The sequence below is a fragment of the Pseudomonas koreensis genome, assembly GCF_036668835.1.
GTDB lineage: Bacteria > Pseudomonadota > Gammaproteobacteria > Pseudomonadales > Pseudomonadaceae > Aquipseudomonas > Aquipseudomonas koreensis_I.
Window position 1 is genome coordinate 171,079 of the sequence record NZ_JAZEVW010000010.1, and the last position, 56,129, is coordinate 227,207.

The following is a 56,129-nucleotide window of genomic DNA, read 5'->3' on the forward strand; positions in this document are numbered from 1 at the left end:
GATCCGGCTGACGCCATGCATGGCCAGCGCCGCTTCGTTGGCCCACAGAATGCTTTGATCGAGCTCCAGCAGAATCACCCCGTCGGACAGCCCGGCGATGATCTGCTGCAACTGGCGACGGTTGGTTTCGGTGGTCAGGACTTCCTGGCTCATTGGATCTCCACACAGTGAGGCGGCTCGGTGAAGACTACGACCGCAGCGGCTCGGGTTCGTGCGACAGCTTGAAAATCGCCGAAAACACCTGTGGGAGCGAGCTTGCTCGCGAAGGCGGTGGGTCAGTATGCATCGCCTCGCCTGACCCGGCGCTTTCGCGAGCAAGCTCGCTCCCACAGGTATTCGTTCAGTCAGTGATCGGTTTTTTTCAATTCACGCAACGTGTCGAGAAACAACTGTAGCACCGGCGACGCATCATCCGCGCGGTAAGTCGCATACAGCGGCACTTCCGGCAACGCCGGGGTCAGGCGGCGAAACACCAGCCCTGCCGGCGCCAGTTGCTCGATGGACGCTGGCAACAGTGCCACGCCGAAGCCGGCGCGCACCAGGCTGAGCAGGGTTTGCACCTCGATGACTTGCTGGCGAATCTGCGGGGTGAAGCCGGCCTGGAGGCAGCACTGATAGAGAAAATTGGCGAACCGCGACTGCTTCAGTTCCAGCGCCACGAACGGTTCCTGCGCCAGATCTGCTGGCGCCAGCGTCGCGCGCCGGGCCAGCGGATGGTCCGCCGGCATGACCACGTTGATCGGCTCGTAGATCAGCAATTCATTGCGTAACTGCGGATCGTCATAGCCGACACGAAACACGCAGGCGTCGATGCGTTTCTCCTTCAAAGCCTTGACCTGCGCCGCCGGGGTCATTTCATGCAGGCGCCAGCTCACCTGTGGGTAGCGTTCGCGAAACAGATGCAAGGCCTTGGGCAAGACGCCGACCATCACCGAGCTGATCATGCCGATTTCCAGCTCGCCCAATTGCCCGCGCCCGGTCTGTCGGGTCAGGTCCAGCGCGCGCTCAAGCTGCTCGAACACCAGCGGCGCCTGCTCCTTGAGCGTCTGCCCTGCCGCCGTCAGTTCGACGCGATGATGGCTGCGCTCGAACAACGGCGTGCCGAGTTCTTCCTCCAGCAAACGAATCTGCTGGCTCAACGGCGGCTGGCAAATGTGCAGCCGTTCGGCGGCACGCCCGAAATGCAGCTCATCGGCCAAGGCCATGAAATATCGCAGCAGGCGCAGGTCCATGGCGGCTTATCCGAGGTTCAGCGGCGTCGAGCGCTGGCGCACGCCGGTCAAGGCAAACAGCGCATTGGCGATGGCCGGCACCACCGATGGACTGCCGAGTTCACCGACCCCACCGGGTTTGCCCGGCTCGCCATCCAGCACGACGATGTCGGTGGCCGGCATGTCCGCCATGCGCGGCACACGATAATCGTGAAAGTTACTCTGCACCACCCGGCCCAGCTTGATGTCGAGGCGGTCGAATAACGCGTGGCCGAGCCCCCACATGAGCCCGCCGTAGATCTGCTCCTCGACTCCGCCCGGCGATACCGCCAGACCGCAATCGACCACGCAGGTGAGCCGCTCGACCTTTGCCTTGCCATCGACCGTCGCGACTCGCGCGACCACGGCGATAAAACTGCTATAGCCCTGATTCGTCGCAATGCCCAGCGCGGTTCCCGCCGGCAATGGCTTGCCCCAGCCGGCGCGTTCGGCAGCCTGCTTGAGCACCGCCACATGCCGTGGCCGCTCGTGCATATTGGCCAGCCGAAACGCCAACGGATCTTGTCCGACGGCATGCGCCAGCTCATCCATGAAACTCTCCACCGCGAAGACATTGGGGATGAAACTCACCGAGCGATACCAGCCGCTGGGCACCTGGCTTTCGTGCCTGACCCAGTTCAGATCGAGGTGCGGCGGACGGTAGGCGAAATCCCATGCGGTGATCGCCTCGGTAGTGCTGTAGTCCATGTGGTCCGGGCGCTGGAAATAACCCGGCTCCCATTGTTCTGGCGAGGCTGGCGACACTGCATGCAGTTGCAACGCGCTGAGTTTACCGTGCGCATCGAGCGCGCCTTTGATCCGGTGCAATGTTGCCGGGTGGTTGAACAGCGCATGCATTTCATCTTCGCGGCTGTTGAGCAGCTTCACCGGCACGCCGGTTTTCTGCGCCAGAAACGCGACCTCGAACAACCAGTATTTCGCCTCCCGCGCGCCGAAGCTGCCGCCCGACACCCTTTCATGAATAGTCACGTTGGCCTTGTCGATGGCGCACACGCTCTGCGCGGCCTCCAGCGCCATCGAGGGCACCTGCACGCCGCCCCAGTAAGTGATCGCGTTGTTCTTCACCTGTGCAGTGATGCAGATCGGCTCCAGCGGGTTTTGCACTTTGTAGGGCATGGTGTAATCGGCTTCGAGCAACTGCGCCGCACCGGGCCATTGCCCGCTGACATCGCCGTGGGCCATGGCTTTGACCGTTTGTGTGTTCGGCTCGCCAATCGCCCTGGCCTGGGCGCTGAACAACCGGTCGCTGTCGAACCCGGCCAGCGGCGAATCGCTCCACTGGATCGCCAGCACCTTGCGCCCTTCCTGCGCCGCCCAGAAGGTATCGGCCAGCACGGCGACGCCTTCCACGTTGCCGCCGAGGACATCGGGACGCCCCGGAATCGCCAGCACCTGACGCACGCCGGGGACTTGCAAAGCCGCCGCCGGATCAACACCAAGCACTTTCGCCCCGATCACCGGCGCGCGCTGAATCACCGCCACCAGCATGTCCGGCAAGTGCACGTCGATGCTGTACTGGAATCGTCCGCAAACCTTGGCCGCTGCATCACGCTTGTGGCGCAGTTTGCCAATGTATTTGAATTGCGCCGGGTCTTTCAGGGTGACGTGGGCCGGCGCTGGCAGATTCGCCGCCACGCTGGCCAGTTCGCCGTAACCGAGGCTGCGTTTGCTCGCCGCATGCAGCACCCGACCGTCCTCGGTCGCGCAACTGTCGGGGCGGACTTTCCACTGCTGCGCCGCCGCCGTGACCAGCAGCGCGCGCGCAGTGGCGCCGGCCATGCGCAAGCGCTCGTATTCCAGCGACACGCTGGTGCTGCCGCCGGTAGAGAAGACTTTCCAGACCGGATGGATATAGGTCTCGAAAAAAGGATCTTCCGGGGTGATGACCTGCACCGTCATCGGGTTGACATCCAGCTCTTCAGCCACGCATGCGGCCAGTGCGGTTTGCGTACCGGTGCCGGAATCGTGTTTGTGCACCACCAGTTTCACCGTGCCGTCGGGCAAGACCCGCACCCAGGCATTGGGTTCGAATTCGCGGGCGGGCGTGGGGGCTTTCGGGTCGGTGGCCGCTATGCCGACCGGCAGGTACAAGGCAATTGCCAGGCCCGAAGCGACGGTTGCCGCTTGCTTGAGAAACACCCGGCGTGGCAGTTCGATACGGCTGTCGTCGATGCGGCTCATCAGGCCTCCCTCGGCGCGTTCGCCGCGCGTTTGATTGCCTTGTTGATGCGTCCGTACGTTCCGCAGCGGCAGATGTTGCCCGACATGGCATTGCGAATCGAATCGTCGGTCACCGCGGCGCCGGTGTTGAGCAGCGCCGCCGCCGACATGATCTGCCCGGATTGACAGTAGCCGCATTGCGGCACATCTTCGGCGACCCAGGCCAGTTGCAGCGGATGATTCTGCGTCGGCGACAAGCCTTCGATGGTGGTGATGCTGTGGCCCGCGACGGCGGCCAGCGGCAATTGGCAGGAACGCACCGCAACGCCGTCCAGGTGCACCGTGCAGGCACCGCACAGGCCCATGCCGCAGCCGTATTTGGTGCCGGTGAGTTTCAGTTGGTCACGCAGTACCCATAACAAGGGCATGGAGGGGGACGCCTCATCCAGCTCGCGTCGTTCGCCGTTAACCGTGAATGCAATCATTGTCAGGCTCCAGGAGAGCGGCCCGTCTTTGTGCGGGCCTGGTGACCGATTATTGGAAGCCGCGACGGTCCCCGGCCAGCGACGTTTTCTGCCAACCGGTGTAAGCAGGACTAACAACATGTACAAGCGATACCCGTCGGTGCAGTCCATGAGCGCGTTTATTCATGCGGCGCGCAGCGGCAGTTTCTCCAGCGCCGCGCGCAAGCTCGACCTGACCCACAGCGCCATCAGCCAACAGATCCGCGCCCTCGAGGATTTCATCGGCCAGCCGCTGTTCGTGCGCGAGGGCGGCGGCAGCAATCTGACTGATGCGGGGCAGTTGCTTGCCAGCGTGTTGTCGGACGGTCTGGCACAGATCGACCGGGCCTTGTCCTCGGTGAAAAACCGCAGCGTGGCGCAACGTTTGACTCTGGATGTGGACAGCGAACTGGCGCAGAGCTGGCTCAATCCACGCCTGCCGCAGTTGCTCGACGGGCTGCCGGATTACGAGGTAACGCTGCTGTCGATGCCGCGCAGTGATCGCAGCACGTTCGAGCGGGTCGATCTGGCCTTGCGCTACGGCTATGGCGACTGGGATGACTGCGAGATGACGCAGATTTGTGGTGATCGCGTGCTGGCGGTGGCTTCGCCGGCGTTGCTGGAGCAGCACGGGTTGCAGGTGCCGTTGAGTCCGGCGCAGGTTCTGCAATTGCCGCTGCTGGGCTATACGCGGCGCTCGTGGATACCCTGGCTGGATGCCGTCGGCATGACCCCGACCGAGCCGCCGGCGCGGGTGATTTTCGATAATGCCGCCAACCTGATTGCTGCGGCCGAGGCTGGCGTTGGCGCAGGACTGGTGCGCGGTCTATTGGCCGCCGATGCGTTGCGCAGCGGGCGGCTGGTGGCGTTGAACGAGGCGCAGATTGCCGCGCATTACAACCTTTACGCCGTGTGGCCCCATGGCCAGGCCGAGCGCGTGGCGCCGGTGGTTGAAGTGATCAGGCAGTTGGCCCTGTGTACGCTGGATATCCAGCCCTCACCCTAGCCCTCTCCCAGAGGGAGAGGGAACTGAATCGGGGATGCCGCAGAGATATGCCACCCGTCACTATTTCATTGAATCCATAATCGGCTCGATCTTTCAGGTCGATGTACAACGCAAGACACCTCGGTCGGCTCCCTCTCCCCCCCGGGAGAGGGCTGGGGTGAGGGTAGCTTTTGATCTGCCCATATCGAACAAGTATCACCACCGCGCCCAATTAATATTGTACGAACCCCTCCCCCCTTTCCAATACTCGCCCCCAGCAGCCACCCACCCGGGCCGGATGCGAACAGGCGAGGGAATGCGCGTGACTTGCGCATAGCAACGGCCGATTGCCCGGGACGTGGATGCCGAGAGCCGCAAGGCTCCCTTCCCCGCTATCAGGAGATCGACTTCAATGATCATCGATATCAGCTGCTATCCCACCGATCTGGTGGACCTCGCCTGGAGGCATGACGGTGACCCGTTCACCGGCGAGCGTCTGCTGCAGATGATGGATGGCCCGTACATGGTCAACGGCAAACCTCGCCGCATCGACAAAGCCTTCATTCAGCCGCCGCAGGGCAACACCATTTACACCTGGACCGATGGCGACCTTTCGGGCCGCGAATCCATCGACGCCTACATGGCTTACACCTTGAAAATGGTCCAGACCTACCCGGACCGTTTCATCGGCTGCTTCGTCTATAACCCGCGCTGCGGGGTGCAGAACGGCGTCGAGGCGATCGAGCGCTACGTCAAGGAACACGGTTTCAAGATGGTCCAGATGCAGGCCAACATGCACGCCTACCGGCCTGACCGGGCGCTCGACTGGGTACGCCCGTGCTTCGAGAAGTGTGCCGAACTGGGCATTCCGGTCAAGCTGCACACCGGCGATGGGCCTTACAGCATCCCGTCGGAATGGGTGCCGATGATCAAGGAATTCCCCAACGTCGATTTCATCATGGCCCACTTTGGCGTGCAGACCGGTGGCGTCTACGTGTTCGAGCCGATGCAATGGGCGATGGAGTTGCCCAACGTCTACTGCGAATCCGGCTGGTGCCTGCAATCGCGCATCGTCGAGTTCGCCAAGGTCTTGCCGACCCACAAGATCCTCTTCGGCACCGACACCCCGCCGAATGAACCGGGCATGTGGCTGCGTCTGCTCGAAGTGCTGTGCCACGAGCCGCCGCAGGGTCTGAATCTCGATGAGGACACCCTCGAAGATTACCTGGGCAACAACACCGCGCGGATGATCGGCCTCGAACCGACCCCGCCACCGCGTTCCGTTTCCGAAGCAGAGGCGCAACTCAAGCGCCCCGTCACCACCCAATTGGCCAGGAGCTGAAGCGATGATCATCGACACCCATCTGCACCCCACCAACCTGGTCGACGAGGCCTGGCGCCACACCGGCGAACCGTTCACCGGCGAGCGCATGCTCAAGCTGATGGACGGCCCGTACATGATCAACGGCAAACCCCGCCGCATCGACATGGGTTTCATCCAGCCGCCACCGGGCAACACCGGTTACCGCGATGGCAACCGCCGGGGCCGCGAGGGCGTGCGCGACTACATGTCGTATATCGCCGAACTCTGCGTGAAATATCCGGACCGCTTTATCGGCAACTTCAACTTCAACCCGCGCTGGGGACCGGAAAACGGCGCGGCGGAGCTGGAATTCCACATCAAGGAATACGGTTTCAAGATGCTCAAGCTGCACGCCAACATGCACGGCTATCGCCCGGACCGCGCACTCGACTGGCTGCGCCCGGCAATGAAGGTCTGCGCCAAGTACAACATCGTTGTGCTGATCCACACCGGTGACGGTCCGTACACCATTCCGACGATGTTCTACCCGATTATCCGCGAGTTCCCGATGGTCAATTTCATCATCGGCCACTTCGGTATCCAGACCGGCGGCAACTACTCGTTCGAAGCGTTCTGGATGGCCATGGACACGCCGAACGTCTATTGCGAATCAGGCTGGTGTTTCCAGTCGCGGATCGTCGAGTTCGCCAAGGAACTGCCGCGCAACAAGATCGTGTTCGGCACCGACTCGCCGCCGAACGAACCGGGCATGTGGCTGCGCGAACTGGAAGTGCTGTGCTCGCCGGCACCGCAAGGCTTGGGCATTGACGAGGATCATCTTGAAGACTATCTGGGCAACAACATCGCCCGGTTGTGCGGGATCGAACCGACGCCACCGCCCAAGGATCTGGTCGAGGCCGATATTCGCCTGACCACCACGTACCTATAGGCACACACAAAACCTGTGGGAGCGAGCTTGCTCGCGAATGCGGTGTGTCATTCAACAACGATGGTGACTGAACCAATGCCTTCGCGAGCAAGCTCGCTCCCACAGGGTTCGTTGCCAGGATTTAAAAGCACAGCGACTTTACAGGCACGAAGATGACCCGGCGTTTCGCTCGTCCGGCAGGCCAACGGCTGGCCGTGCGAACGCCCTCTCACCCCTGCGTGCCTGCTTTTTACGAGGTGACACCATGACCCGTTCGACGCTCGGCGACTCTCAGGACTTTCACGTGTTCCTTGACGCCTATCGCCGTGAGTACCCGGACGATGTGCTGACCGTCAGCCAACCGATTTCCGCCGATCAGGACGTCACCGCCCTGGTCGATGCCCTCGCTGCCGAGGGCCGCGATCCGCTGCTGATCTGCGAAAACGTCGGCAAACTCGGCGTGCCCGTGGCGACCAACCTGTTCGCTTCCCGCACACGCATTGCGCGCTTGTTCGGCGTCACCCCGGCGCAACTGCACGAGACCTTTCAAAGCCGCGCCAACCAGCCCATCGCTCCACGCTACGTGGAGAGCGGGCCGATCTTCGACGAAGTCTTCGAAGGTGAAGCCGTGGACCTGGCCCTGCTGCCGATGCTCAAGCATTTCGACAGTGATCGCGGCCCGTACATCACTAACGCAATCATCATCGCCGAGGACCCGATCACCGGCAGCGCCAACATGAGTTATCACCGCTCGATGCGCCACGCCCGTCAGGCGCTCGCCACCAGCCTGCATTCACGCGGCCACTTGTGGCGGATGCTGCAGACCGCCCGCGAACGCGGTGAAGAATTGCACGTGGCGATGGTGGTCGGCGCTCATCCATTGTTCATGCTTGCCGCCGCTGCGCGCCTGCCCTATGGCAGCGATGAACGCGCGGTGGCGGGCGGCCTGTTTGGTGCGCCGCTGGAACTGGTGAAAACCCCGCGCTACGGCATCGGCGTGCCGGCGTATGCCGAGTTCGTGCTCGAAGGCGCGATCGACCCGGCGGCCTACGCCGAAGAAGGCCCGTTCGGCGAGTTCAGCGGTTATTCCTCGGATCGCTCGACCAACAACGTGCTGCGCGTCGACACCCTGCTGCGGCGTAAGGACGCCTGGCTGGTCGACGTCATGGGCGGCCGCTACGCCGAACACCTGACCCTGGCGCGCCTGCCGCGTGAAGCGGAGATGAGCGAAAAACTCAGAGCGCGTTTCCCTGCCGTCACCGCCGTGCACTACCCCAATTCCGGCACGCATTTTCACTGCTACGTGGCGCTGGAGCAGAGCCGCGACGGCGAAGCGCGGCAGATCATGCTGGCGCTGCTCGGCTGGGATCCGTACCTGAAAACCGTGATCGCCGTGGACAGCGATATCGACATCAGCGATGACAGTCAGGTGTTGTGGGCGCTGGCCACGCACTTCCAGCCGCACCTGGACCTGTTCACCATCGACGGTTTGCCGGGCAGCCCGCTCGACCCATCCTCGTCGGTGAACGGCACGACATCACGCATGGGCCTGGATGCCACACGCGGTTCGGCTTTCGACGGGATCAAGGCGCAGCTTGATAGCGATGTGCTGGAGCGCGCGCGGCAGTTGATCAAAGGGCTGCAAGCGTGAACCGCCAGCGGCTGGTGGTCGGCATCAGCGGCGCGTCCGGGTTCATTTACGGCGTGCGCCTGCTGGAGTTGCTGGCGGAGCTGAACATCGAAAGCCACCTGATCATCAGCCGCGCCGCGTTGCTGACCATGGCCCACGAAACCGACTACAAACTCGCCGACGTCACCGCGCTGGCCAGCCATTATCACCGCGCCGACGATATCGCCGCAGGCATCGCCAGCGGCTCGTTTCGTTGCCTCGGCATGGTGGTCGCGCCGTGTTCGATGCGCACGCTGGCGGAAATCGCCACCGGCACTTCCTCTGGGCTGATCGCCCGCGCCGCCGACGTCACGCTCAAGGAGCGCCGCACGCTGGTGTTGATGGCCCGCGAAACCCCGCTGACCCTGGCGCACCTGCGCAACATGAGCGCCGTCACCGAAATGGGCGGAATCATCGCCCCGCCGGTGCCGGCCTTTTACGCCCGCCCGCAAAGCCTGGCGCAAATGGTCGACCACAGCCTCGGCCGGGTGCTCGATCTGTTTGGCCTCGATTCCGGCGTCGCCCACAGATGGCGAGAACACAGAGAACCCTGTGGGAGCGAGCTTGCTCGCGAATGCGCTGGATCAGTCGCCGTCATCGCTGAATGACACACCGCTTTCGCGAGCAAGCTCGCTCCCACATTTGATAGCACTCCGACAAAAAGACCTGAGGAGCTTTATTTAAATGAACACGCCCTTCAACGCCCCAACCCGCAACAACAAAATTCCCGTGACCATCCTCACCGGTTTCCTCGGTGCCGGCAAAACCACCCTGCTCAATTACATCCTCAAGGAAAACCACGGCCGCAAAATCGCGGTGATCGAAAACGAATTCGGCGAGGTCGGCATCGACGGCGATCTGGTGCTCAGCTCCGAAACCGAAGAAATCTACGAAATGGTCAACGGCTGCGTGTGCTGCACCGCCGAGGTTCGCGAGGATCTGGTGCGCATCGTCCGCGAGCTGGTGGCGCGGCCGGTGCGCCTCGATCACATCCTGATCGAAACCAGCGGTCTGGCCGATCCGTACCCGGTGGTACAGAGCTTTTTCATCAATGACCCGATTGCCGACGAAGTCGAACTCGACGCGATCGTGACCATGGTCGACGCCAAACACATCGCCCAGCATCTGGAAGACCTGCAACTGGACGGCGTCGACAATCAGGCCGTGGACCAGATTGTCTGTGCCGATCGGATTGTCATCAACAAGGTCGATCTGGTGAGCGCCGAGGAGGTGGAAACCCTGCGCGGCAAAATTCGAGGTTTGAACGCCACCGCAGATCTGGTGACCTCGACCCAGGCACAAATCGACCTGACAAAAATCCTTGGCATCGGCGCCTTCGAAAGCACGCAGAAGCTCATGGAAATCGGCGCCGAACCTGAGCATCTCGAACACCACGACCATCATTCAGAACACGCCATTGAAGAGCACCTCCATCGACACGATCCGAGCGTGTCATCGGTCGGCATCGCCGTCGACGGCGCGGTCAACCTGATGGCGTTCCACCGCTGGATCAGCGAACTGCGCTCCTCCCAGGCCGACAACCTGTACCGCATGAAAGGCGTGCTCGCGGTGGCCAACGAAGATCAGCGCTACGTGCTGCAAGGCGTGCACAGTCTGGTGGAATTCCGCGCCTCGACCGCATGGGGCACGGAGCCCCGTTCGAGCAAGATCGTGTTCATCGGCCGCGACCTGGATCGCGCGGCCCTGAACCAGGGCTTCGCCGCCTGCCTGGCAGGCTGAAACAAGGCATCGGAGCCGGTGGATGGCGGCTTCGCAGCACGAATGACTGATGCCGATCAGCGCAACGCTCCCACAAGGGATTTGTAGTGTTTCCGGATGAAAACCGCATCAGACGAATACCCCTCTCTACCGCATGAAAACAGCCAGAGGTGTTTCCCCATGTCGTCAGCCACATCCCCAACGCAATCCGCCTCCACCGTGCATCCCGTCGACCGCGTTCTGCCGGTGCGTCAGATGCTCACCCTCGGCCTGCAACACATGGCCGTCTCGTACATCGGCGCCATCGCCGTGCCGTTGATTGTTGCCAGTGCGTTGAAAATGTCTCACGCCGACACGGTGGTGCTGATCAGCACCACGCTGTTCTGCTCGGGCATCGCCACGCTGTTGCAAACCGTCGGTTTCTGGAAATTCGGCGTACGCCTGCCAATCCTGCAAGGCGTGGCGTTCAGCAGCGTCGGCCCGGTGATCGCCATCGGCAGCAACCCGCAGGTGGGGTTCGCCGGGGTCTGCGGGGCGGTGATCGGCGCTGGACTGTTCACCCTGCTGATGGCGCCGTTCGTGGGCCGATTGCGGCGGTTCTTTCCGCCGGTGGTCACCGGTTGCATCGTCACCGTGATCGGCTTGCAGCTGTTTCCGATTGCCTATGAATGGGTCGGCGGCGGGCGCAACGCGAGCAACTTCGGCGCCCCGGCATTTCTCGCTGTCGCGGTAGTGGTGTTGCTGACGATTCTGCTGGTCAACCGCTATGGCAGCCCGTTGCTGCGCAACATGGCGGTGCTGGTCGGCATGCTGATCGGCGCGGGTCTGGCCTATGGTCTGGGCATGGGCAGCTTTCACAGTGTCGAAGACGCGCCGTGGCTGACCGTGCCCTACCCGTTCTACTTCGGCCTGCCGACTTTCAGCCTGATTCCGATTGCGACCATGGCGGTGGTGATGATCGTGCAGATGGTCGAGTCGATGGGCCTGTTCGTCGCCATCGGCGACATCGTCGAAAAACCGGTGGACGACAAACAAGTGATCAACGGCCTGCGCGCCAATGGTCTGGCCAGCACCATCGCCGGCATGTTCGCCGCGTTTCCGTTTATCGCCTTCATGGAAAACGTCGGCCTGGTGATCCTCACCGGTGTGCGCAGCCGCTGGGTGGTCGCGGTCAGCGGCTTGCTGATGTGCTCGATTGCCTTGGTGCCGAAGGCTGGCGCGATCATCGCTTCGATGCCGACCGCCGCGCTGGGGGGCGCCGGGATCGCCATGTTTGGCGTGGTCGCGGCGGCGGGCATTCAGACCCTCGCCAAAGTCGATTACGAGCGCAATCGCTACAACGTGCTGATCGTCGGTTTCACCCTCGCCGCCGCGCTGGTGCCGGTGCTCGCCCCCACCCTGTTCAGACAATTACCCGAGTGGTCGCAGCCGTTCCTGCACAGCAGCGTGGTCATCGCCTGCCTGGTGTCGGTGCTGCTCAACGCCGCGCTGAATGGCGTCAGCGTGCCGCAAGCCACCGCCAGCAAATCCGCCTCGCCCATTCTTTAGTCTGGAGCTGCCCATGAATCAACCTCAGAACATCCTGATCAAACATCCGCTCGCGGTGATGACCGGCCTGCGCGGGTCGCGCGCGCGGGCCGGCGCCGTGGACATCCGCGTGGTCGACGGGCGCATCGCCGAAATGGCCGCAAACCTCACAGCGCTACCCGGCGAACGGGTCATCGATGCACGCCATTGCGTGGTCTACCCGGGCTGGATCAACACCCACCATCACCTGTTCCAGAACCTGCTCAAAGCCGTGCCCGAAGGTCTGAATCAGGACCTGCAAGGCTGGCTCGCCAGTGTGCCCTACCCGCGCCTCAACCGCTTTACCCCGCAACTGGCGCGGATCGCCGCGCGCCTGGGCATGGTCGAGTTGCTGCTGTCCGGCGTGACCACCTGCGCCGATCACCATTACCTGTATCACGCGCACGGCAGCACCGAGACCGGCGATGTGCTGTTCGACATGGCCGAGGAATTCGGCCTGCGTTTCGTGCTGTGCCGTGGCGGTGCGCTGGAGTCGGCCAACGCGCATCCGGGCTTCTCGAAAACCGCGCTGCAACCGGAAAGTCTCGAACAAATGGTCGGCGATATCGAACGGCTGAAATCGCGCTATCACCAGGACACCCCCGATGCAATGCGCCGGGTCGTGGTAGCGCCGACCACGCCGACCTTTTCCCTGCCGCCGACGCTGCTGCGCGAACTGGCCCATACCGCGCGCGGCCTCGGCCTGCGCTTGCACACGCACCTGTCCGAGACGCAGAACTACGTGAATTTCTGCCGCGACAAGTACAACTGTCTGCCCGTGGAGTTCGTCGCCGAACACGAATGGCTCGGCCCGGACGTCTGGTTCGCCCACGCCGTGCACCTGCAACCGGGCGAGATCCGCATGCTCGCGCAGACCGGCACAGGCGTCTCACACTGCCCGGTGAGCAACGCCCGCCTGGGCAGCGGCGTCGCCCCGGTACCGCAAATGTTCGAGGCCGGCGTGCCGGTTTCACTCGGCGTCGACGGCGTGGCATCCAATGAATCCGGAAGCATGGTCGGCGAAGCCAACACCGCGTGGCTGATCCACCGCGCCGAACAGGGCGCCGCCGCCACCACCGCCGAAGACGTCATTCACTGGGGTACGGCCGGCGGCGCACAGGTGCTCGGCCTCGGCGCAGTCGGCACGCTGGAAATCGGCCAGGCGGCGGATCTGGTCATCTACAGCCTCGATCACCCGCGCTTTTACGGTTTCCACGACTGCGCCGTCGCGCCGGTGGTGGCCGGGGAGCCGATAGCGGTGAAATACAGTTTGGTGGGCGGCCGCGTGGTCGTCGATAACGGGGTGATTCCGGGGCTGGATATCGAACGGATGCGGGCTGAAGCGTGGGAGGGAGTGCAGCAACTGATGAACGTCGACGACTGACTCCAATCCACCACAAAACCCTTGCAGGAGTGACCCTGCTCGCGATCGCGGTACTTCAGACAGCATTGCAGTGTCTGAACGATCGCCGTCGTGAGCAGGCTCACTCCTACAGGGGATGGCGTGCATTCGCGACTTGCGGTTTTGTCGTCTAATGTTAAGTCCTCAGCGGATTGAGCCCTTGCCCGCAACACCGGGCTCTTGATCAAGGAGAGACGGATGCCATCGCGCCGCAACATCGAACAGACTTACCGCACCTGGTCCAGCCCCATTCTGCTTGAGCTGAAAAAGCGCGAGCAGCAGATGGCGCTGGTCGAACGTCAGGCTCTCGAAAATGTTTTGCTGGAAAGACGATTGCTGGACATCGGCGGCCCTGAAGCTACCGAACGTCGCCGCAGCGGCGGTGGCTGAACAACCGCTATCGCGAGCAGGCTCGCTCCCACAGGGATTGGGGATGAGCACAAATCTTGTGAGCATCTGCAAACCCTGTGGGGCGACCGAGCGCAACATCTACCGATGGTTACTTACGGCTTGGGCTGCGTCCCGCGTGCATTCTCATCGCTGCCCGTCGAAGGACGCGGCCTCAGGTGCGTGTGCCCGGTCGGGTCAGGAAGTTGCAGCGCATTGCCTTGTTGCCAGGCATCGGCGCCCTGCTCGATGGGTGCCGGTTTGATCGCGGCGCGGGCGGTTTTGTTTTTCGCGGTGTCGACGCCCAGGCGCTTGTCGCGTTGCTGCACCATCTGCGGATCGGCCTGGCCGTCGGCGGTGAAGCCCATCATCAATTGCGGTACGCCGAGCGGCAATTGCTTGTCCTGATCGGTGTGCCAGGTGTGCCAGGTCTTGCCGTAGGTGTTGGCGAGCTTTTCCATCAGCCGGGTTTCGGCGACTTGCGCGATGCCCGGGGCGACCAGTTGGCCGGAGGTGACTTCGTGCGCATGGCTGTGCCACAGGGCTTTTTCCTTGGCCGGCAGTTGCGCAAACAGGCGCTGGCTGATGATGTATTCGACGCCCATCAACTTCGCCTCGGCGCTGTTGCCGTCATAGATCACGCATTGAAAGACTTCTTCGTTGAGCACCGAACAATAGTGGTGCGCCTCCATTTGCACATCAGGGTGCCCGTTGTAGAAGTGGAAGCCGTCGAGGTACAGGTTCAAGGCGCGAATCGGCGGTTTGTCTTGCAGCCACTGCGCACCGGTTTCAAGTAATTCGGTGTCGGAGGCCTTGGCCTGGCCGGGCGTCTGCACCGGCGACTCGGTGTTGCTCATCGCGCAGCCGGTCAGTGCCGTCAGCAGCACGCCCATCGAAAGCCATCGTCCGTGCGGGGTTGTGCAACGCATGTCTCGCTCCTTCTTTCAGTCCGTGGGGCCGCTGGCATGGCCCTGTACTGCAACTGAAAGCGCGAACATGGCGGAGTTCGAAAAAACTGCGGGGGCTTCAGACCGGAGAAATCGTGGCCAGCAAACCAATCAGAATGGTCAGTGTCAGGAAGCCACCCAGGAAAATCGCCATCTTGTTCATGTTGCTCTCCTCAATGCCGGGTTTGCGGTGCACTGGACGCTTCAGGATGAAGGAAAGTCGCGGGTGCCCGCACTGCCGGGGCATTGTGAGCGCTTGGCTGAACCGGTTACAGCGTCAGATAAAGCGAAAAAATGCAGATCAGATGCGCATCTGATCCGCATGGGCGATGGTTCGGTATTCAGCACGGCACACCATGACGTTCTTTCAACGTGGTTGATCTACAGTCAGTGCCATTGAAGACCAACAATAAAAACCGGAGCCCCCTATGACAGAGTTGACCCTGCAAGCCCCCGTCGCCCAATCCCTGCAGCGCTGGCACGAGATGATCCGCACCGGCAACCTGCGCGCGCTGCCCGAGCTGCTCGACGCCCAAGCGGTGTTTCGCTCGCCGATGGCCCACACGCCCTACCCCGGTGCGCCGGTGGTGTCGATGATCCTCAATACCGTGTTCGAGGTTTTCGAGGATTTTGCGTACCACCGCGAACTGGCCAGTGCCGACGGGCTCAACGTGATTCTGGAATTCAGCGCCAGGGTCGGTACGAAAGAACTCAAAGGCATCGACATGATTCGCTTCGATGAGCACGGCAAGATTGTCGAGTTCGAAGTGATGGTGCGGCCGTTGAGTGGCCTACAGGCGCTGGGCGAGGAGATGGGGCAGCGGCTGGGGGCTTATCTGGCCAAAGCCAAGGCTTGAAGCGCAGACACAAAAAAGCCCACTGACCGTCACCGGTGCAGTGGGCTTTGTGCGTCAGGCGTGTGTTTAGAGCGCCATGTCGCGTGCAGCGTTGTCCTTCAGAGCCGGGGCTTTTTCAGCCGCAGCGCCGGCTGCCGGAGCAGCGGCCTGACCGATCACCGGAGGCGTCGGCAGTTCGAGGATCTTGGCGGTGTAAGCCCATTCTGCGGCCACTTTGGCCGGATCGCTGTTCAGCTGAGTGCCGTAGCTTGGAACGATCTGGTGCAGCTTGGCTTGCCATTCAGGGGTGGCGACTTTGTCTTTGAAGACTTTCTGCAGCACGCTCAGCATGATCGGTGCAGCGGTCGACGCGCCTGGCGATGCGCCCAGCAGGCCGGCGATGGAGCCGTCCTGAGCAGCAACGATTTCGGTGCCCAGTTTCAGCACGCCACCTGCAGTTTCATCACGCTTGATGATCTGCACACGCTGGCCGGCTTGCCACAGGCGCCAGTCTTCGGCTTTGGCGTTCGGGAAGTATTCCTTCAGCGCGTTCATGCGGTCTTCATCCGACAGCATCAGTTGGCCAGCCAGGTACTCGACCAGCGGGTATTCCTTGATGCCGACCTTGGTCATAGGCCAGATGTTGTGCGTGGTGGTGCTGGTCAGCAGGTCCAGGTACGAACCTTCCTTGAGGAACTTGGTGCTGAAGGTCGCGAATGGGCCAAACAGGATAACGCGCTTGCCGTCCAGGACACGGGTGTCCAGGTGCGGAACCGACATCGGCGGCGAACCCACCGAAGCTTTACCGTAAGCCTTGGCCAGGTGCTGCTCGGCGATGGCCGGATTATCGGTCACGAGGAACGAACCACCCACCGGGAAGCCACCGTATTCCTTGGCTTCAGGAATGCCCGACTTCTGTAGCAGGTGCAGGGCACCGCCACCAGCGCCGATGAACACGAACTTGGCGTCGGTTTCGGTTTTGGTGCCGTCTTTGAGGTTTTTGTAGCTGACGCGCCAGGTGCCATCGGCGTTCTTGGTGATGTCTTCGACTTCGCTCGACAGTTTCAGATCGAAGTTAGGCTTGGTCTGCAGGTGCGCGGCGAACTGGCGGGTGATTTCGCCGAAGTTCATGTCGGTACCCAGCGGGCTCCAGGTGGCCGCGATTTTCTGGTTCGGGTCACGCCCTTCCATCATCAGCGGGACCCACTTCTTGATCACAGCCGGGTCTTCGGAGTACTGCATGCCGGCGAACAGCGGGCTCGCCTGCAGGGCTTCGTAGCGCTTTTTCAGGAACTTGATGTTGTCATCGCCCCACACGAAGCTCATGTGCGGTGTGGTGTTGATGAACGAGCGAGGATTCTTCAGAACGCCCTGCTGAACCTGCCAGGCCCAGAACTGACGGGACACCTGGAACGCTTCGTTGATCTCGACGGCTTTCGGGATCGTTACGTTGCCTTTGTCGTCTTCCGGGGTGTAGTTCAGCTCAGCGAGTGCCGAGTGACCGGTACCGGCGTTGTTCCAGCCGTTGGAGCTTTCCTGGGCGACGCCATCGAGGCGCTCGACCATTTCCATCGACCAGCTCGGCTCCAGCTCATTGATCCACACACCCAGGGTGGTGCTCATGATGCCGCCGCCGATCAGCAGGACGTCGACTTTCTTTGCTTCGTCAGCATTGGCGGATGTCATCCCCATTGCCAAAGCCAGACCCAGCAAAGCTGTGTTCACTTTCTTAAACATCTGTTGCACCTATGATAAAACGCCTTCCGCCCGCCTCTGTTATCAGCATGCGATCCGCTTGGATGACGCTCAGGCTGGCGTCGCAGATTCCGGCACACTTCAATTTTGACGGGTGGGCACACAAGGCCGACATGCCGCATCGACCTCAGTTGATGTCCCTTCTGAACTGACTTCTTATCATTATTGGCTTCAGCTACTTGAGCGACAGGGATCCTGCCAGCGCACCCTCGAGCACGCTGACTGAATAAGGTCAAACCAAGTTGGCGCGCAGAATATCACGTCAGGGCAAACCCGCGCGTCTGTTCCCGACTTCAAAGTCGATTTGCGTCGCGATGGGTTATCGGCCGGAAGCGGCAGAACATGACCGCTGACAGCTGGCTTATTGCCGGAAAACGAAGCGCAGCAAACTACTGCCTGACCGCCGAATAATCTGCTACGTTGTACGATGACTGACGAATCAGTCATTACCCAATAACAACAAGGAACTACCACAATGACCAAAACCCGACTTCTGATCGGCTTTCTCTGCGCCTTCAACGGTTACGCCATGGCCGCGCCTGCCGCGGCGGAAAAGGACGTCGCCCAGGCCGTGGATCATCTGACGCAGGCGATGCTGCACAAGGACATCGCCGAACTGAACGCCCTCACCGCGCCCAACCTGACCTACGGCCATTCCAGCGGCAAGATTCAGGACAAGCAAGAATTCATCGCCGACATCGAAACCGGCCGAAGCGCGTTCAAGACCCTGGAAATGCAGAAGCAAACGATCACCCTGTCCGGCGATACCGCGCTGGTGCGCAATCATTTCTCGGCGCAGGCGTTGAAGGGCACTGAAGTAGTGCCGACCGAGATCGAGAATTTTCAGATCTGGCAGAAGCAGCAGGGCAAGTGGTTGCTGATTGGGCGGCAGGCGTTCAAGTTCTGATTGTGATTATCTAGCCTGATTTGATGTTGCTCGGGCTGGCCTCATCGCGAGCAGGCTCACTCCCACAGGGGAATTGCATTTCAAATGTGGGAGCGAGCCTGCTCGCGAAGGCGGCGGGTCAGGCACTCCAAAAACGCCTGACTCGCCTGATGCTCAAAGGCGAAACCGATCCACCGACTGCGCCAACTGCCCCGCCAGGCTCGACAATTCATCCGTGGTCGTCGCGGTCTGACCGATCACCCGGCTGTTGCCCTCCGACATCCCCGCAATCATTTCCACCTGATGGGCAATTTCATTGCTGGCCTGGCTCTGCTCGCCAATCGTGCGAGTGATGTCGTTGACCAGTTGCGTGGTGCTCAAGGTTGCTTCGAGGATTTCGCGGATCGCCCGTTCGACCTCCGCCGTTACCGCCATGCCTTTGTCGACCTGCGCCACCCCGGCCTCCATGCTGCTGACCGCTTCGCGCGTGCTGTTTTGAATCCGTGCGACCATCGCGGCGATTTCCTGGGTCGAGGCGCTGGTGCGTGCCGCCAGACTGCGCACCTCGTCAGCGACCACGGCAAAACCGCGCCCCTGTTCACCGGCCCGCGCCGCTTCGATCGCCGCGTTGAGCGCCAGCAGATTGGTCTGGTCGGCAATGCTCTTGATCACCTGAATGATGTTGAAGATGGCTTCCGATTCCTGATCCAGCGTGCGGATGACCTGCGCCGACTGCTGCGCCGAGCGAGCAATGTCATCCATATCGCTGACCACCTGATGGATCACCCCGCCGCCCTCCTTCGCCAGGGTCTCGGCCTGATTGGCCATGCTCAGCGCACGCTCGGCGTGGCGAGTGATTTCCTCGATGCTGGCGGTCATCTGGCTGGCCGCCGCGGCCATGGTGCCGGCGGCGACGCTTTGCTGCTGGCTGCTGTCGGCAACCTGATGGCAACCCTGGCTGAGCTGTTCGCTCATGCCGCTGACGCCGTGGGCGTTGCGCCGCACCACATCGATCATGTTGCGCAGGTCGCGCTGCATGGTCGCCAGCGTGCGTATCAACACGCTGGCCTCGTCCTTGCCGGAGGGCTCGGCGATCGGCTCGCTGAGGTTGCCATGGGCGATGCTTTCGGCAATGCGACTGGCGGTTTGCAGCGGCCCGGTGATGCTGCGAATGACCCAACGGCCTTGAACCAGCAGCAATAAAAGACTGGCGATCAGCACGACGCCGAGGGCAAGGTTGGCATTGCCAATGGCGGCTTCGGTGCCTTCGCTGGTTTGCCGGGTGTTGCTTTCAATCAGTTCGCTAAGCGTCGCCATTTGCTCTTCGAGCTGGCTGAACGCTGCGTTGAAGCCGCCGAGTTGCTGCTGGGCGGCGTCCGGGTTGTCCAGCGCCACGCCGACGATCTGCTCAGCGGATTTGATGTAGGTGTCGAGGCTCGGCTTGATCTGCTCCAGCGCCGTGCGCAACTGCGGGTTGATGGGCAGTTTCAGATTGTCATCCAGCACTTCGCGAAAATGCCCGGCGTGCTCGGCCAGCGAATCGCGCACTTCGGTCGCCGTACCGGTGCTTTTGCCCAGCCCCACCAACATCGCCGAATAAACATCGGCGCGCAGGGCGTCGTGCATCATGTCGGCTTCCATGTGGTTGCGCAGCGCGCTCATGCTTACCGTGTTTTCGCCGACCGCCGTGGCCATCCGCAGATTGCCGACATAACTGACCAGACTCACGATCAGCGCCGTCAGCAGGCTGGTCGCAATCAGCAACACCAAACGCAGTTTGATCGACACCGTGGAATCTCCCGTGGGCACGCTGGATTGCGCTTGTCGGATTTCAGTTAAGCCTATTTGCACAGAACTGCCGACACAGAGCGTATCGGCTGATGTCAGCCGCGACTTGAATCCGGCAAAACTTTTCGATCGAGCGGCCAGTCACACGCTGCAGCGCCGATGGACTGCGCCTTCATCGCCGGTTAACGCTGGCAGGCTATGAATCCATCGCTTCGAACATTCATGCAGCTGAAGGAAACGCTAATGAAACGCGCATTATGGTTTGGTCTGCTCGGCACCCTGGCGATGGGTACCGCACAGGCAACGGAGAAAGTCGCAATCAATCTGGTCAGCGCCGACGGTGCGCCGCAGGCGATCGGCTCGATCACCATCAGCGAGACGCCATATGGCCTGCTGTTTTCGCCTGACCTTAAATCCCTGCCGGCCGGTATTCACGGTTTCCACGTGCATGAAAACGGCAGCTGCGAAGCGAGCGTGAAGGATGGCGTGAAAGGCGCGGCATTGGCCGCTGGCGGTCACTTCGATCCGGCGAGAACCGGCAAGCATCTTGGCCCCTACGCCGACGGCCATCTGGGTGATTTGCCAGCGGTGTATGTGACGGCTGACGGTGTCGCCAATTATCCGGTGCTGGCACCGCGCCTGAAGAAAATTTCCGAGATCAAGGGCCACGCCCTGATGATTCACGCCGGCGGCGACAACCACGCCGACATGCCCAAGCCACTGGGCGGTGGCGGTGATCGCATGGCCTGCGGAGTGATCTGACGGCTCAGCGCGGCGCTCGACGCCCGCCTGCCAACATCAGCAAGGACAGCCCGGCGCCAACCAGCGCCAGGGCCATGTCCTTCTGCGAATCCCAGGGATCGTTTTGCGCGCCGACGAAGGCCTGTCCGGTGTCATCCCCCAGATAAGCGCCGCCGACCCACTCGATCAGTTCGTACAACGCCGAGGTCGCCAGCACCACGCTCAAGGTCATCAGCACCAGCCAGGCACCGCGCAACGGGGTCAGGCGCAGCAGCACTTCGCGCATCGGCCAGACCAGCAGCAATCCGTAGCTCAAGTGCACCAGCCGATCATAGTGATTGCGCTCAAGACCCAGGACCTTGTTGACGCTGACGCCGGTCAGCAGCGTGCTCCATTGATCGTAGGGCACCCGCGAATAGGTGTAATGCGAACCGACTTCATGAATGCACAGAAAGGCGAAGATCATCACCAGCGAAAAGGACGACAAGCGAAACCGCCGATATGCCAGTACCAGAGCCAACACCAGCGCCGCCGCCAGTACATTTTCCAGCAACCAGTCGACGCGGCTTCGCGGGGAGATGCCGAGCGCGATGGCCAGCAGGACAAATCCGCCTAGCAAGGCGGCTTCGATTCGCGTATCTGCGGGGCGGGCAACGTTGTCGCTGACTCTGACGAGCATCGGGTCGACTCTCAACAATACAGGCAAGCGGTAGACCCTCCACCGTTTTGCCCGGTTCCTTGCCGCTGCGTTTTCGTCGCTCACGGAACTCCCGCGCGCCGATCATCTCTGACGTTATGTAGTCCCTTCTCTTTTGCTTCGCGCCTTCGGAGGAACACCGTCATGCGCAAGTTAGTGCTCGTTTCATCTCTACTCCTTTGCCTGCCGGTCGGTTCGGCGCTGGCCCGTGTCGATGCGGGCGATGTCGCCACCTCGGCCGGTGTTTCCGCGTCGCTGTACTCGACCTTCAAGGATGACAAGATGGTCATTCCAGCCCGTGACGATGTCTCTGCATTCGTCGCCAGTGGCGGGACCATACGTGGGGTTTATCTTGAATCGGTGCTGCAACAGGTGCGCCAGGACAACCCAGGCCTCAACGCCAGTGATGAAGACCTCGCCAACGCGATTCTGGTGCATTACGAAGGCCTGAAACCTTAGTTTTCAGGAAGACGGCGGCCGATGGACGGCTGCCTCACGCACATAGGCAAAACGGTCCGACGGCCTCTATGATGGAGGCCATGACGACCACCGCGCCCTTGCGCTCCCCTTGCCCACCCGGCGCCTGCGTTTGCGGGCGCGCCCCGTTGCTGGACACCCCCGGCGCCGATTTGCGCATCCTGCGCTTGACTCGCAACGAAGAAAAAGTCCTGCTGGCGCGTCTGGAACAGCTCAAAGACCTCGCCGATCTGCGTCATTTGCAAAAACGCATGTATGAGCAGTTAGGTATTCGCGTGGAGATCTCCCCGGGCTTCCATGAAGTGCGGACCATGCTCGGCATCGACATCGACATCGACGAGCTGCCCGGCCTGTGCCGCAAAACCCGCAAAGCCATCCCGACGGCGATTCGCCGAGGCTTGAACAACAACCCGGCGATCGCTTTCGAACTGCTCAACGCCCACGACTTGCTGCGCGACGCCTGATCACTATTTCATGCCGACGCGTTTGCGCATCTGCGCGGTGATGGTCTGGCGGGTTTTCTTTATATCCGCCCACGGTTCTTCACCGACCTCGGCCAGGCGCTCGTGCACGTTGTGAATATTCCAGTGATTGCCGCCCTTGATCTCCGCCACTTCTTCACGGAAAACCGGTACGGACACCGGCATGCCTTCACGCGCGCGTGCCGCATAAGTACAAATGGTGGTGGCGCCCAGACCGTTGCGCAGGTAATCGATGAAGATCTTGCCGACACGGTTTTTCGGGCCGGACACCGCTGAAAAACGGTCCGGCAACAGCTTCGCCATGTGGCTGACGATGGCGTGGCTGAAATCCTTGACCTCGTCCCAGCCGTGCTTGCGGGTCAGCGGCACGACCAGGTGAATACCCTTGCCACCGCTGGTTTTCAGGAACGCCTTGAGCCCCAGTTCATCGAGGACGGTCAGGGTCAGCGCCGTGGCTTCGACCATGCTTTTCCACGGCAACGTCGGGTCCGGGTCGAGGTCGAGGACGAAGCGGTCGGGCTTGTCCAGATCGGTTTGGGTGGCATTCCAGGTGTGCAATTCGACCGTGCTCATCTGCACCGCGCCAATCAGCGCTTCGGCACTGTTGATCATCATCACCGGCTGCCCCGTGACGTCCTTGTCGAGCGTGCTGATGCCGGGGATCGCCAGGCGCTCGGCGTTTTTCTGGAAGAACAGTTCGCCGGCAATTCCGTCCGGGGCGCGGACCAGCGCCACCGGGCGATCCTTGAGGTGCGGCAGAATGTATTCGGCGACACTGGCGTAATACTCGGCGAGCTGCATCTTTGTGGTGCCGCTGACCGCGTCGATCACCCGCTCCGGGTGGGTGATACGCACTTTGCCGTTGGCGAGGTTGGCTTGCGACGGTGCGCTTTCGGTTTTGCTCGCCGCGTTTTTTTTGCTCAGAGGCTTGCTGGCAGCGGTCTTCTTCGCGGGTTTCTTCTCGGCAGTTTTGCTTTCGACAGTCTTCACAGGCTTCGCTCGCTCCTCGGTGATGGCTTTGGCCGGTTTGTCGTTGCGCAAGCCATGGAACACGGCGTGGCGCACCGAGCCGTCCTTGGTCATTTCGGCGAATGCCACTTCTGCCAGCAGTTTGGGCTTGAGCCAATGCACGCCTTTGGCCTCAAAGCCGCTGGGCGGATTGACCACCGCCGCGCTTTTGGCCAGCAAAGGTTTGAGTTGCGCCAGAATGCTTTTCAGCGTGGTTTCGTTGAACCCGGTGCCGACCTTGCCGGCGTAGCGCAATTCACCGCTGTCGCGATCATGCAGGCCGAGCAACAACGCGCCGAAGGCACTGCGCGCGCCTTTCGGATCGGTGTAGCCGACGATGACGAATTCCTGCCGGTGTTTGCATTTGAGCTTGATCCAGTCGCTGCTGCGCCGAGATACATAAGGCGAGCCCAAGCGCTTGCCGATCAAGCCTTCCACCTGCATCTGGCAGGCACTGTTGAGCAGCGCGTCCGGAGTCTCTTCGAAAGCTTCGGAAAAGCGCAACAATTCGCTCTTTTGCGTGCCGAGAATGGTCGCCAATGCGGCGCGCCGTTCCTCGACCGCGACTTCGCGCAGATCGACGCCGTTGAGATAGGGCAAATCGAACAGGTAATAAACGATGTTGCCGCTGCGCCCGACTTCGAAAGCGTTTTGCAGCGCCTGAAAATCCGGCACGCCCTGCTCGTTGGCGACGATCATTTCACCGTCCAGCCAAGCCGATTCCAGACCTAACGCCGCCAAGGCTTCAGCCTGTTGCGGCAGTTTGTGCGTCCAGTCATGGCCGTTACGGGTGAACAGTTGCACCTGATCGCCCTCGATGCGCGCCATGATCCGGTAGCCGTCGAACTTGATTTCGTAACTCCACTGCCCTTCCGGTGCACTGTCGACCAGCGTCGCCAGCTCGGGTTTGAGTTGCGCCGGCAGCTTGGCCTTGTGTGCGCCAGTGAGTTTGCCGGTCGCCTGTTTGCGCGGTTTCGCCGGGGCTTTCTTCACCGGTTTGGCCTGTTCGGCGGTTTTTTTCGGGCTGGCGACGATCGTGCGCTCACTCAGCACGCTGTCCGGTTCCGCGACCAACACGTCGTAGTCATCCTGCGGGCGGGCGGCGTTGTCCTGATGCTTGATCAGAAACCACTGTTCCTTCTTGCCCGGCATGTGCGTGCGCACCAGATTCCAGATCCCGCCAAGCTTCTCGCCCTGCAATTCGAATTTGAGCCGGCCCTTGGCGTAAGCCTTTTGCGGATCGTCGAGGGGAATCCACACGCCACGGTCCCAGACGATCACATCGCCGGCGCCGTAATGCCCCTCGGGAATGCTGCCCTCGAAGGTCGCGTAATCCAGCGGGTGATCTTCGACGTGCACCGCCAGACGCTTGACCTTGGGGTCGAGCGACGGCCCTTTCGGCACTGCCCAGCTCTTGAGCGCGCCGTCGAGTTCGAGGCGAAAGTCGTAATGCAGGTGCGAAGCGTCGTGCTTCTGGATGCAGAACTGCAAGGCGTGATCCTTCGCAGCTTTACGGCCGGAGCGTTTTACCGCGGCCGGTTCCGAAGTCGCGGAAAAATCGCGCATGCGGTTGTAGTCGTCGAGATTCCTGTTCATGGGCGCACCGATTGCAGACTGGCTCTGTTATGTAGAAGAGCGATGCGCCGTGAGAAAAATTCAATCGAGCTGAAAAAGCCCCGGACGGATGGACCGCCAAGGGCTTTGATTGTCGGCGGGTTTTGGCTTTTTGCTCAGGCCTGACCTTTTGCCTGAGCTTCCAGATGCACCTGCAGATCGGGGTCTATGTTGAGGGCGACGGCGAGTTCATCGAGATAGCGGCGCTCAGCGTCTTGTTGGTCGTCTACCAGCAAGACGCTGGCCAGATACATCTCCGCCGCCACCGCCGGGTCACCCTGCGCAGATTGCGCCACTTCGGCAGGGTCCAGCGGCTTGGCGACTTCGGCGTCGAGCCATTGCTGCAACTGCGGATCGCTGGTGTGTTTGCCGATTTCGCTGCTGATCAAATGTTTCTCGGTTTCATCGATGCGGCCGTCAGCCTTGGCCGCCGCGATCAACGCACGCAAAACTGCGTGGCTATGCTCTTCGATTTGCGGGCCAGCGAGCAGATCGGCCGTTTGCGGAATCTGCTGCGGCGCCGCACTGGCCTGGCTGCGTTGCCAGGCCTGATAAGCCTGATACGCCATCATCCCCAGCGATGCCAGTGCCGCATAGTTCGTACCGCCGGAACGACTGCGGCTGCCCAAAGCACCACCCAAAGCACCGCCTAATCCGCCACCGCCACCGCCGAGCAAGCCACCGAGCAATCCACCCAACCCGCCGGATGCCGCCGCGCCAGCGCCACCGGCCTGACCGCCGCCCAACAGCCCGCCGAGCAAACCACCGAGCCCACCCAGGCCCTCTCCGGCAGACGCCCCCGTGGACTGCCGCCCCGAGGCCTGGCCCCGCAGCAGTTGTTCAAGCAAATCGCTGGTGTTCATGACGTCATCCTCAGGCATTGGCCGTGACTGCGTCAGGCAACCATAGTCCCCGCCAGCCATAGCGCCAGCACCGTTTGGCTGACACTCGACGTCTGGCCGCGCCGGTCGAGGAATTTTTTCGCCGCCCGGCTAAGATTGATGATGCGTGAACCTTATCCCGGCCAAACCGGTCGATAGCTGCAACCCCGACCCGGTTCGCCGGCGCCCTTGCAAGGGTGACACCCGGCCAGCTGCACTTTCTGGAGAACGCTCCCGTGATATCGACCATACACATCGCCAGGCTCAAAGCATGGGGCGCCCATGGTTTTACCGCGACTGGCGTGGTCACCGCATTTCTGGCGACCCTCGCCCTGCTGGAAAACCAGCCGACCCACTGCCTGATGTGGCTGGGCGTGGCACTGATCGTCGACGGCCTCGACGGCGCGCTGGCGCGCAAGGTCAATGTGCAATCGGTGCTACCGAGCTTCGACGGCTCGATCCTCGACCTGGTGATCGATTACCTGACCTACGTATTCATCCCGGCGCTGTTCATCTACCGCTACATCCCCTTGCCCGACTACACCTTGCTGCTGACGGTGTCGCTGATTCTGGTGTCGTCACTGTTCTGCTTCTGCAATGTCAACATGAAAAGCAAAGACAACTACTTCGTCGGCTTCCCGGCCGCCTGGAACGTGGTTGCGCTGTGCCTGTACATCATCGGCCCGGGACCGTGGCTCACCTTTCTCACAGTGATCGGCCTGGCGCTGCTGACGGTGACCCGGATGAAATTCCTGCATCCCTTCCGCGTACGCCGGTTCATGCCGATCAACATCGCCGTCACCGCGATATGGTTGTTGTGCAGCCTGTCGCTGGTGCTCAACCACCCGCAGATCAACCCGATGGTCATGGGCGTGTGGCTGCTGATGTCGGCTTATTTTCTGGGGATCTGCATCTGGCGCACGGCGCTGGAGTGGTTTGATCGGGGGCAGGTGAAATAGGTGGCATTGATTGGAAACTGGTCGGCTGTAAGGCCGCCATCGCTTGCAGGCAAGCTCCTGCATTTTGATTGCGTTTTTTCAGTTGGAACGCCGTCAACCTGCTGGTGATGGCGGGTGTCAGGCATGCTTGTACTCAGCCTGAACATCAAAAGCGAAAATCAAAAGCCCCTCACCCTAGCCCTCTCCCGGAGGGAGAGGGGACTGATCGGGGTGAATGTGAGAGCTACGCTGACGTGAAATATCGAGTCGAACGCTAATTTCGAATCCAACCAAAATCGGCTCCCTCTCCAGGGGGAGAGGGCTGGGGTGAGGGGCGAACCCACCCAAAATCCAAAGCCAACCACCCGCTTCTAACCACTCAACAATGAGCGTTAGCTCGAGTGCCTTTGATCTTGATCCACCAGCGACGTCGGAAAGCTGAGTGGAGGGATTGATCCGGGCGTGGGAGCGCAGCGACCGTCTGGCGCAGCCAGACGCAGCGGAAGTAGGTGCAGCGAAGCAAACCGTAGCCGCTGCGCCCGGATCGATCCCGGAGCGAAGGGACCCGAGCCTGCGAGGGCCGAACGTAGGAGCAAGCGTTTTTTGCTTACTTTTTTTGGCGTCTGAAAAAAAGTGAGTCGCCGTCAGGCGAAACCGTCAGCCGCAGCAACCGAAGCAACGGATATGCCCCCAAGAGCAGCATCAACGCTTGCCAATCACCACCTCAAGATACTCACTCGGCACCACCAACGATCCCTCCCCCGCCCGATTCAAGCGCTCAAGCAACTCGGTCAGATCCGCCTCCAGCGCCTCCGCGCCCTCTGCCGGCAACACAGCGAAAGCCTTGTGCACCGGCCCATACCAATGGCGAAAAATATCGATGAAATGCGCCGCCGAACGATAGCGAAAATGGAAATGCCGACGCGTTACCTCAATCACAAAATCCTGATCAGCAAAATGCGTATGCAACCACGCCTCCGTGCCCCAGTTCGACGGCGGTTGCGCACCGGCCGGCGGTGGCAGATGCCGGCCGAGCACCTTGAACATCTGACCCACAAAACCGCCCGGCGTCCAGTTGGCCAGACCAATCCGCCCGCCACGCCGACAAACCCTGCCCAACTCCGCCGCCGCCTGCGCCTGATCCGGCGCAAACATCACCCCAAACGTCGACAACACCGCGTCATAACTTTCATCAGCGAACGGCAACGCCTCGGCATCAGCCACCTGAAAGGTCACATCCAGATGCTCGGCCCGGGCCCGGTCCTGGCCGCGTTCCAGCAATGCTGCGACGTAATCGGTAGAAGTCACCAGGCAACCCCGCCGCGCCGCCGCCAGAGTGGCATTGCCATTGCCGGCAGCGACGTCCAGCACCTGCTCATCGCAACGCAGATCGCAGGCCTCGGCGAGGTTCTCACCGACGATCTGCAACGTGGTGCCGATCAAGGCGTAATCGCCGCTGGCCCACGCCACTTTCTGCCGTTCTTTCAGGGCAGTGAGATCAATCGGGGTATTCATGACGTCGAACTCCGCTGAACGGTGAAAGCGTGATCATTCGGCAGTGGTCGGATCGATGATCCGCTCCACCCGCGCGACACTGTTGGCCGGAAAACCACCCAGCCGGGCATGTTCGCGTACCTGCTCCTCGTCAGGCGCGATGTACACGCAGTAGATTTTGTTGGCGGTCACGTAGCTGTGCAGCCATTGCACTTGCGGACCGAGGTCGCGCAACGCCTGACACGACGTTTGCGACACGGCTTTGAGTTCGGCTTGCGACAGTTCACCGGCATTGGGTATCTCGCGTTCAATCACGAATTTGGGCATGACAACCTCGCATTCCTGTTATATGGCCAAGAGAGCAGGTCGCCGGGTCTCGCCCTGCATTGCCACTATCGCGCTACGGCTGATCGGCGTCCCCGCCGATCGTCTGCCAACCCTTGAAAACCGGGGCTTTGCCGATGAATGGTGGCAATCTGTCAAGCGTCTGAAACACCTTTGCCGTTATGCGCTTTTGCCTCCTCCAGCAATCGCTTGATCATCAGCTCCTGCGCCTCATAACTGCCTTCACCGAAGTGGCTGTAACGCACCTGCCCCTTGGCGTCGATCAGGTAATGCGCCGGCCAGTACTGGTTATCGAAGTTGCGCCAGATCGCATAGTTGTTATCGATCGCCACCGGGTAGGTGATGCCGAGCTTTTTAACCTGATCCTTGACGTTGTCGATGATCCGCTCGTAACCGTACTCCGGAGTGTGGACGCCGATCACCACGAGGCCGTCCTTTTCGTATTTCTTTGCCCAATCCTTCACGTAAGGCAGGGTATGCTGGCAGTTGATGCAGTCGTAGGTCCAGAAGTCCACCAACACCACTTTGCCGCGCAGGGATTCACTGGTCAGCTCGGGCGAGTTCAGCCATTGCACCGCGCCCGTCAGCGGCGGCATCACGCCTTTGCCCTCCTCCATCGGCGAGTCCGCACGGACCTTGGTGACGAGGTAGTCGACGACTTTCGGCACGTTTTCCAGCACGCTTTTTTCGACGCTGGCCACGCCTTCGGACGAGGTGTTCGACAGCAAGGTTTTATCAAAACCTGTGGCAATCACCACGGCCGCTCCCAGCACAGCGACGCCGGCACCGCGACGCAACCAGCCGGTGAACGGAATCGACGGTTTCAAGCGATTGACCAGGCCACGTCCGGCGAAGATCAGCACGCCCAGCGACAAGGCACTGCCAGCGCCGTAAGCGAGCAACAACAAGCTGGTTTGCGCATTCGCCCCCTGCAGCATGGCCCCAGTCAGAATCACGCCGAGAATCGGCCCGGCGCACGGCGCCCACAGCAGCCCGGTGGCGACCCCGAGCATGATCGAGCCCAGCGGCCCGGCCTTGTTTTGTGCATTCGGGTCGAGACGGTTGCCGAGCATCACAAAGGGTCGGGTCAGCCATTCGCCGATACGCGCCGAGATCAGCGACAAGGCAAACACGCTCATCACGATCAGCGCGACGTGGCGTCCGGTGTTACTGGCCTGAATCACCCACTCGCTGCTGACCACCGCCAGGCTGGAGATCAGCGCAAACGTCAGGGCCATGCCGCCGAGGGTGAGCAGGATCGAGGCGCGGCTACGCTGCGCACCGGCAAACAGAAACGGCACCACCGGCAGGATGCAGGGGCTGAGCACGGTCAGCAGACCGCCGAGAAACGCGATGAGGTACATGGTGAGTCACCTTTTTTATATGACGGTGATGAGCAATCAGGCGCTCTGGCTTTGCAGCCATTGGCTCTGCGGCGTGCGGCTGGCGCCGTTCTCGGCGAACATCTGGCCCAGCGGGGTGTGACTCGAACCGTCCGCGGCGAACATCTGGCCCAGCGGGGTGCGACTCGAACCGTCCGCAGCAATCATCTGCCCCTGCGGTGTGCGACTGGCGCCGTCCGCCGCGAGCAAGCCATCGGTGCCCTGCTTCGCCACCGGGGTCAGCTGAAAACAGGTGCTGGTGTGACAGCCAGGCTGTTCAACCGCAGCATTGGCATGGGCGGCCACGCCGGCCAGGGAGAAAGCGATGGCCGTCAGAAAGCGCGATACGTTGTTCATGATATTTACCTTCCAGAAAGAGTGATTGATCAGTTGTCGTTGTTGCAGCTGTCAGCGAATTTGCTGTAATCGAGCACGCGGGTGGTGCCGGCCGAATCGAGGTAAGTCATGCGCGCTTCGACGATGCCGCAGGCCACCGAGTTGTCCTGTTCCAGCGAGATCACTTTCTGGATATCCAGGTGGGTGCCGTAGGTGTAGGTTTGCGGGGCGGTAGCCGCTTCGGCACGGGCCGACAGGGTGCAGATGTTCAAAGCGGCAAACAGGCAGGCGACGACTACGGATTTGTTGTTCATGGCGGTAATCCTCAAGGCTTCATTGGGTTTGGGCCGAGGCGTTGTGTGTTTGCCTCGATGGAACCTATTTAAAGCTCGCGAGGTATCGCGTCTGTGTCAGGAACAGGCGCGATTCAATCGCTGTGTATCCCTGCCAGCGGGCGATACACAGCGATACAAAACCCTGAAAAAATCCTGTTTTTGCGTTTCCGTGTATCCGGCAGCACGGCAGATACACTGCAATACAAAGGCTCGCAGGCGCGCCAATGCAGGCGCTATAGACTGCACGGCATTCCCCTTCTGACAGAGGCTTGAACCATGGAACATGTCGATCACATTCTCATCGTCGACGACGACCGCGAGATCCGTGAGCTGGTGGGCAACTACCTGAAGAAAAACGGTCTGCGCACGACAGTCGTCGCCGATGGCCGGCAGATGCGCAGTTTCCTCGAAGCCAACACTGTCGACCTGATCGTGCTCGACATCATGATGCCGGGCGACGATGGCCTGCAGTTGTGCCGGGAACTGCGCATGGGCAAACACAAGGCCACGCCGGTGTTGATGCTGACCGCGCGCAATGATGAAACCGATCGCATCATCGGCCTGGAAATGGGCGCCGACGACTACCTGACCAAACCGTTCGCCGCGCGCGAGCTGTTGGCGCGGATCAACGCGGTGCTGCGCCGCACGCGCATGCTGCCGCCGAATCTGGTGGTCACCGAAGCTGGACGCCTGCTCGCCTTTGGCCGTTGGCAGCTGGACACCTCGGCACGACATCTGCTGGACACCGACGGCACCATGGTCGCCCTCAGCGGCGCCGAGTATCGTTTGCTGCGGGTGTTTCTCGATCATCCGCAGCGGGTGCTCAGCCGCGATCAGTTACTCAACCTGACCCAAGGGCGAGATGCCGACCTGTTCGACCGTTCCATCGACTTGCTGGTCAGCCGTTTGCGCCAGCGCCTGCTCGATGACGCGCGCGAACCGGCGTACATCAAGACGGTGCGCAGCGAGGGTTATGTGTTCTCGTTGCCGGTGGAAATTCTCGGGGCGCCGGCATGACCCTCAATCTGCACTGGCCACGCACCCTCGCGTCGCGCCTGTCGCTGATTTTCCTGATCGGGCTGATCCTCGCCCAGGCGCTGTCGTTTGGCGCGCAATACTACGAGCGCTACGAAAGCGCGAAGAACACCATGCTCGGCAATCTGGAAACCGACGTTTCCACCTCGGTTGCGATCCTCGATCGCCTGCCTGCCGAAGAACGTCCGGCGTGGCTCACCCGTCTGGCGCGCAAGAATTACGGCTACCTGTTGAGCGAAGGCGATCCGGGCACACCGATTGGCGCCCGTGATGTGCCAGTGGCGGTGACCTCGATCACCGAGGCCATCGGTGCGCGCTACCCATTGACCTTCACCGACATCCCCGGGCCGCGCCAACACTTTCAAGGCCATCTGCGCCTGAGCGACGGCAGCCCGCTAACCATCGACGTACGCCCGGCTATGGCCCCGCTGTCGCCGTGGTTGCCGGTGGTGCTGCTTGGCCAGTTGGCCTTGATGATCGCCTGCACCTGGCTGGCGGTGCGCATCGCGATCCGGCCGCTGACCCGCCTGGCCAACGCCGTGGAAACCCTCGACCCCAACGCCAACCCGATCAAGCTCGACGAATCGGGCCCGAATGAAGTGGTGTACGCGGCGCGTGCCTTCAACACCATGCAGGCGCGCATCGCCGCCTACCTCAAAGAACGCATGCAACTGCTGGCGGCGATTTCCCACGACCTGCAAACACCCATCACCAGAATGAAATTGCGCGCCGAATTCATGGACGACTGCGCTGAAAAAGACAAACTGTGCAACGACCTCAGCGAGATGGAACATCTGGTGCGCGAAGGAGTGGCCTATGCGCGCAGCGTGCATGGCGCGACAGAAGAGAGCCGGCGTATCAACATGGACTCCTTTCTCGAAAGCCTGGTGTTCGACTATCAGGACATGGCCAAGCAGGTGCAACTGGTCGGCCACAGCACGGCGGTCATCGACACCCGCCCGCACGCCTTGCGCCGAGTGCTGGTAAACCTCACCGACAATGCCCTGAAATTCGCCGGCGCCGCTGAACTCCATGTCGCCGCCGACAACGCCAGCCTGACAATCAGCGTACTCGACCGCGGCCCGGGCATCGCCGACGCCGAACTGGCGCAGGTGCTGCAGCCGTTTTACCGGGTGGAGAACTCGCGCAATCGCGATACCGGGGGTACCGGTCTGGGCCTGGCCATCGCCCAGCAACTGGCAATGGCGCTGGGCGGGACGCTGACATTGAGTAACCGTGAGGGTGGCGGGTTGTGTGCGGAACTGAAGCTGCCCATCAACCAATAAGCGCACACAGGCTCACTCCCAATGAATTGTGTTTCATTCAGGTGATGCCAACCACCCGATCCGCATGCAGCTGGCGCAGCAACGCCAGGCCATCGTCGATGAATGCGTCACTGGCCGCTTGCCCCGCCTCCTCTGCAAGCCGCTGCAAATGCTCACGCCCCGTCAACTCTGCAAACTCGCCAATACGCTGCAACAAACGCAAAGCCAACGGGCTCAGCAGGGAAAACTTCACACTGAAATCCGCCGTGCGCCGCACCAGCAGCAAGGTCGGTTGCGCCGGTGGCGTATCGGGCTGATTGTGCGGATCAAGCTCATGCACCGGCCAGGCATACGCCAGCGGCCAAGCCAGCGCCGAAACCTGCAGGGGGCGTTCAAGCAGCAGCGCCGGGGCCGTCAGCGGCAACGCGGGGGCGTCTGATTGCTGCAACACCATTTCCACCCATTCGTAATGCGCCAGCTCCAGCAGAAACGCCGGCCACGGCCCTTGCTGCAACACTGGCGGTTGCGAGCCCAGATAATCGATAAATTCCCCGGCGATCTCGCCGAATTTCGGTGTCTGCGCCCGCCAGTCTCGCAAGAAACCACGCACCAGCAAACGCCAGCGCGGTTCGCCGATGATCCGGATCAGCACCGGAAAGGTTCCGCTCAACAGCTGCGAAACGTTGTTGAATACCAGCTCGCGATAAACCTCAACCCGCGCAGCATTCATATCGCTGGGCGGTGTCTGGTGTTCGGGATCGCGCAGATAGCAGGTCAGCGCGTGTTGTTGCTGTAGCAGGTTATCCACGAGGTCGCCCTCCTGCTTGCAAGTGGCGAATGGTCTGCAGTTCGCCGACCAGTTCGGCAAAGGCCGGAAAGTTGAAATCCCGCTCCAGCAAGGTCGGCTGCGCACCGAACCGCGCATAGGCCTGCGCCAGCAAGTCCCACACCACGGGTTTTACCGAGGCCCCGTGGGTGTCGATTTTCAGCGTGTCGGACTCATCGAAATGCCCCGCGACGTGCATGCCCACCACCCGCTGCGGCTCGATGCCTGCAAGAAACGCCTGCGGGTCGAAGCCGTGATTGACCGAATTGACATAGACGTTATTCACGTCCAGCAGCAGATCGCAATCGGCCTCGCGCAGCACGGCGTTGGTGAATGTCACTTCGTCCATGTCCTGGTGCGGGGCGGCGTAATAGGAAACGTTTTCTACCGCCAGACGTCGGCCGAGGATGTCCTGTGCCTGACGGATGCGCGCGGCTACGTGGTACGCGGCTTCTTCAGTGAACGGCAATGGCAGCAAGTCATACAGATGCCCGTCATCGCTGCAATAGCTCAGATGTTCGCTGTACAGCGGCACGTTGTAATGGTCGAGAAACACCCGCACTTCCCGCAGGAAACCGACGTCCAGCGGCGCGGTACCACCGAGCGAGAGCGACAAGCCGTGGCAGGACAACGGATAGCGCTCGGCCAGTTCACCCAGCGCCGCGCCGTGCGCCCCGCCGACGCCGATCCAGTTTTCCGGCGCGACTTCGAGAAAATCGAAATCACCAGCGCGGGCGGTTTGCAGATCTTTTAGCAGGCCACGGCGCAGGCCGAGGCCGACGCTGGGTGGCAGTGATGAAAGCGGCGTTTGCACGGGAATCACCTCAATAACGGGTTTTGCCCAGTTGAAGCGCCGGCTGTATCGCTGCTGTGTGCAATTAACCGGTCGTTTGCAACCGCGTGTATCGCTCTGCGTCCGGGATACACAAAGATACAGCTCGATTGCGAATCCGTTGTGGGAGCGAGCCTGCTCGCGAATGCGGTTTATCATTAAAAAACTTCATTGTCTGATTCACCGCTTTCGCGAGCAGGCTCGCTCCCACAGGGTTTTTCATTGTTCACAAAGTCGGCATCACGCCCGAACGGCGGCTAGACTGTTTCATTACCCAGTCGAGGGGGACGCAGGACTTCTGTCGTGCCCTGCCCGTTTCCGCGACCACCGCCCGGTGGCGCACGCCTCGACCTTCGACGCCGCCGGACTGTGATCCTGTTTTCAGGAGCACACATGATGGACGAGGCGAAGCTCAACCAATTCATGGGCAAACTGGTCAACGACATGGGCGGCGCGGCGATGCTGGCCAATGTCATCGTCGGTGAAGAACTCGGCCTGTACCGGGCGATGGCCGACAGTCAGCCGATCAGTGCCGATGCCCTCGCCGCAAAAACCACCTGCAATCCACGGCTGGTGCGCGAATGGCTCAGCGCCCACGCGGCGTCGGGCTATATGGAGCATCAGGACGGGCAGTTCCGCCTGCCGGAAGAACAGGCGCTGGCGTTGGCGGTCGAGGATTCGCCGGTGTATGTCGCGGGCGGGCTTGGCGTGGTGGCATCGTTTTTCCATGACAAGGACAAACTGGTCAAAGCCATGCGCGGCAATGGCGCCCTGCCCTGGGGCGATCACCACCCGTGCATGTTCAGCGGTACCGAACGCTTCTTTCGCCCGGGTTACAAGGGCCATCTGATCGCCGAATGGTTGCCGGCGCTGGACGGTGTGGTGGCCAAACTGGAAGAAGGCGCGAAAGTCGCCGACATCGGCTGCGGCCACGGCGCCTCGACGGTGATCATGGCGCAGGCGTTTCCCAACTCGCGTTTCGTCGGCTACGACTATCACGCGCCGTCAATCAGCGTCGCTACGCAGCGCGCCGAGGAAGGCGGCGTCAGCAGCCGGGCGACGTTCTTTCAGGGCTCGGCCAAAGGCTACCCCGGCGATGACTACGACCTGATCTGCTATTTCGACTGCCTGCACGACATGGGCGACCCGGTTGGCGCCGCGCGTCACGCCTATGCAGCACTCAAGGATGACGGCACGGTGCTGTTGGTCGAGCCGTTTGCCAACGACACGCTAGACGACAATATCAATCCGGTCGGGCGGCTGTTTTATGCGGCGTCGACCTTTATCTGCACGCCGAACTCGCTGTCGCAGGAAGTCGGCCTGGGCCTCGGTGCCCAGGCGGGGGAAATGCGCTTGCGCAAGGTGTTCACTGAAGCCGGGTTCAAGCAGTTCCGCCGGGCCACGCAGACGCCGTTCAACCTGATTCTGGAGGCGCGCAAGTAACCTGCGCGGGTCGTGCTAACCTGCTGGCAACGTCTTTTCGGAGCGCTGAACATGCTCGACAGCCCGACCCGCGAACACCTCGAGACCCTGCAACAACTGATGGCCGATGGCGATTTTCTGATACTGACCGGCGCCGGCATCAGCACGCCGTCGGGCATTCCCGACTACCGCGACAGCGACGGTGTACGCCGTGGCCGGCAGCCGATGATGTATCAAGAGTTTCTATCCGCCCTGGAATCACGCCGACGCTATTGGGCGCGGGCGATGCTTGGCTGGCCGAGGGTGCGTCAGGCTCGGCCGAATGCGGCACACGAGGCCATCGCCGGTTTGCAGCGCCAAGGGTTGATCAGCGCCTTGATCACGCAGAATGTCGACACCCTGCACGATCAGGCCGGCAGTCATGATGTGATCGAACTGCACGGCAGCCTGCATCGGGTGCTGTGCCTGGACTGCGGCCAACGCAGTGAGCGCGATGCGATTCAGCAGTTGATGGAGCTGCAAAACCCCTATCTGGCCGGCGTCGATGCGGTGCAGGCGCCTGACGGCGACACCTTGCTCGACCCCGCTTTCGAAGCACGCTTTCAGGTGCCGCACTGCCCGCATTGCTCTGGCGAACGGATGAAGCCGGACGTGGTGTTTTTCGGTGAAAACGTCGCGCAGCCCACGGCGGCACGGGCGATGAAAGCAGCGGAGATTGCCGGTGGCATGCTGGTGGTCGGGTCTTCGTTGATGGCGTATTCGGCGTTCCGTTTGTGTCGGGTGATTGCCGATCGCGGTAAGCCGTTGGTTGCGATCAATCTGGGCAAGACCCGGGCGGATGAATTGCTGGATGTGAAGATAGAGGCTTCGTGTGAGCGGTTGTTGCCTTTGTTGGCATTGGCGCTGGAGCGATGAGTGTCTGGAGTTTGCGTTCGACTTGAAACCGGCCCCTCACCCTAGCCCTCTCCCGAGGGAGAGGGGACCGATTGGGAAACATTCGAGTGCTGTTGCGACATGAACGTCCAGCTGTGAATCGGTAATCGACTCGGTTTTGCAGGTCGATGTATGACGCGAGACAACCCGATCGGCTCCCTTTCCCTGGGGAGAGGGCTGGGGTGAGGGGGAAATCTCACAGTCGCACCAGATCTTCTGCCCTGAAAATATCAAACAACGCCTGCGCCGCCGCCGACAGTTCATTGCCCGGTTCAGTCAGTACGCCAATGGCGCGTTCCACCGAGTCAAGCAGCGTCAGGCGCTGAGCGCCGAGTTCCTGCATCTGTTCGGCGCACAATGCCGGCACCGCACTCACCCCAAGCCCGCTGGCGACCATCCGCCCGACCGTCGCCAATTGATGGCTCTCGAATTCCACCGGCAATTTCTTGCCCCGCGCCTGCAAATGCTCCTCCAGCATTACCCGCACCGTCGATGGCCGCTGCAAGGTGATGAACGGTTCCTGCAGCAGCGTCTGCCAGTCGATCTCGGTGCGCCGGGCCAAGGGTGAATCCTTGGGCACCACGGCAACGAAGCGATCCATGTACAACGGGGTAAACGTCAACGAAGTGCTCTGCATCGGTTCGAACGCCACGCCCAGTTCAACCTGGCGGTCACGGACCATTTCCAGCACTTGCTCGTTGATCACGTCGTTCACCGTGACGTTGACGTTCGGATAACGCGCGCGGAAGGTTTTCAGGATCGGCGGCAACAGGTTGCCGGCAAACGATGGCATCGCTGCCAGCGTCACCCGCCCTCGTTGCAGGCTGAAGCGCTGGCGCATTTCGTCTTCGGCGTTGTCCCAATCGGCAATCAGACGCCGGGCCAGTGGCAGCAACGATTCGCCTTCAGCGGTCAGTGCCACATTGCGCGTGTTGCGGCTGAACAAACGGCCACCCAGGCCCTCCTCCAGCGCCTTGATGGTCAGGCTCAACGCCGATTGCGACAGGTGCAAGCGCTCGCAGGCCACCGCGAAACTCAGGCTCTGGGCCACGGCCAGAAAGGCGCGGATCTGTTTGATGGTCATGGTCGCTGCGCTCCAGTCGTAAGCTGCTAGCGTCAAGCTGCAAGCCTGACGCGGTGCTCGTTCCCACGCTCCGCGTGGGAACGATCTCTTCGGCTACTGTTGAGTTTTATCTATTAATCAACCTTAAAAATCAACTTAACAAATATATCCTGCGGCGCGACACTCCAGTCATTCGGCTAGCCAGCCGCCCGCAAATAATAAAAGAGGTGCATATGGCAGGTTTCGACAAGCGCGTGAGTTCCTACGAGGAAGCCCTGGCCGGGCTTGAGGACGGCATGACCGTGATCGCTGGCGGTTTCGGCCTGTGCGGCATTCCGGAAAACCTGATCGCCGAAATCAAGCGCAAGGGCACCCGCGACCTCACCGTGGTCTCCAATAACTGCGGCGTCGATGGCTTCGGCCTTGGCGTGCTGCTGTCCGACCGTCAGATCAGCAAAGTCATCGCCTCCTACGTCGGCGAAAACAAGCTGTTCGAAGAGCAACTGCTCAAAGGCGAAATCGAAGTCATCCTGACCCCGCAAGGCACCCTCGCCGAGAAGATGCGCGCCGGCGGTGCTGGCATTCCCGCGTTTTTCACCGCTACCGGTGTCGGCACTCCGGTCGCCGAAGGCAAGGAAGTGCGCGAGTTCAACGGGCGCAAGTACCTGATGGAAGAATCCATCACCGGCGACTTCGCCATCGTCAAAGGCTGGAAAGCCGACCACTTCGGTAACGTCGTCTACCGTCACACCGCGCAGAACTTCAACCCGCTGGCCGCGACTGCCGGCAAGATCACTGTGGTCGAGGTCGAAGAAATCGTCGAACCCGGCGAACTCGACCCCACGCAGATCCATACCCCGGGCATCTACGTCGACCGGGTCATTTGCGGCACGTTCGAGAAACGCATCGAACAGCGCACCATCCGCAAATAATTCAGGCTGACGGAGAATAAAACCATGGCACTTACCCGCGAACAAATGGCTCAGCGCGTCGCCCGCGAAATGCAGGACGGCTACTACGTGAACCTCGGTATCGGCATTCCGACCCTGGTCGCCAACTACATTCCCGAAGGCATGGAAGTCATGCTGCAGTCGGAAAACGGCCTGCTCGGCATGGGACCTTTTCCTACCGAAGAAACCATCGATGCCGACATGATCAACGCCGGTAAACAAACGGTGACCGCGCGGATCGGCGCGTCGATCTTTAACTCCGCCGAGTCCTTCGCGATGATTCGCGGCGGCCATGTCGACCTGACCGTGCTCGGCGCGTTCGAAGTCGACGTCGAAGGCAACATCGCCTCCTGGATGATCCCCGGCAAACTGGTCAAGGGCATGGGCGGGGCGATGGACCTGGTGGCCGGCGCCGACAACATCATCGTGATCATGACCCACGCGTCGAAGGATGGTGAGTCCAAGCTGCTGGCCAAGTGCAGCCTGCCGCTGACTGGCGCCGGTTGCATCAAGCGTGTGCTGACTGACCTGGCCTACCTGGAAATCGAAAATGGCGCTTTTGTCCTCAAGGAACGCGCACCTGGCGTCAGCGTCGAGGAAATCGTCGCCAAAACCGCTGGTAAACTGATCGTCCCGGATCACGTACCGGAAATGCAGTTCGCTGCCGAGTGAGGAATTCGAAAATGCAAGACGTCGTCATTGTTGCCGCCACGCGTACCGCGATCGGCAGTTTTCAAGGCTCGCTGGCCAGCGTGTCCGCGGTCGATCTGGGCGCGGCGGTGATCCGTCAGTTGCTCGCGCAGACCGGTCTGGACGGTGCCCAGGTCGATGAAGTGATCATGGGTCAGGTGCTGACCGCCGGCGCTGGCCAGAACCCGGCGCGTCAGGCCGCGATCAAGGCCGGCCTGCCCCACGCGGTTCCGGCAATGACCCTGAACAAGGTCTGCGGCTCGGGCCTCAAGGCTTTGCATCTCGGCGCACAGGCAATCCGTTGCGGCGACGCGCAAGTGATCATCGCCGGCGGTCAGGAAAACATGAGCCTGTCCAACTATGTGATGCCGGGCGCACGCACCGGTCTGCGCATGGGCCACGCGCAAATCGTCGACACGATGATCAGCGACGGCCTGTGGGATGCGTTTAACGATTATCACATGGGCATCACCGCCGAGAACCTGGTCGATAAATACCAGATCACTCGTGAACAGCAAGACGCCTTCGCCGCAGCTTCGCAACAGAAAGCCGCCGCGGCCATCGAGGCGGGTCGTTTTGTCGACGAGATCACCCCGATCCTGATTCCACAGCGCAAAGGCGATCCGGTCGCGTTCAAGGTCGACGAACAGCCGCGCGGCGATACCACCGCCGACTCCCTGGCGAAACTGCGTCCGGCATTTAAAAAGGATGGCAGCGTCACCGCCGGCAACGCTTCGTCGCTGAACGACGGCGCGGCTGCGGTGATCCTGATGAGTGCCGAAAAAGCCAAGGCTCTGGGCCTGCCGGTGCTGGCGAAAATCGCCGCTTACGCCAATGCTGGCGTTGACCCGGCGATCATGGGCATCGGCCCGGTGTCGGCGACCCGCCGCTGCCTCGACAAGGCGGGCTGGAGCATCGGGCAACTTGATCTGATCGAGGCCAACGAAGCCTTTGCCGCACAATCACTGGCGGTGGCCAAGGATCTGCAATGGGATCTGGACAAGGTCAACGTCAACGGCGGCGCCATCGCGCTGGGTCACCCGATCGGTGCGTCGGGTTGCCGGGTGCTGGTGACCCTGCTCCATGAGATGCTCAAGCGTGATGCGAAAAAAGGTCTGGCGACCTTGTGCATCGGCGGCGGCCAAGGCGTGGCGCTGGCGCTGGAACGCGGCTGACAACGAGTTCACGGCAGGCGGTGGATCCACGACATCCGCTGTTTGCCGGCAACAAAAAACCCGGGGCGACTTGCGTTGCACCGGGTATTTTTTTGCCTGTCCAAAAGCTGCTTTGAATGTCACGGCCTCTTCGCGAGCAGGCTCGCTCCCACAGGGGACCGTATTTCAACATGTGGTAGCAAGCCTGCTCCCACAGGGGTCGCATTTCATCATGTGGGAGCGAGCCTGCTCGCGAAGGGGCCGGCCCAGATTGCGAAAATCTAGGGCTTGCGCAACAAATAGGTATCCATGATCCACCCATGCTCCGCCCGCGCCGCCTTGCGCACCCGCGCGATCTCGTCGGCAACGTCCGCCAGCCGGCCGCTGATGAGGATCTCGTCCGGCGTGCCCAGATAGGCTCCCCAATAAATCTCGGTTTGCGTATCGGCCACCCGTTTATACGCGTCCTCGGCATCGAGCATCACCACCAGGCTGTCCGCCTCACTCACCTGCCCGGCGGCCAGACGCCGCCCGGTGGTAATTTCGATGGAGCGGCCAATCGTATTCAGCGGCACCTTGTGCTGTGCCGCCAGTGCCTGAATGCTGGTGATGCCCGGGATCACCTGAAATTCGAAGGCGCACGCGCCCGACGCCAGAATCGCCTGAAGAATGCGCACGGTGCTGTCGTACAACGCCGGGTCGCCCCACACCAGAAAAGCGCCGCACTGGCCGTCGGACAATTCGTCATTGATCAGCCGTTCAAAGGTGCGCTGTTTGGCCCTGTTCAGGCCATCGACACTGGCCGTGTAGTCGACAGCATCGCGCTCGCGCTCCGGGATGGGGGCCTCGACGAAACGATAGTCGCGGTCGCTGATGTATTGCGCGCAGATCTCCCGGCGTAAATCGATCAGCTTGTCCTTGCGCGGACCTTTGTCCATCAGAAAGAACACATCCACCCGATTCAGCGCTTTGACCGCCTGCATCGTGAGGTAGTCGGGATTTCCGGCACCGATGCCGATCACCAGCAATTGTTTCATCGCAGGGCTCCTGTCATATCCAGGCCGGGCAGAAGCAGGCGCCAGCGGCCGCTGAAGCGCAGCTCCACTGTCGACAGCGGCTCGACATCGATGTCATGAAACGCCGCCCCGCGCATGACTTCGGTCAGCGCTGCACGAATGACAAACGGATGAGTCACCGCCAGCACATGACCCGGAGTCGCTTGCACACTGGCCAGCCACCCGGCCACCCGCGCACAGAGTTGTGCTACCGATTCCCCGCCATGTGGCGCCGCATGAGTGTCGCACAGCCAGCTATTCAGGGCTGCCTCTTCGCTGCGTTGCAGATCCTTTATCGACACGCCACTCCAGCGCCCCCAATCACAGTCGCGCAGCGCTTCGTCGATTTGCGCATCCGCGCCAAACCACGCCGCCGTCTGGCGCGTGCGCAGTTCCGGCGCGCAGAGCAAACGCGGCGCAGTATTGAAACGCGCGATCAGTGCAGCCGGCGCCAGCCCGGTGTTTTCAACAAGCTCGTTCGTAGGAAAACGCGCCAGTTTCTGTGCGACGGTTCGTGCATGGCACATCAATGTCAAACGCGTTGTCTGCACGGGAAGCGCTCCGGTCGGTCACTGCTGCAATCAAGGACAGGTTTTGAACTGGCGGCAATTGTGCCGTAAACCGGGGGCTGCCGGGTGGATGCCAGATCATCTGCGGCCAACTGGAATGACTAGTCATAAGGCAAGTTCTGACGCCGGCATGGGCAATGGACTACAAGACCAGTCGACATTCGTGAAGTCCTTGTTACACGGGCGTCTCGCCCTGTTTTGGTGCCGTTTCAACACGCCGAAAAATTCGCTAGACATGTAGCGCCACTTACATAAATACTGTTTTAACGGATTATGAAACAGATTCAACACCCCTCATCCAGCAGGAGCCCGGATGCCCCCTCTCAGAGACCTGATCACCGAGCCCGGCCTGGATCTTACGCCGTCGGAGCGCAAAGTCGTTCGCGCCCTGCTCGATCAGTATCCGCGCAATGGCCTGGGCCCGATGGCGCGGCTGGCCGAACACGCGGGGGTCAGCGATCCGACCATCGTACGTCTGGTGAAAAAACTCGGTTTCGGCGGTTATGCCGAATTTCAGGACGCCCTGCTCAGCGACATGGACCATCGCCTGCGCTCGCCGCGCACGCTGTTGCAACCGCGCGCCCAGCAACACAAGGACGACGCCTGGAGTCACTATCTGGGCGACAGCCATCGCCTGCTGGTGGAAACCCAATCGCTGACGCAACCGGAAGATGTGCGCATCCTGACCGACTGGCTGCTCGATGCGCGTCATCAGGTGTACTGCTTTGGCGGACGCTTCAGCAGCCTGATGGCCACCTATCTGCTCAACCACTTGCGTCTGTTGCGCCCCGGTTGCTTTGCGCTGGAGGACAACGCACAACTGCCTGATCGGCTGTTCGATCTGCAACGCCAGGACGTGGTGCTGCTGTTCGACTATCGCCGCTACCAGACCCAGGCGTTGCGGGTCGCCAGTGCCGCGAAAAACAACAATGCCCGGGTGGTGTTGTTCACCGATATATATGCCTCGCCGCTGCGCGAACTGGCTGACCTGATCATTAGCGCCCCGGTCGAATCGGCCTCGCCGTTCGACACCATGGTCCCGGCGCTGGCGCAGGTCGAGGCGCTGATCGCCTGTCTGACGTTGCGCACCGAAAATCTGGCCGATCGCCTGGAAGGCATCGATGCCCTGCGCAACGACTTCAACACCCATTTGCTGGAGGATAAATAAGGATGTTCAACCTTCCCCACCGCTCACCGCGGGACTTGCCGTTTGCCAGCAATCACACCGCACTGTTGCTGGTGGACATGCAGCGCGCCTGGCTCGAACCACAGTTCGATGTGCATCTGACGGGGCCTGACGCCGAGTATTTCCTCAGCCGCGCACGCATCCAGGTAGTGCCCAACCAGCAACGCTTGCTCGCAGCCTTCCGTGAAGCCCGGCAGAACGTCCTGCACACAATCATCGAAAGCCTGACCGCCGACGGCCGCGACCGCTCGCTCGATCACAAACTCTCAGACATGCACCTGCCCAAAGGCAGTATGCAGGCGCAGATCATTGCTGAACTGACCCCGGCGGAAAACGAAATCGTCCTGCCGAAGACCTCTTCCGGCGTGTTCAACTCAACCAATATCGACTACGTCCTGCGCAACCTCGAAACCCGCCATTTGATCATCGCCGGCATCGTCACCGACCAATGCGTCGACATGGCCGTGCGCGACGCTGCTGACCGCGGTTATCTGGTCACGCTGGTGGAAGATGCCTGCGCCACCTATAGCGCCGAACGCCATCACGCCTGCCTCAACGCAATCAAGGGTTACTGCTGGATCACCGACACCGACACCGTGCTTGGCCGCTTGCAGGAGATGCAGGCATGAGCGCGCGCCTGACACCGCTGCCGCTGACCACGCTGGTCACCACGGACCTGACCGGCATCACCCGTGGCCGCTCGTTTCCCACCGATGAACTGGAGCATTATCAAGCCGCCGGTTGCGGCTGGGTGCCAGCCAACAGTGCGTTGACGCCACAGGACATCATCGCCTCGACCAATCCGTGGGGTGCGTACGGTGACTTGCGGCTGATCCCCGATTTGAGCAGCCGCGTCATTGTCAGCAATGGCCCGGACGCCAACGCCCCGGCCCTGGATTTCATCCACGGCGACATTCGCGAAACCGACGGCCGTCCGTGGGGCGCCTGTCCGCGTACCTTGCTGCGTGATGAAATAGAGCGTTATCGCGATGAACTGAGCCTGCAGGTCAACGCGGCGTTCGAGCACGAATTCAATCTGCACGCCGGGTCCGCCGAGCATCTGGCGTTTTCCCTCCAGGCCCAGCGCCAGGGTGCCGAGTTCGGCGGCTGGCTGCTCAGCGCCCTGCGCGCCGGCGGGGTCGAGCCGGAGATGTTTTTGCCTGAATACGGCAAGCACCAGTACGAAGTCACCTGTCGCCCGGCCCTCGGCGTGGCAGCCGCCGATCGCGCGGTGAATGTGCGCGAGATCAGCCGCGAGATTGCCCGGCAAATGGGCCTCAACTTGAGTTTCGCGCCAAAAATCAAAGGCGACGCGGTGTGCAACGGCGTACACCTGCATGTCAGCCTGCTCGATCTGGCAGACCAGCCGATGCTTTACGACGCTGGCACCAGTAACGGCCTGTCGGGCATTGGCCAGCACTGGGCGGCGGGGATTCTGCATTATCTGCCGGCGTTGTGTGCGTTTACTGCGCCGACGCCGGTGTCTTACGAGCGCTTGCAGCCGCATCACTGGAGCGCGTCCTACGCGTGTCTGGGTCAGCAGAATCGCGAAGCGGCACTGCGCATCTGCCCGACGGTGAGCCTCGGGGGCAAGTCCGTCGCCCGGCAGTTCAATGTTGAATTTCGCGCCATGGACGCCACCGCTTCGCCGCATCTGGCCATGGCCGCGCTGCTGATCGCCGGACGGCTGGGCATCGAACAGCGCCTGGCGCTGAACGCGATCACTGATGAAATTCCCGATTCACTCAACGACGAGCAACGCAAGGCTCGGGGCATCGTCGCCCTGCCCGCCTCGCTGGCCCAGGCGCTGGATTGCCTGCGCAACAGTCCCGCGTTCACCGAATGGCTGCCCAAGCCATTGCTCGACACGTATTACGCATTGAAAACCGAGGAACTGGCGCTGACGGAACAGCTCTCGCCCGCTGACTTGTGTGAGCACTATGCACGCCTGTACTGAATCCACCGAGCACGGGTTGTACACCCGCCCGGCTTACGACCTGATCCGCGAGGAGTCGACACACCCGTTGATTCTGGTCTGCGAACACGCCAGCTGCTACATCCCCGCAGCCCTGAACAATCTGGGCCTGGATGATGATGCCGCGCAGGAACATATCGCTTGGGACATCGGCGCTCTGCAACTGGCCGAACAGCTTTCCGAACAACTTGGCGCCACCTTGCTGAGCGCCAACTATTCGCGGCTGCTGATCGATCTGAACCGGCCACGGCATGCCGCGGACAGCATTCCGGCGCGAAGCGAGATCTATCAGGTGCCGGGCAACCGCGAACTCGACGAAGCCACTTGTGAGTACCGTCGGCAGATGCTGTTCAAGCCGTTTCACGCGCGTTTGCAAACGTTGATCGACGAACGCATTGCCCAGGGGCAATCTGTTCGCGTGGTCGGCATTCACAGTTTCACCCCGGTGTATTACGGCCAGCCACGACCGCTGGAGGTCGGTGTGCTGTTCGGCCAGGCCAAGGCCTACGCACAGCGCCTGCTGGACGGGCTCGAGGCGCATCCGCTGAAAGTGGCCGGCAATCAGCCGTACCGCATCGACCCGCTGGGCGACATGACCGTGCCGGTACATGGCGACGCCCGTGGCCTCGACTCGGTGCTGATCGAGGTGCGCAACGACTTGCTGCGCAGCCCTGAAGCCGTGTCACGCTGGGCTGGTTACCTGGCACCCTTGCTGTAATCGATATTGCTGTAACAAAACACCGCTGACGATGTAAACGATGGACTGTGAACAACTGAAACGACCGATTGGCTGACAAGGAGGTAGGCTTTATGGAAATTGAACAATTCGGCTACAAACAAGAGTTGAAACGCAGCCTGACGCTGACCGACCTGGTGGTGTACGGGATGATCTTCATGATCCCCATCGCCCCGTTCGGTGTGTATGGCTACGTCAACGCCGAGGCGCCGGGCATGGTGCCACTGGCCTACATCATCGGCATGGTGGCGATGCTGTTCACGGCGCTGAGCTACGGCAGCATGGCCAAGGCCTTTCCGATCGCTGGTTCGGTGTATTCCTACGCGCAACGCGGGCTGAATCAACACGTCGGTTTCATCGCCGGCTGGCTGATGCTGCTCGATTACCTGCTGATTCCACCGCTGCTCTATGTTTACGCGGCCATGGCGTTAAACCATTTGTATCCGGACATTCCGAAAGTCGGCTTCATTCTGGCATTCCTGGTCAGCGCGACGTTCGTCAATCTGCGTGGCATCACCTTCACCGCGCGGATGAACATTGTCTTCCTGCTTGCGCAACTGGTGGTGCTGGGGATTTTCCTGTTCTACGCATGGAATGCCCTGCACAACGGCGGCGGCAACGGCGAGCTGACGCTGGCTCCGCTGTACCACCCGGAAACATTTGATTTCGCCCTGCTGATGCAAGCGGTGTCGATTGCCGTGCTGTCGTTCCTCGGCTTTGACGCAATCTCTACCCTCGCCGAAGAGATCAAGGGCGATCCAGGCAAGAGCGTCGGCAAAGCAGCGCTGATCACCTTGGTGGTGATGGGTGTGATTTTCGTTGCGCAAACCTGGATTGCCACCGATCTGGCGGCGGGCATGGGTTTCAAATCCGCCGACACTGCGTTCTATGAAATTGCCGAAATCGCCGCCGGCAGCTGGCTCGCGACCCTGACCGCAGTCGCCACGGCGCTGGCCTGGGGCGTGGCGGTTGCCATCACCTCGCAAGCCGCCGTATCGCGCCTGCTGTTCGGCATGGCCCGCGATGGCAAGTTGCCGAAAGTGCTGGCCAAGGTGCACCCGAAACACAACACGCCGTACCTGAGCATTTATCTGGTGGCCGTGCTGTCGCTGGTGATCTGCTACCTGTTCATCAATTCGGTCGACACCCTGACCTCGCTGGTCAACTTCGGCGCACTGAGCGGCTTCATGCTGCTGCACCTGACCGTGGTCAACTACTACTGGCGTCGGCAGGAATCCGGTCAGATCGTGCGTCATCTGCTCTGCCCGGTGGTCGGTTTCATCATCGTCGCGGCCATCATGTACAACATGGGAGTCGATGCGCAGAAGCTCGGCCTGGTCTGGATTGCCCTGGGTCTGGTGTATCTGTTTTTTCTCAACAAACTCGGGGCCAGCACCGCGCTGCCGGATCCGAGCAACAGCTGACAAAAAAAAGAGCAGCGTCTGACAACGAATCAGGCGACTGCCGATTTATTGCGTGGAAACCGACAGTGATAGTCAGGTTCGGCGCCATCGCCGAACCTTTTGATACAGGAGTACATCCATGCTGGTCTTACGCCCGGTCGAGCAGACTGACCTGCCCCAGCTCCAACAATTGGCCCGCGACAGCCTGCTGGGCGTGACCTCGCTGCCGGACGACAGCGAACGCCTGCGCGAGAAAATCGCCGCGTCCATTGCCTCGTTTTCCAGCGCTGCGGCGGCGCATGGCCCGGAGAGTTATTGCTTCGTGCTCGAAGACCTTGACAGCCAGCGCTTGCGCGGCTGCTCGGAGATTCTCGCCACCGCCGGCCACGACGAGCCGTTCTACAGCCTGCGCAACCGCCATTTCACCAGCGCATCGCGGGAGCTGAACATCGAACACGGCGTGCCGGCGCTGTCGCTGTGCCACGATCTCAACGACCACACCCTGCTGCGCGGCTTCCACATTGACGCGGCGCTGGTGCGCACGCCATTTTCCGAGTTGCTGTCACGGGCACGACTGCTGTTCATCGCTGCCCACGCGCCGCGCTTTGCCGAAGCGGTGATCACCGAAATCGTCGGTTACAGCGACGAGGACGGGCATTCGCCGTTCTGGGATGCGCTGGGCAAGCACTTCTTCGACCTGCCCTACGCCGAGGCCGAACGCTTGTGTGGCCTGCAGAGCCGGCGATTTCTCGCCGAACTGATGCCGCAATACCCGATCTACGTGCCAATGCTGCCGCCCGCGGCGCAGGAATGTATCGGTCGCGTCCATCCGGAGGGACAGGAGGCGTTCGATATTCTCGAGCGCGAAGGCTTCGAGACCAACAGCTACATCGACTTGTTCGACGCTGGCCCGACCCTTTATGCGCGCATGGCCAACATCCGATCGATCACCCACAGCCAGATCGCCCGCGTGCAGCAACGGGAACACATCGATGCGCGTGGCCGTTTTCTGCTGAGCAACGATGCGCTGCAGGGTTTTCGCGCAATCGTCGCCGAAGTCGATTACCGCCCCGATCAAACGCTGTCACTCACCCCTGCCCTGTGCGCGGCGCTGGACGTGACCGATGGCAGCCCGATCCGGCTGATTGCCCTGTGAATCCCGCCCGGTTGCACAGCCTACGACATCGCCCGAACAGGCGCGCAGAAGGAGTTACAGGATGATTGTCCGCCCGGTGAAAGTCAGCGATCTGCCCGCCCTGATGGCCCTGGTACAACAGGCCGGCCCGGGGTTCACCACCCTGCCAGCCAATGAAGAGCGCCTGGCTCACCGCGTGCGCTGGGCGCAACGGGCGTTTGCCGAACAGGTGGAACGCGCCGATGCCGACTATCTGTTTGTACTCGAAGACGACGACATGCGCGTGGTCGGTGTCAGCGCGATGGCTGGGGCGGTCGGCCTGCGCGAGCCCTGGTACAACTATCGGGTCGGCTTGACGGTCAGCTCGGCCCCCGATCTGGGCATTCAACGGCAGATCCCGACGCTATTCCTCAACAATGAACTGACCGGCCAGTCGGAGCTGTGCTCGTTGTTTCTGAGCCATGACCAGCGCCACGGCAGCAACGGCCGCCTGCTTTCGCTCGGGCGTTTGCTGTTCGCTGCGGAATTTCCGCACCTGTTCGGCGAAAAGATGATTGCCGAGTTGCGCGGCAGCGCAGACGAACAAGGCTGTTCGCCGTTCTGGGACAGCCTCGGTCGGCATTTTTTTCAGATGGATTTCAGCCATGCCGACCACTTGTCCGGGCTCGGCAACAAAGCCTTCATCGCCGAACTGATGCCGCGCCAGCCGCTGTACACCTGCATGCTCACCGAAGCAGCCCAGGCCGCCATCGGTCAGGCGCACCCGAACACCGAGCCGGCGCTGAAAATCCTCCAGGCGGAGGGTTTCGCCCACAAGGGCTACATCGACATCTTCGACGCAGGCCCGGTGATCGAAGCACCGCTGCACAATATCCGCACCGTGCGCGACAGCGCAGAACTGACCTTAAGCCTGGGCAGCCCGGACGAACAGGCACCGTTATGGCTGATTCACAATCGTCGGCTGGAAAACTGCCGCATCACCGTGGCCCATGCTCGTCGCGTCGGCAGCAGCCTGATGATCGACCGCCTCACGGCCAAACGTCTGCAACTGCAACCGGGCAATTCAGTGCGGGCAGTCGCGCTGCCGAATCAACAACAACAGGCGGTGGCGGCGTAATCGTTGCCACCGTCAGGGTAAATCCTTTCAGCAAAAGCCAACTCAAGCATGCCGCTTGCGCAAATTCGTCATGATCATTGACCCATTCGCGTGATAGCCTTTTCATTCTTCGGCGTTGACACATTTGTTCAAGCCGTTCCATTCCTTTGTATTGGTGGAACTCGAATGACCAGGCTTTCTCATCAAGACTTGCGCCGTAACTTCCGTCAGTTGCTGGCCTCCGACACCTGCTACCACACGGCCTCGGTGTTTGACCCGATGTCTGCGCGCATCGCCGCCGATCTCGGTTTTGAAGTGGGCATTCTCGGCGGCTCCGTGGCCTCGTTGCAGGTCCTCGGCGCCCCGGACTTTGCCCTGATCACCCTCAGCGAATTCGCCGAACAAGCCACCCGCATCGGCCGCGTCGCCCAGTTGCCAGTGATCGCCGACGCCGATCACGGCTACGGCAACGCCCTGAATGTCATGCGCACCATCGTCGAACTGGAACGTGCCGGCGTCGCCGCCCTGACCATCGAAGACACCCTGCTGCCGGCGCAATTCGGCCGCAAATCCACCGACCTGATCACCGTCGCCGAAGGCGTCGGCAAGATCCGCGCGGCGCTGGAAGCCCGGGTCGACACGGAAATGGCGATCATCGCCCGTACCAACGCCGGCATCCTGCCGAACCAGGAAATCATCAGCCGCACCCGCCAATACCAGGCGGCGGGCGCCGATGGCATCTGCATGGTCGGCGTACAGGACTTCGATCAGCTCGAGCAGATCGCCGAACACTTGACCGTGCCGCTCATGCTGGTGACTTACGGCAACCCGGCGCTGCGCGATGACAAACGCCTGGCCGAACTGGGTGTGCGCGTGACCATCGACGGACATGGCGCTTACTTTGCGGCGATAAAAGCGACTTACGACAGCCTGCGCGAACAGCGGCAGATCTTCACCCAGGCCGCCGATCTCAGCGCAACGGAATTGACCCACACTTACACCCAGCCAGAGGAATACATTCTCTGGGCGAAGGAGTACATGAGCGTCAAGGAGTGATGCTGGAAAGAAAAGCCCCTCACCCTGGCCCTCTCCCAGAAGGAGAGGGAACCTTTACGCCCACGTGTGACACCGCATAATGATCGTTCCCACGCAGAGCGTGGGAACGATCATCCTTCACTGCGGCTTGGCCAACTCCATGATCATCCGCGACAACAAATAAATCCGCGGCGCCACGCTTGCCACTTCTGCGTATTCCTCCGGCGTATGGATATTGCCGCCAACAATGCCGAAGCCATCCAGCGTCGGTGTGCCGACCCCGGCGGACAAACTCGCATCCGCCGCGCCACCGCTGCCCTCTTCGGTCAGTTTGCGGCCGATCTCCCCGTAAATGCCTTGGGCCATTGCCATCAGGCGATCCGACTCGGGCGTCTGCGGCATTGGTGGCAAGCCACGTTGCAAGGAAGTCTTCACTTCGGTATCAGCAATCAACTTGTCCTGAGAGACCCGCGCCAGATCCTTTTCGATCCGGTCGAACTCTTCGGGCACCGCCGCGCGTACGTCAGCCTTCGCGGTGGCTTGATCGGGAATCACGTTGGTGCGATCGCCGGCCTTGAGCACGGTGAAGTTGATGGTGGTTTTCTTCTGTTCATCGCCGAGCTTGCCCAGTTGCAGAATCTGGTGCGCCGCCTCCATCGCGGCATTGCGCCCCAGTTCTGGCGCGACACCGGCGTGCGCGGCTTTGCCCTTGACCTCGACCAGCGCCGTCGCGCTGCCCTTGCGCCACACCACCAGACCATCGGCCGGGCGGCCCGGCTCAAGGTTGAGGGTCACGTCGTGCTGTTTGGCGGTTTTCCTGATCAGGTCGGTGGCAACGTCCGAACCGGTTTCTTCGCTGGCGTCGAGCAGGAAGGTGATTTGCGCGTAGTCCTTGAAATCAAGGTTCTTCAGCACTTTCAGCGCATAAATCCCGGCGACGATACCGCCCTTGTCATCCATCACTCCCGGCCCGTATGCGCGGCCGTCCTTGATGTGAAACGGCCGCTCGGCCGCCGAGCCTTCCTTGAAAACGGTATCCATGTGCGCCATCAGCAGGATTTTCGCCTTACCGGTGCCTTTCAGCGTGGCCAGAACATGGTTGGACTTTTCCGGGGTGTTGGGCACCAGCTCGATCGTCGCGCCGAGCTTCTTCAGCTCTTCGATGGCGATGTCGCTGACTTGCTTGAGACCTGGTTCGTAACCGGAACCCGAGTCGATATTAACCAGCCGCTCGAGCAACTTCAGCGCTTCGGGCTGGTACTGCTCGGCATCGGCGAGCACTTGCTTGTGCGGTTCGGCGAAGGCGCCGGTGGCAGCGAGGGTCAGAGACAAGCCAAGGCTGGCGGCCAACAGGGAACGAGGAAATGAGAACGTCATGAAGCGGTCCTTGTTTCGCGTACGGGGACTTTAACCGTACCCGACATCGGCGCGAGGCTCTACACCGGATGCGACACTGATTTAACCAACAACCCAAACCCCCTGTAGGAGTGAGCCTGCTCGCGAAAGCGGTGGATCAGCCGAAATCGATGCCAGCTGACACGGCGCCATCGCGAGCAGGCTCACTCCTACAAGGGATTTGTGGCAGGCAATCAGACCGAATCGAGCACCGGCTGGCGAGGCTGCTCGTCGCAATTGCAGATCACCCGGTTGCGCCCGCTCGCCTTGGCTTCGTACAGCGCCTGATCGGCCTCATTGAGCCAGCGTGTGGCATCGGCATGCGTGGGATCGTAGGCCGCCAGGCCTATGCTCAAACTGACTTTAAGCGCCGGATTCTGCTCATAACCCAGAATCGCAAAGCGCTCGCGCAACGCCTCCATGGCCTGAGCGGCGTTGAACAGCGGCAGTTCGGGCAGGATCACGCAGAATTCATCACCGCCGTAGCGCCCGGCCACATCGGTCGCGCGCAGGTTGTGTTTTAGCAACTTGCTCAACTGGCGCAACACGATATCGCCCGCTACATGGCCGTAGGTGTCGTTGATCGTCTTGAAATGATCGATGTCGATCAATGCAATCGCCGCGCCCTGCTGCTGGCGTTTGCAGCGTTGAAACGCAATCTCCAGTTGATCTTTCCAGGCGCCGTGGTTGAGCAGTCCGGTCAGACTGTCGGTGCGACTCAGGGCCAACAGTTCGCGTTTATGGCGACCAAGATTGTAGGCCTGACGAAAGCAGATCCAGCCCAGCGCCAACGGATACAGCAGCAGTAACGGGAAACACGCATACATCTGCGCAGGCGAAGTTTGCGGGACGAATGCCGGAGCAAATATCGCCAGGCCGACGAACACCCCAAGCAATTGCGCTGTAGAGCCTGCCATCAGAAACCGTGCACCGCCGATCGCGACGTTGTTCATCGCCATCATTGAAATGGTCACCGCCGTGGGCAATGGATTGAAATGCATGGCGGCGACCCAGAAGCCACCGAAAAAAGCGTCGATCAACAGATTTCGATGTTCAGCGTGATACGGAACGCTGGAGCGGCGCGCCCACTGAAACGCCAGGTGCGGCCAGACCAGGCCATTGAACAGCATCAGTGCCCAGACCCACAGCGGCGGATCCAGCGCATACATCGCCACGGACACACACAGCAGCCCAAGCAACAGCCCGAGGATTCGCGACGTATAAAGCCTCCTGGCTAATGAAAGTCCCTTTCCTCCGGCATTTCCCATAAGGACCTCGACCACGCACTCCGCTGTGCGGACGTGATGGGAGTCTATCAGGGCAACGTTAAATAGCCATCACCGGCCAGCGGGCTGAATGGCGCGACATCAGGGGCGCGCACAAGGCAGATATTTGGCTATACATGAAAGGAGCAAATGGAAAAACAACTATAAGAAGGAGGCCCATGCGCACCTACCAAGTGTTGATCATCGGCAGCGGTTTTGGCGGCCAGTGTGCGGCGGTCAACCTGCTCAAGGCCGGGATCGACGACTTTCGACTGCTGGAGCGACGGGACTTTTTCGGCGGCACCTGGTGCCAGAACACTTACCCCGGTGCTGCGGTGGACGTGCCGTCGCCGCTGTATTCGCTGTCGTTCGCGCCTTACCGCTGGTCGCAGATGTTCGCCGGCCAAGCCGAGCTGCAGCGCTACACCGAGCACGTCATCGAGCAGTTCGGTTTGCGTGAACGCGTCGAGCTGGAGGCCAATGTCGAGCGTATCGAATGGGACCAGTTGGAGAAACGCTGGGCCGTGCATACCAACAGCAAAGGCATCTTTCATGCACAATTTCTGATCAACGCCAGCGGCCCGTTGAGTCAACCGGTGATCCCGCAATTCCCCGGCCGGGATCGCTTTCAGGGCAAGACTTTTCATACAAACAACTGGGACCACAGCTACGACTATCGCGGTAAACGCGTGGCCATCGTCGGCAGCGGCGCCAGCGCGGTCCAGGTGATTCCGGCGATAGCGCCGCAAGTGGACCATTTGCACGTTTTCCAGCGCACACCGCATTGGGTTCTGCCGCGGGCCGATCGCCGCTTCGGACCGCTACAGCGCTGGCTGCTCGGTCGCAAACCCGCCTACAAACTGCTGCGCTGGCTGATCTACTGGCAGTTCGAAACCCGTGTCATCGCTTTCAAATACTCGAAACCGGCTATCCAGATGGTGCAGCAGCACGCCCTGCGCTTTCTCAAGCGTCAGGTGCCGGACCCGATCTTGCGGGAAAAACTCGTCCCGGACTTCACCATCGGCTGCAAACGCGTGCTGGTCTCAAGCACTTACTACCCGACATTGAGCCGCCCGAACGTCACATTGCACAGCCGCGAACAAGGCATCACGTCAATCGACGAAACCGGGATCAACACCGCAGACGGTCAGCATGTCGAGGTGGATCTGATTGTCTGGTCGACCGGTTACGACGCCACCGACGGAGTGATTTCCTACCCGGTCTGCGGAAAAAACGCCGTGCAACTCAGCGATGTCTGGGCCGAATATCCACGTGCCTATCTGGGCACCAGTCTGCCGGACTTCCCCAACCTGTTTATCGTCACCGGCCCGAACACCGGCATCGGCCATACCTCGGCGCTGTTCATCATCGAAGCGCAGATGAACTACATCATCGATTGCATCCGCACCGTGCGCGATCAAGGGTTGCGCAGCATCGAAGTGCGCCGCGACGCAGAACGTACCTACACTGCAATGATCCACCGGGAAATGCAGCGCACGGTGTGGAAGTCCGGTGGCTGCCACAGTTGGTATCAAAGCCAGAGCGGTCATGTAATCGCCATGTTTCCCGGCTTCAGTTTCAGCTATTACCGTTTGACCCGGGCGCTGAAACCCGCCGACCACATTCTGTCCTGAACACGTAAAAGGAAGACGTCGATGCTTTTGCTGTTTGTCGCCCTCGCGGTTTTCGTGGCCTGGAGCTGGTTGAGTTATCCAGCGGTCGGGCACTGGCTGTACGACCTGAGCATGGCCCTCGAGGCCAGGTTGTACAAGTTGCACAAGATCGAAGTGCCGATTGCCGAGATGACGGTGTCGACCTGGCAGGGCGGGCCGTATGAAGCGGCCAGTGCGATCCTGATGCTGCATGGTTTCAGCGCCGACAAGAATCTGTGGCTGCGCTTCTCCCGGCATTTTGTGCGGCAGTATCGGGTGATCATTCCGGATTTGCCCGGCCATGGTGAAACCGGCTTCAAGGCCGGTGGCGGTTTTGACATTGCGCTGCAGGCCAAGCGCATGATCCAGTTGCTTGATGTCTGCGGCGTGGAAAAGGTGCATGTGATCGGCAATTCGATGGGCGGCTATCTGGCGGCGTGGCTGGCGGCAACCTATCCCGAGCGAATCGCCTCGCTGGCGCTGATCGATCCGGCGGGCGTCACCGCACCGCAGGCCAGCGACATGGAGCGGCATCTGGCGCGCGGGCACAATCCGTTTCTGGTCAACTCGCGCGAAGAGTTTCGCTATCTGTATGCAATGACCATGGCCTCGCCGCCCTGGG

55 protein-coding genes and 2 pseudogenes (2 of these 57 only partly in view) are annotated in these 56,129 nt (G+C 61.2%); 33 read left to right on the forward strand and 24 right to left on the reverse strand.

Annotated features, from left to right (window positions below):
* From V6F91_RS24015 to V6F91_RS24030, 4 genes are all read right to left on the reverse strand, one after another.
* Window positions 1-153: the beginning of a helix-turn-helix transcriptional regulator gene (locus V6F91_RS24015; RefSeq protein WP_332768811.1), read on the reverse strand. Its footprint begins 1,344 nt before the window's first position; the window shows 153 of its 1,497 coding nt (coding positions 1-153); its start codon is at window positions 151-153; the stop codon falls past the left edge of the window.
* A 191-nt stretch (window positions 154-344) separates the two neighbouring features.
* Window positions 345-1,232, reverse strand: coding sequence for a LysR substrate-binding domain-containing protein (locus V6F91_RS24020; protein ID WP_332768812.1), 888 nt, complete (start codon window positions 1,230-1,232; stop codon window positions 345-347).
* Between the two features lie 6 nt (window positions 1,233-1,238).
* Window positions 1,239-3,452: a xanthine dehydrogenase family protein molybdopterin-binding subunit gene (locus tag V6F91_RS24025; protein ID WP_332768813.1), complete on the reverse strand. Its 2,214-nt coding sequence runs from the start codon at window positions 3,450-3,452 to the stop codon at window positions 1,239-1,241.
* Window positions 3,452-3,916 carry a (2Fe-2S)-binding protein gene (locus tag V6F91_RS24030; protein ID WP_332768814.1) on the reverse strand — a complete coding sequence of 155 codons (465 nt, stop codon included), beginning with the start codon at window positions 3,914-3,916 and terminating at the stop codon, window positions 3,452-3,454. The genes V6F91_RS24025 and V6F91_RS24030 overlap by 1 nt, the downstream gene beginning before the upstream one ends.
* A 118-nt stretch (window positions 3,917-4,034) precedes the next feature.
* Here V6F91_RS24030 and V6F91_RS24035 point away from each other — a divergent pair, with 118 nt between their 5' ends.
* From V6F91_RS24035 to V6F91_RS24045, 3 genes are all read left to right on the forward strand, one after another.
* A complete protein-coding gene (locus V6F91_RS24035; RefSeq protein ID WP_332768815.1) occupies window positions 4,035-4,940 on the forward strand; it encodes a LysR substrate-binding domain-containing protein in 906 nt (301 codons plus the stop codon).
* 391 nt (window positions 4,941-5,331) lie between these two features.
* Complete coding sequence (locus tag V6F91_RS24040; RefSeq protein WP_332768817.1) at window positions 5,332-6,261, forward strand: amidohydrolase family protein; 930 nt, start codon at window positions 5,332-5,334, stop codon at window positions 6,259-6,261.
* Between the two features lie 4 nt (window positions 6,262-6,265).
* Window positions 6,266-7,171 (forward strand): amidohydrolase family protein, encoded by a 906-nt coding sequence (locus V6F91_RS24045; RefSeq protein WP_103303313.1) that lies wholly within the window; start codon window positions 6,266-6,268, stop codon window positions 7,169-7,171.
* Window positions 7,172-7,181: 10 nt separating this feature from the next.
* Here the strand turns inward: V6F91_RS24045 and V6F91_RS24050 are convergent.
* A pseudogene (locus tag V6F91_RS24050) lies at window positions 7,182-7,292 on the reverse strand (metal ABC transporter ATP-binding protein); the annotation flags it as partial.
* 123 nt (window positions 7,293-7,415) lie between these two features.
* Here V6F91_RS24050 and V6F91_RS24055 point away from each other — a divergent pair.
* The 6 genes from V6F91_RS24055 (at window position 7,416) to V6F91_RS24080 (ending at window position 13,896) form a co-directional block, all read left to right on the forward strand.
* On the forward strand, window positions 7,416-8,801 hold the full coding sequence (locus V6F91_RS24055) for a UbiD family decarboxylase (protein ID WP_332768821.1): 1,386 nt from the start codon (window positions 7,416-7,418) through the stop codon (window positions 8,799-8,801).
* Complete coding sequence (locus V6F91_RS24060) at window positions 8,798-9,427, forward strand: UbiX family flavin prenyltransferase (protein WP_332768823.1); 630 nt, start codon at window positions 8,798-8,800, stop codon at window positions 9,425-9,427. The genes V6F91_RS24055 and V6F91_RS24060 overlap by 4 nt, the downstream gene beginning before the upstream one ends.
* A gap of 76 nt (window positions 9,428-9,503) precedes the next feature.
* Window positions 9,504-10,559 carry a GTP-binding protein gene (locus tag V6F91_RS24065; protein ID WP_332768825.1) on the forward strand — a complete coding sequence of 352 codons (1,056 nt, stop codon included), beginning with the start codon at window positions 9,504-9,506 and terminating at the stop codon, window positions 10,557-10,559.
* A 159-nt stretch (window positions 10,560-10,718) separates the two neighbouring features.
* Window positions 10,719-12,086: a nucleobase:cation symporter-2 family protein gene (locus V6F91_RS24070; RefSeq protein ID WP_332768827.1), complete on the forward strand. Its 1,368-nt coding sequence runs from the start codon at window positions 10,719-10,721 to the stop codon at window positions 12,084-12,086.
* A gap of 13 nt (window positions 12,087-12,099) precedes the next feature.
* Window positions 12,100-13,488: an amidohydrolase family protein gene (locus tag V6F91_RS24075; protein ID WP_332768829.1), complete on the forward strand. Its 1,389-nt coding sequence runs from the start codon at window positions 12,100-12,102 to the stop codon at window positions 13,486-13,488.
* A gap of 216 nt (window positions 13,489-13,704) precedes the next feature.
* Complete coding sequence (locus V6F91_RS24080; RefSeq protein ID WP_332768831.1) at window positions 13,705-13,896, forward strand: hypothetical protein; 192 nt, start codon at window positions 13,705-13,707, stop codon at window positions 13,894-13,896.
* A 113-nt stretch (window positions 13,897-14,009) separates the two neighbouring features.
* On the opposite strand, the gene V6F91_RS24085 is transcribed toward V6F91_RS24080, so the two are convergent.
* Window positions 14,010-14,822, reverse strand: a complete 813-nt coding sequence (locus V6F91_RS24085) for an OBAP family protein (protein WP_332768833.1) — start codon at window positions 14,820-14,822, stop codon at window positions 14,010-14,012.
* Window positions 14,823-14,889: 67 nt separating this feature from the next.
* Between V6F91_RS24085 and V6F91_RS24090 the strand changes: the two genes are divergently transcribed.
* Together V6F91_RS24090 and V6F91_RS24095 are read left to right on the forward strand one after the other, a co-directional pair.
* Complete coding sequence (locus tag V6F91_RS24090; protein WP_332768835.1) at window positions 14,890-15,240, forward strand: hypothetical protein; 351 nt, start codon at window positions 14,890-14,892, stop codon at window positions 15,238-15,240.
* Between the two features lie 28 nt (window positions 15,241-15,268).
* A complete protein-coding gene (locus V6F91_RS24095; RefSeq protein WP_332768837.1) occupies window positions 15,269-15,697 on the forward strand; it encodes a nuclear transport factor 2 family protein in 429 nt (142 codons plus the stop codon).
* Window positions 15,698-15,763: 66 nt separating this feature from the next.
* On the opposite strand, the gene mqo is transcribed toward V6F91_RS24095, so the two are convergent.
* Complete coding sequence (gene mqo / locus V6F91_RS24100) at window positions 15,764-17,413, reverse strand: malate dehydrogenase (quinone) (protein ID WP_332768839.1); 1,650 nt, start codon at window positions 17,411-17,413, stop codon at window positions 15,764-15,766.
* 493 nt (window positions 17,414-17,906) lie between these two features.
* Here mqo and V6F91_RS24105 point away from each other — a divergent pair, with 493 nt between their 5' ends.
* The gene (locus V6F91_RS24105) at window positions 17,907-18,338 is read left to right on the forward strand and encodes a nuclear transport factor 2 family protein (protein ID WP_208937876.1); all 432 of its coding nucleotides are present in this window, start codon (window positions 17,907-17,909) and stop codon (window positions 18,336-18,338) included.
* A 153-nt stretch (window positions 18,339-18,491) separates the two neighbouring features.
* On the opposite strand, the gene V6F91_RS27590 is transcribed toward V6F91_RS24105, so the two are convergent.
* The gene (locus V6F91_RS27590) at window positions 18,492-19,355 is read right to left on the reverse strand and encodes a methyl-accepting chemotaxis protein (RefSeq protein ID WP_423815357.1); all 864 of its coding nucleotides are present in this window, start codon (window positions 19,353-19,355) and stop codon (window positions 18,492-18,494) included.
* Window positions 19,350-20,168: pseudogene (locus V6F91_RS27595) on the reverse strand (MCP four helix bundle domain-containing protein); the annotation flags it as partial. The pseudogene V6F91_RS27595 and the gene V6F91_RS27590, both read right to left, overlap by 6 nt.
* A gap of 180 nt (window positions 20,169-20,348) precedes the next feature.
* Here V6F91_RS27595 and sodC point away from each other — a divergent pair.
* On the forward strand, window positions 20,349-20,867 hold the full coding sequence (sodC, locus tag V6F91_RS24115) for a superoxide dismutase [Cu-Zn] SodC (protein WP_332768844.1): 519 nt from the start codon (window positions 20,349-20,351) through the stop codon (window positions 20,865-20,867).
* 4 nt (window positions 20,868-20,871) lie between these two features.
* Here the strand turns inward: sodC and V6F91_RS24120 are convergent, their stop codons facing one another.
* Complete coding sequence (locus V6F91_RS24120) at window positions 20,872-21,525, reverse strand: DUF2238 domain-containing protein (RefSeq protein WP_332768846.1); 654 nt, start codon at window positions 21,523-21,525, stop codon at window positions 20,872-20,874.
* Window positions 21,526-21,687: 162 nt separating this feature from the next.
* Here V6F91_RS24120 and V6F91_RS24125 point away from each other — a divergent pair, with 162 nt between their 5' ends.
* On the forward strand, window positions 21,688-22,002 hold the full coding sequence (locus V6F91_RS24125; protein ID WP_332768849.1) for a DUF2388 domain-containing protein: 315 nt from the start codon (window positions 21,688-21,690) through the stop codon (window positions 22,000-22,002).
* Between the two features lie 80 nt (window positions 22,003-22,082).
* On the forward strand, window positions 22,083-22,484 hold the full coding sequence (locus tag V6F91_RS24130; RefSeq protein ID WP_332768851.1) for a hypothetical protein: 402 nt from the start codon (window positions 22,083-22,085) through the stop codon (window positions 22,482-22,484).
* A 3-nt stretch (window positions 22,485-22,487) separates the two neighbouring features.
* On the opposite strand, the gene ligD is transcribed toward V6F91_RS24130, so the two are convergent.
* Complete coding sequence (gene ligD, locus V6F91_RS24135) at window positions 22,488-25,106, reverse strand: DNA ligase D (protein ID WP_332768853.1); 2,619 nt, start codon at window positions 25,104-25,106, stop codon at window positions 22,488-22,490.
* Between the two features lie 134 nt (window positions 25,107-25,240).
* Window positions 25,241-25,987 carry a tellurite resistance TerB family protein gene (locus V6F91_RS24140; RefSeq protein ID WP_332768855.1) on the reverse strand — a complete coding sequence of 249 codons (747 nt, stop codon included), beginning with the start codon at window positions 25,985-25,987 and terminating at the stop codon, window positions 25,241-25,243.
* A 254-nt stretch (window positions 25,988-26,241) separates the two neighbouring features.
* Between V6F91_RS24140 and pcsA the strand changes: the two genes are divergently transcribed.
* Entirely contained in the window at window positions 26,242-26,964 is a 723-nt protein-coding gene (gene pcsA, locus V6F91_RS24145; RefSeq protein ID WP_332768857.1) for a phosphatidylcholine synthase, read from the forward strand.
* Window positions 26,965-27,645: 681 nt separating this feature from the next.
* Here the strand turns inward: pcsA and V6F91_RS24150 are convergent.
* The 5 genes from V6F91_RS24150 to V6F91_RS24170 all read right to left on the reverse strand — a co-directional run bounded on the left by V6F91_RS24150 (window position 27,646) and on the right by V6F91_RS24170 (window position 30,814).
* On the reverse strand, window positions 27,646-28,458 hold the full coding sequence (locus tag V6F91_RS24150; RefSeq protein ID WP_332768859.1) for a class I SAM-dependent methyltransferase: 813 nt from the start codon (window positions 28,456-28,458) through the stop codon (window positions 27,646-27,648).
* 33 nt (window positions 28,459-28,491) lie between these two features.
* Window positions 28,492-28,764, reverse strand: a complete 273-nt coding sequence (locus tag V6F91_RS24155; RefSeq protein WP_332768861.1) for a DUF4242 domain-containing protein — start codon at window positions 28,762-28,764, stop codon at window positions 28,492-28,494.
* A gap of 152 nt (window positions 28,765-28,916) precedes the next feature.
* Window positions 28,917-30,146 (reverse strand): cytochrome c biogenesis protein DipZ, encoded by a 1,230-nt coding sequence (locus V6F91_RS24160; protein WP_332768863.1) that lies wholly within the window; start codon window positions 30,144-30,146, stop codon window positions 28,917-28,919.
* Window positions 30,147-30,182: 36 nt separating this feature from the next.
* Window positions 30,183-30,521: a hypothetical protein gene (locus V6F91_RS24165; RefSeq protein ID WP_332768865.1), complete on the reverse strand. Its 339-nt coding sequence runs from the start codon at window positions 30,519-30,521 to the stop codon at window positions 30,183-30,185.
* 29 nt (window positions 30,522-30,550) lie between these two features.
* Window positions 30,551-30,814: a DUF2790 domain-containing protein gene (locus V6F91_RS24170; RefSeq protein WP_332768868.1), complete on the reverse strand. Its 264-nt coding sequence runs from the start codon at window positions 30,812-30,814 to the stop codon at window positions 30,551-30,553.
* A gap of 297 nt (window positions 30,815-31,111) precedes the next feature.
* Here V6F91_RS24170 and V6F91_RS24175 point away from each other — a divergent pair, with 297 nt between their 5' ends.
* Together V6F91_RS24175 and V6F91_RS24180 are read left to right on the forward strand one after the other, a co-directional pair.
* Window positions 31,112-31,852, forward strand: a complete 741-nt coding sequence (locus V6F91_RS24175) for a response regulator (protein WP_332768870.1) — start codon at window positions 31,112-31,114, stop codon at window positions 31,850-31,852.
* On the forward strand, window positions 31,849-33,156 hold the full coding sequence (locus tag V6F91_RS24180; RefSeq protein ID WP_332768872.1) for a HAMP domain-containing sensor histidine kinase: 1,308 nt from the start codon (window positions 31,849-31,851) through the stop codon (window positions 33,154-33,156). The genes V6F91_RS24175 and V6F91_RS24180 overlap by 4 nt, the downstream gene beginning before the upstream one ends.
* A gap of 37 nt (window positions 33,157-33,193) precedes the next feature.
* On the opposite strand, the gene V6F91_RS24185 is transcribed toward V6F91_RS24180, so the two are convergent.
* On the reverse strand, window positions 33,194-33,943 hold the full coding sequence (locus V6F91_RS24185) for a DNA-binding domain-containing protein (protein WP_332768874.1): 750 nt from the start codon (window positions 33,941-33,943) through the stop codon (window positions 33,194-33,196).
* Window positions 33,936-34,775, reverse strand: coding sequence for a DUF692 domain-containing protein (locus V6F91_RS24190; protein WP_332768876.1), 840 nt, complete (start codon window positions 34,773-34,775; stop codon window positions 33,936-33,938). Before V6F91_RS24190 ends, V6F91_RS24185 begins: the two co-directional genes overlap by 8 nt.
* Window positions 34,776-35,189: 414 nt before the next feature.
* On the opposite strand from V6F91_RS24190, the gene V6F91_RS24195 reads away from it, so the two are divergent.
* The gene (locus tag V6F91_RS24195) at window positions 35,190-36,236 is read left to right on the forward strand and encodes a class I SAM-dependent methyltransferase (protein WP_332768936.1); all 1,047 of its coding nucleotides are present in this window, start codon (window positions 35,190-35,192) and stop codon (window positions 36,234-36,236) included.
* A gap of 51 nt (window positions 36,237-36,287) precedes the next feature.
* Window positions 36,288-37,130: an NAD-dependent protein deacetylase gene (locus V6F91_RS24200; protein ID WP_332768878.1), complete on the forward strand. Its 843-nt coding sequence runs from the start codon at window positions 36,288-36,290 to the stop codon at window positions 37,128-37,130.
* Between the two features lie 214 nt (window positions 37,131-37,344).
* Here the strand turns inward: V6F91_RS24200 and V6F91_RS24205 are convergent, their stop codons facing one another.
* Window positions 37,345-38,232 (reverse strand): LysR family transcriptional regulator, encoded by an 888-nt coding sequence (locus V6F91_RS24205; protein ID WP_332768880.1) that lies wholly within the window; start codon window positions 38,230-38,232, stop codon window positions 37,345-37,347.
* A gap of 212 nt (window positions 38,233-38,444) precedes the next feature.
* Between V6F91_RS24205 and V6F91_RS24210 the strand changes: the two genes are divergently transcribed.
* From V6F91_RS24210 to V6F91_RS24220, 3 genes are read left to right on the forward strand one after another with little or no spacing between them, the layout of a single operon-like run.
* The gene (locus tag V6F91_RS24210) at window positions 38,445-39,143 is read left to right on the forward strand and encodes a CoA transferase subunit A (RefSeq protein ID WP_090282756.1); all 699 of its coding nucleotides are present in this window, start codon (window positions 38,445-38,447) and stop codon (window positions 39,141-39,143) included.
* A 24-nt stretch (window positions 39,144-39,167) separates the two neighbouring features.
* Window positions 39,168-39,833, forward strand: a complete 666-nt coding sequence (locus tag V6F91_RS24215; RefSeq protein ID WP_039762320.1) for a CoA transferase subunit B — start codon at window positions 39,168-39,170, stop codon at window positions 39,831-39,833.
* A gap of 11 nt (window positions 39,834-39,844) precedes the next feature.
* Window positions 39,845-41,026 (forward strand): acetyl-CoA C-acetyltransferase, encoded by a 1,182-nt coding sequence (locus tag V6F91_RS24220; RefSeq protein WP_332768888.1) that lies wholly within the window; start codon window positions 39,845-39,847, stop codon window positions 41,024-41,026.
* A gap of 260 nt (window positions 41,027-41,286) precedes the next feature.
* Here V6F91_RS24220 and cobF read toward each other — a convergent pair whose 3' ends face one another.
* Together cobF and V6F91_RS24230 are read right to left on the reverse strand one after the other, a co-directional pair.
* A complete protein-coding gene (gene cobF / locus V6F91_RS24225; protein WP_332768890.1) occupies window positions 41,287-42,042 on the reverse strand; it encodes a precorrin-6A synthase (deacetylating) in 756 nt (251 codons plus the stop codon).
* On the reverse strand, window positions 42,039-42,611 hold the full coding sequence (locus V6F91_RS24230) for a phosphoglycerate mutase family protein (RefSeq protein ID WP_332768892.1): 573 nt from the start codon (window positions 42,609-42,611) through the stop codon (window positions 42,039-42,041). The genes cobF and V6F91_RS24230 overlap by 4 nt, the downstream gene beginning before the upstream one ends.
* A gap of 331 nt (window positions 42,612-42,942) precedes the next feature.
* Between V6F91_RS24230 and V6F91_RS24235 the strand changes: the two genes are divergently transcribed.
* The 8 genes from V6F91_RS24235 to V6F91_RS24270 all read left to right on the forward strand — a co-directional run bounded on the left by V6F91_RS24235 (window position 42,943) and on the right by V6F91_RS24270 (window position 51,216).
* Entirely contained in the window at window positions 42,943-43,797 is an 855-nt protein-coding gene (locus tag V6F91_RS24235; RefSeq protein ID WP_206415931.1) for a MurR/RpiR family transcriptional regulator, read from the forward strand.
* A 2-nt stretch (window positions 43,798-43,799) separates the two neighbouring features.
* Complete coding sequence (locus tag V6F91_RS24240) at window positions 43,800-44,444, forward strand: isochorismatase family cysteine hydrolase (RefSeq protein ID WP_332768895.1); 645 nt, start codon at window positions 43,800-43,802, stop codon at window positions 44,442-44,444.
* Window positions 44,441-45,772, forward strand: coding sequence for a glutamine synthetase (locus tag V6F91_RS24245; RefSeq protein WP_332768897.1), 1,332 nt, complete (start codon window positions 44,441-44,443; stop codon window positions 45,770-45,772). Before V6F91_RS24240 ends, V6F91_RS24245 begins: the two co-directional genes overlap by 4 nt.
* Window positions 45,756-46,508 carry an N-formylglutamate amidohydrolase gene (locus tag V6F91_RS24250; protein ID WP_332768899.1) on the forward strand — a complete coding sequence of 251 codons (753 nt, stop codon included), beginning with the start codon at window positions 45,756-45,758 and terminating at the stop codon, window positions 46,506-46,508. The genes V6F91_RS24245 and V6F91_RS24250 overlap by 17 nt, the downstream gene beginning before the upstream one ends.
* A 92-nt stretch (window positions 46,509-46,600) precedes the next feature.
* On the forward strand, window positions 46,601-47,950 hold the full coding sequence (locus V6F91_RS24255; protein WP_332768901.1) for an APC family permease: 1,350 nt from the start codon (window positions 46,601-46,603) through the stop codon (window positions 47,948-47,950).
* A 118-nt stretch (window positions 47,951-48,068) separates the two neighbouring features.
* Window positions 48,069-49,085 carry an arginine N-succinyltransferase gene (locus V6F91_RS24260; protein WP_332768903.1) on the forward strand — a complete coding sequence of 339 codons (1,017 nt, stop codon included), beginning with the start codon at window positions 48,069-48,071 and terminating at the stop codon, window positions 49,083-49,085.
* Window positions 49,086-49,146: 61 nt separating this feature from the next.
* Window positions 49,147-50,181, forward strand: coding sequence for an arginine N-succinyltransferase (astA, locus tag V6F91_RS24265; RefSeq protein WP_332768905.1), 1,035 nt, complete (start codon window positions 49,147-49,149; stop codon window positions 50,179-50,181).
* Window positions 50,182-50,346: 165 nt separating this feature from the next.
* Window positions 50,347-51,216 (forward strand): isocitrate lyase/PEP mutase family protein, encoded by an 870-nt coding sequence (locus V6F91_RS24270; RefSeq protein ID WP_024012471.1) that lies wholly within the window; start codon window positions 50,347-50,349, stop codon window positions 51,214-51,216.
* A gap of 117 nt (window positions 51,217-51,333) precedes the next feature.
* On the opposite strand, the gene V6F91_RS24275 is transcribed toward V6F91_RS24270, so the two are convergent.
* Window positions 51,334-52,572: a M20/M25/M40 family metallo-hydrolase gene (locus V6F91_RS24275; RefSeq protein ID WP_332768910.1), complete on the reverse strand. Its 1,239-nt coding sequence runs from the start codon at window positions 52,570-52,572 to the stop codon at window positions 51,334-51,336.
* 212 nt (window positions 52,573-52,784) lie between these two features.
* Window positions 52,785-53,858 (reverse strand): diguanylate cyclase, encoded by a 1,074-nt coding sequence (locus V6F91_RS24280; RefSeq protein WP_332768912.1) that lies wholly within the window; start codon window positions 53,856-53,858, stop codon window positions 52,785-52,787.
* A 176-nt stretch (window positions 53,859-54,034) separates the two neighbouring features.
* Here V6F91_RS24280 and V6F91_RS24285 point away from each other — a divergent pair, with 176 nt between their 5' ends.
* Window positions 54,035-55,489, forward strand: coding sequence for an NAD(P)/FAD-dependent oxidoreductase (locus V6F91_RS24285; RefSeq protein ID WP_332768914.1), 1,455 nt, complete (start codon window positions 54,035-54,037; stop codon window positions 55,487-55,489).
* Between the two features lie 21 nt (window positions 55,490-55,510).
* Window positions 55,511-56,129, forward strand: the 5' portion of a protein-coding gene (locus tag V6F91_RS24290; protein ID WP_332768916.1) for an alpha/beta fold hydrolase. 308 nt of this gene lie beyond the right edge of the window; the window shows 619 of its 927 coding nt (coding positions 1-619); its start codon is at window positions 55,511-55,513; its stop codon lies off the right edge, out of view.

Coding starts and splice junctions, on each gene's coding strand:
- V6F91_RS24065 (WP_332768825.1), top strand. CDS start 9,504: ATGAACACGCCCTTCAACGCCCCAACCCGCAACAACAAAATTCCCGTG.
- V6F91_RS24235 (WP_206415931.1), top strand. CDS start 42,943: ATGCCCCCTCTCAGAGACCTGATCACCGAGCCCGGCCTGGATCTTACG.
- V6F91_RS24025 (WP_332768813.1), bottom strand. CDS start 3,452: ATGAGCCGCATCGACGACAGCCGTATCGAACTGCCACGCCGGGTGTTT.
- V6F91_RS24085 (WP_332768833.1), bottom strand. CDS start 14,822: ATGCGTTGCACAACCCCGCACGGACGATGGCTTTCGATGGGCGTGCTG.
- V6F91_RS24075 (WP_332768829.1), top strand. CDS start 12,100: ATGAATCAACCTCAGAACATCCTGATCAAACATCCGCTCGCGGTGATG.
- V6F91_RS24035 (WP_332768815.1), top strand. CDS start 4,035: ATGTACAAGCGATACCCGTCGGTGCAGTCCATGAGCGCGTTTATTCAT.
- V6F91_RS24130 (WP_332768851.1), top strand. CDS start 22,083: ATGACGACCACCGCGCCCTTGCGCTCCCCTTGCCCACCCGGCGCCTGC.
- V6F91_RS24220 (WP_332768888.1), top strand. CDS start 39,845: ATGCAAGACGTCGTCATTGTTGCCGCCACGCGTACCGCGATCGGCAGT.
- V6F91_RS24125 (WP_332768849.1), top strand. CDS start 21,688: ATGCGCAAGTTAGTGCTCGTTTCATCTCTACTCCTTTGCCTGCCGGTC.
- V6F91_RS24250 (WP_332768899.1), top strand. CDS start 45,756: ATGCACGCCTGTACTGAATCCACCGAGCACGGGTTGTACACCCGCCCG.
- V6F91_RS24155 (WP_332768861.1), bottom strand. CDS start 28,764: ATGCCCAAATTCGTGATTGAACGCGAGATACCCAATGCCGGTGAACTG.
- V6F91_RS24105 (WP_208937876.1), top strand. CDS start 17,907: ATGACCAAAACCCGACTTCTGATCGGCTTTCTCTGCGCCTTCAACGGT.
- sodC (WP_332768844.1), top strand. CDS start 20,349: ATGAAACGCGCATTATGGTTTGGTCTGCTCGGCACCCTGGCGATGGGT.
- cobF (WP_332768890.1), bottom strand. CDS start 42,042: ATGAAACAATTGCTGGTGATCGGCATCGGTGCCGGAAATCCCGACTAC.
- V6F91_RS24040 (WP_332768817.1), top strand. CDS start 5,332: ATGATCATCGATATCAGCTGCTATCCCACCGATCTGGTGGACCTCGCC.
- V6F91_RS24120 (WP_332768846.1), bottom strand. CDS start 21,525: ATGCTCGTCAGAGTCAGCGACAACGTTGCCCGCCCCGCAGATACGCGA.
- V6F91_RS24165 (WP_332768865.1), bottom strand. CDS start 30,521: ATGAACAACGTATCGCGCTTTCTGACGGCCATCGCTTTCTCCCTGGCC.
- V6F91_RS24090 (WP_332768835.1), top strand. CDS start 14,890: ATGGCGGAGTTCGAAAAAACTGCGGGGGCTTCAGACCGGAGAAATCGT.
- ligD (WP_332768853.1), bottom strand. CDS start 25,106: ATGAACAGGAATCTCGACGACTACAACCGCATGCGCGATTTTTCCGCG.
- V6F91_RS24175 (WP_332768870.1), top strand. CDS start 31,112: ATGGAACATGTCGATCACATTCTCATCGTCGACGACGACCGCGAGATC.
- V6F91_RS24245 (WP_332768897.1), top strand. CDS start 44,441: ATGAGCGCGCGCCTGACACCGCTGCCGCTGACCACGCTGGTCACCACG.
- V6F91_RS24045 (WP_103303313.1), top strand. CDS start 6,266: ATGATCATCGACACCCATCTGCACCCCACCAACCTGGTCGACGAGGCC.
- V6F91_RS24095 (WP_332768837.1), top strand. CDS start 15,269: ATGACAGAGTTGACCCTGCAAGCCCCCGTCGCCCAATCCCTGCAGCGC.
- V6F91_RS24020 (WP_332768812.1), bottom strand. CDS start 1,232: ATGGACCTGCGCCTGCTGCGATATTTCATGGCCTTGGCCGATGAGCTG.
- astA (WP_332768905.1), top strand. CDS start 49,147: ATGATTGTCCGCCCGGTGAAAGTCAGCGATCTGCCCGCCCTGATGGCC.
- V6F91_RS24240 (WP_332768895.1), top strand. CDS start 43,800: ATGTTCAACCTTCCCCACCGCTCACCGCGGGACTTGCCGTTTGCCAGC.
- V6F91_RS24280 (WP_332768912.1), bottom strand. CDS start 53,858: ATGGGAAATGCCGGAGGAAAGGGACTTTCATTAGCCAGGAGGCTTTAT.
- V6F91_RS24160 (WP_332768863.1), bottom strand. CDS start 30,146: ATGTACCTCATCGCGTTTCTCGGCGGTCTGCTGACCGTGCTCAGCCCC.
- V6F91_RS24030 (WP_332768814.1), bottom strand. CDS start 3,916: ATGATTGCATTCACGGTTAACGGCGAACGACGCGAGCTGGATGAGGCG.
- V6F91_RS24270 (WP_024012471.1), top strand. CDS start 50,347: ATGACCAGGCTTTCTCATCAAGACTTGCGCCGTAACTTCCGTCAGTTG.
- V6F91_RS24205 (WP_332768880.1), bottom strand. CDS start 38,232: ATGACCATCAAACAGATCCGCGCCTTTCTGGCCGTGGCCCAGAGCCTG.
- V6F91_RS24140 (WP_332768855.1), bottom strand. CDS start 25,987: ATGAACACCAGCGATTTGCTTGAACAACTGCTGCGGGGCCAGGCCTCG.
- V6F91_RS27590 (WP_423815357.1), bottom strand. CDS start 19,355: ATGCAGCGCGACCTGCGCAACATGATCGATGTGGTGCGGCGCAACGCC.
- V6F91_RS24215 (WP_039762320.1), top strand. CDS start 39,168: ATGGCACTTACCCGCGAACAAATGGCTCAGCGCGTCGCCCGCGAAATG.
- V6F91_RS24195 (WP_332768936.1), top strand. CDS start 35,190: ATGGACGAGGCGAAGCTCAACCAATTCATGGGCAAACTGGTCAACGAC.
- V6F91_RS24285 (WP_332768914.1), top strand. CDS start 54,035: ATGCGCACCTACCAAGTGTTGATCATCGGCAGCGGTTTTGGCGGCCAG.
- V6F91_RS24210 (WP_090282756.1), top strand. CDS start 38,445: ATGGCAGGTTTCGACAAGCGCGTGAGTTCCTACGAGGAAGCCCTGGCC.
- V6F91_RS24255 (WP_332768901.1), top strand. CDS start 46,601: ATGGAAATTGAACAATTCGGCTACAAACAAGAGTTGAAACGCAGCCTG.
- V6F91_RS24275 (WP_332768910.1), bottom strand. CDS start 52,572: ATGACGTTCTCATTTCCTCGTTCCCTGTTGGCCGCCAGCCTTGGCTTG.
- V6F91_RS24150 (WP_332768859.1), bottom strand. CDS start 28,458: ATGAATACCCCGATTGATCTCACTGCCCTGAAAGAACGGCAGAAAGTG.
- V6F91_RS24080 (WP_332768831.1), top strand. CDS start 13,705: ATGCCATCGCGCCGCAACATCGAACAGACTTACCGCACCTGGTCCAGC.
- V6F91_RS24055 (WP_332768821.1), top strand. CDS start 7,416: ATGACCCGTTCGACGCTCGGCGACTCTCAGGACTTTCACGTGTTCCTT.
- mqo (WP_332768839.1), bottom strand. CDS start 17,413: ATGTTTAAGAAAGTGAACACAGCTTTGCTGGGTCTGGCTTTGGCAATG.
- V6F91_RS24170 (WP_332768868.1), bottom strand. CDS start 30,814: ATGAACAACAAATCCGTAGTCGTCGCCTGCCTGTTTGCCGCTTTGAAC.
- V6F91_RS24200 (WP_332768878.1), top strand. CDS start 36,288: ATGCTCGACAGCCCGACCCGCGAACACCTCGAGACCCTGCAACAACTG.
- V6F91_RS24070 (WP_332768827.1), top strand. CDS start 10,719: ATGTCGTCAGCCACATCCCCAACGCAATCCGCCTCCACCGTGCATCCC.
- V6F91_RS24180 (WP_332768872.1), top strand. CDS start 31,849: ATGACCCTCAATCTGCACTGGCCACGCACCCTCGCGTCGCGCCTGTCG.
- V6F91_RS24260 (WP_332768903.1), top strand. CDS start 48,069: ATGCTGGTCTTACGCCCGGTCGAGCAGACTGACCTGCCCCAGCTCCAA.